46 protein-coding genes (1 of these 46 running past the window's edge) are annotated in these 57671 nt (G+C 73.4%); 25 read left to right on the forward strand and 21 right to left on the reverse strand.

The annotated features are described in order from the left end of the window. Positions 1-144 precede the first annotated feature (144 nt). From K2F47_RS16840 to K2F47_RS16885, 10 genes are read left to right on the forward strand one after another with little or no spacing between them, the layout of a single operon-like run. Positions 145-5031, forward strand: coding sequence for a DUF4082 domain-containing protein (locus tag K2F47_RS16840; protein WP_242904244.1), 4887 nt, complete (start codon positions 145-147; stop codon positions 5029-5031). Between the two features lie 28 nt (positions 5032-5059). Continuing rightward, the gene (locus K2F47_RS16845) at positions 5060-6163 is read left to right on the forward strand and encodes a Gfo/Idh/MocA family protein (RefSeq protein WP_242904251.1); all 1104 of its coding nucleotides are present in this window, start codon (positions 5060-5062) and stop codon (positions 6161-6163) included. Further along, a complete protein-coding gene (locus tag K2F47_RS16850) occupies positions 6160-7128 on the forward strand; it encodes an NAD-dependent epimerase/dehydratase family protein (RefSeq protein WP_242904258.1) in 969 nt (322 codons plus the stop codon). The genes K2F47_RS16845 and K2F47_RS16850 overlap by 4 nt, the downstream gene beginning before the upstream one ends. Further along, complete coding sequence (locus tag K2F47_RS41405) at positions 7125-8324, forward strand: glycosyltransferase (RefSeq protein WP_242904260.1); 1200 nt, start codon at positions 7125-7127, stop codon at positions 8322-8324. The genes K2F47_RS16850 and K2F47_RS41405 overlap by 4 nt, the downstream gene beginning before the upstream one ends. Further along, a complete protein-coding gene (locus tag K2F47_RS16860) occupies positions 8321-9439 on the forward strand; it encodes a DegT/DnrJ/EryC1/StrS family aminotransferase (RefSeq protein WP_242904262.1) in 1119 nt (372 codons plus the stop codon). The genes K2F47_RS41405 and K2F47_RS16860 overlap by 4 nt, the downstream gene beginning before the upstream one ends. Beyond that, complete coding sequence (locus tag K2F47_RS16865; RefSeq protein WP_242904264.1) at positions 9436-10677, forward strand: glycosyltransferase family 4 protein; 1242 nt, start codon at positions 9436-9438, stop codon at positions 10675-10677. Before K2F47_RS16860 ends, K2F47_RS16865 begins: the two co-directional genes overlap by 4 nt. Continuing rightward, entirely contained in the window at positions 10674-12131 is a 1458-nt protein-coding gene (locus K2F47_RS16870; RefSeq protein WP_242904266.1) for a lipopolysaccharide biosynthesis protein, read from the forward strand. Before K2F47_RS16865 ends, K2F47_RS16870 begins: the two co-directional genes overlap by 4 nt. After that, the gene (locus tag K2F47_RS16875; protein WP_242904273.1) at positions 12124-12789 is read left to right on the forward strand and encodes a NeuD/PglB/VioB family sugar acetyltransferase; all 666 of its coding nucleotides are present in this window, start codon (positions 12124-12126) and stop codon (positions 12787-12789) included. Before K2F47_RS16870 ends, K2F47_RS16875 begins: the two co-directional genes overlap by 8 nt. Next, the gene (locus tag K2F47_RS16880; RefSeq protein WP_242904275.1) at positions 12786-13883 is read left to right on the forward strand and encodes a DegT/DnrJ/EryC1/StrS family aminotransferase; all 1098 of its coding nucleotides are present in this window, start codon (positions 12786-12788) and stop codon (positions 13881-13883) included. Before K2F47_RS16875 ends, K2F47_RS16880 begins: the two co-directional genes overlap by 4 nt. Before the next feature lie 25 nt (positions 13884-13908). Then, positions 13909-14871 carry a right-handed parallel beta-helix repeat-containing protein gene (locus tag K2F47_RS16885; RefSeq protein ID WP_242904277.1) on the forward strand — a complete coding sequence of 321 codons (963 nt, stop codon included), beginning with the start codon at positions 13909-13911 and terminating at the stop codon, positions 14869-14871. A gap of 1 nt (position 14872) precedes the next feature. Here the strand turns inward: K2F47_RS16885 and K2F47_RS16890 are convergent, their stop codons facing one another. Both K2F47_RS16890 and K2F47_RS16895 read right to left on the reverse strand, forming a co-directional pair. Next, the gene (locus tag K2F47_RS16890) at positions 14873-16213 is read right to left on the reverse strand and encodes an O-antigen ligase family protein (protein WP_242904279.1); all 1341 of its coding nucleotides are present in this window, start codon (positions 16211-16213) and stop codon (positions 14873-14875) included. Positions 16214-16219: 6 nt separating this feature from the next. Further along, the gene (locus tag K2F47_RS16895; protein ID WP_242904281.1) at positions 16220-17206 is read right to left on the reverse strand and encodes a hypothetical protein; all 987 of its coding nucleotides are present in this window, start codon (positions 17204-17206) and stop codon (positions 16220-16222) included. A gap of 149 nt (positions 17207-17355) precedes the next feature. On the opposite strand from K2F47_RS16895, the gene K2F47_RS16900 reads away from it, so the two are divergent. Beyond that, positions 17356-18024 (forward strand): hypothetical protein, encoded by a 669-nt coding sequence (locus tag K2F47_RS16900; protein ID WP_242904283.1) that lies wholly within the window; start codon positions 17356-17358, stop codon positions 18022-18024. Here K2F47_RS16900 and K2F47_RS16905 read toward each other — a convergent pair. The 4 genes from K2F47_RS16905 to K2F47_RS16920 all read right to left on the reverse strand — a co-directional run bounded on the left by K2F47_RS16905 (position 17936) and on the right by K2F47_RS16920 (position 21940). Then, a complete protein-coding gene (locus K2F47_RS16905) occupies positions 17936-18823 on the reverse strand; it encodes a WecB/TagA/CpsF family glycosyltransferase (protein WP_242904285.1) in 888 nt (295 codons plus the stop codon). The genes K2F47_RS16900 and K2F47_RS16905 overlap by 89 nt on opposite strands. A 2-nt stretch (positions 18824-18825) precedes the next feature. Further along, positions 18826-20013, reverse strand: a complete 1188-nt coding sequence (locus K2F47_RS16910; RefSeq protein ID WP_242904287.1) for a hypothetical protein — start codon at positions 20011-20013, stop codon at positions 18826-18828. Then, entirely contained in the window at positions 20010-20669 is a 660-nt protein-coding gene (locus K2F47_RS16915; RefSeq protein WP_242904289.1) for a class I SAM-dependent methyltransferase, read from the reverse strand. The genes K2F47_RS16910 and K2F47_RS16915 overlap by 4 nt, the downstream gene beginning before the upstream one ends. Positions 20670-20899: 230 nt before the next feature. Continuing rightward, positions 20900-21940 carry a TolB family protein gene (locus K2F47_RS16920; RefSeq protein WP_242904291.1) on the reverse strand — a complete coding sequence of 347 codons (1041 nt, stop codon included), beginning with the start codon at positions 21938-21940 and terminating at the stop codon, positions 20900-20902. Between the two features lie 222 nt (positions 21941-22162). Here K2F47_RS16920 and K2F47_RS16925 point away from each other — a divergent pair, with 222 nt between their 5' ends. The 3 genes from K2F47_RS16925 to K2F47_RS16935 are packed head-to-tail and all read left to right on the forward strand — an operon-like array spanning position 22163 to position 26059. Beyond that, the gene (locus K2F47_RS16925; RefSeq protein WP_272496924.1) at positions 22163-23620 is read left to right on the forward strand and encodes a sugar transferase; all 1458 of its coding nucleotides are present in this window, start codon (positions 22163-22165) and stop codon (positions 23618-23620) included. 58 nt (positions 23621-23678) lie between these two features. Then, positions 23679-24800 (forward strand): non-hydrolyzing UDP-N-acetylglucosamine 2-epimerase, encoded by a 1122-nt coding sequence (gene wecB / locus K2F47_RS16930; RefSeq protein ID WP_242904293.1) that lies wholly within the window; start codon positions 23679-23681, stop codon positions 24798-24800. Then, positions 24800-26059 carry a nucleotide sugar dehydrogenase gene (locus K2F47_RS16935; protein ID WP_242904300.1) on the forward strand — a complete coding sequence of 420 codons (1260 nt, stop codon included), beginning with the start codon at positions 24800-24802 and terminating at the stop codon, positions 26057-26059. The genes wecB and K2F47_RS16935 overlap by 1 nt, the downstream gene beginning before the upstream one ends. A gap of 13 nt (positions 26060-26072) precedes the next feature. Here K2F47_RS16935 and K2F47_RS40740 read toward each other — a convergent pair whose 3' ends face one another. Beyond that, positions 26073-27500 carry a sensor histidine kinase gene (locus tag K2F47_RS40740; RefSeq protein ID WP_308198420.1) on the reverse strand — a complete coding sequence of 476 codons (1428 nt, stop codon included), beginning with the start codon at positions 27498-27500 and terminating at the stop codon, positions 26073-26075. Between the two features lie 152 nt (positions 27501-27652). On the opposite strand from K2F47_RS40740, the gene K2F47_RS16945 reads away from it, so the two are divergent. Further along, positions 27653-29788, forward strand: a complete 2136-nt coding sequence (locus K2F47_RS16945) for an MMPL family transporter (RefSeq protein ID WP_242904314.1) — start codon at positions 27653-27655, stop codon at positions 29786-29788. Here K2F47_RS16945 and K2F47_RS16950 read toward each other — a convergent pair. Next, complete coding sequence (locus K2F47_RS16950; RefSeq protein ID WP_242904316.1) at positions 29758-30456, reverse strand: response regulator transcription factor; 699 nt, start codon at positions 30454-30456, stop codon at positions 29758-29760. The two genes, K2F47_RS16945 and K2F47_RS16950, sit on opposite strands and share 31 nt — an antisense overlap. A gap of 116 nt (positions 30457-30572) precedes the next feature. Then, positions 30573-31202: a superoxide dismutase family protein gene (locus K2F47_RS16955; RefSeq protein WP_242904318.1), complete on the reverse strand. Its 630-nt coding sequence runs from the start codon at positions 31200-31202 to the stop codon at positions 30573-30575. Positions 31203-31433: 231 nt separating this feature from the next. Between K2F47_RS16955 and K2F47_RS16960 the strand changes: the two genes are divergently transcribed. Further along, a complete protein-coding gene (locus K2F47_RS16960; protein ID WP_242904320.1) occupies positions 31434-31955 on the forward strand; it encodes a DoxX family membrane protein in 522 nt (173 codons plus the stop codon). 134 nt (positions 31956-32089) lie between these two features. Here K2F47_RS16960 and K2F47_RS16965 read toward each other — a convergent pair whose 3' ends face one another. The 7 genes from K2F47_RS16965 to K2F47_RS16995 form a co-directional block, all read right to left on the reverse strand. Continuing rightward, a complete protein-coding gene (locus K2F47_RS16965; protein ID WP_242904322.1) occupies positions 32090-33052 on the reverse strand; it encodes an NAD(P)H-dependent flavin oxidoreductase in 963 nt (320 codons plus the stop codon). Beyond that, on the reverse strand, positions 33049-34653 hold the full coding sequence (locus K2F47_RS16970) for an AMP-binding protein (RefSeq protein ID WP_242904324.1): 1605 nt from the start codon (positions 34651-34653) through the stop codon (positions 33049-33051). The genes K2F47_RS16965 and K2F47_RS16970 overlap by 4 nt, the downstream gene beginning before the upstream one ends. Continuing rightward, positions 34650-35453, reverse strand: coding sequence for an enoyl-CoA hydratase/isomerase family protein (locus tag K2F47_RS16975; RefSeq protein WP_242904326.1), 804 nt, complete (start codon positions 35451-35453; stop codon positions 34650-34652). Before K2F47_RS16975 ends, K2F47_RS16970 begins: the two co-directional genes overlap by 4 nt. Before the next feature lie 2 nt (positions 35454-35455). Beyond that, positions 35456-36643, reverse strand: a complete 1188-nt coding sequence (locus K2F47_RS16980; RefSeq protein ID WP_242904328.1) for a CaiB/BaiF CoA transferase family protein — start codon at positions 36641-36643, stop codon at positions 35456-35458. After that, positions 36640-37383, reverse strand: a complete 744-nt coding sequence (locus tag K2F47_RS16985) for an enoyl-CoA hydratase/isomerase family protein (RefSeq protein WP_242904330.1) — start codon at positions 37381-37383, stop codon at positions 36640-36642. The genes K2F47_RS16980 and K2F47_RS16985 overlap by 4 nt, the downstream gene beginning before the upstream one ends. Beyond that, positions 37370-38320, reverse strand: coding sequence for a hydroxymethylglutaryl-CoA lyase (locus tag K2F47_RS16990; RefSeq protein ID WP_242904331.1), 951 nt, complete (start codon positions 38318-38320; stop codon positions 37370-37372). The genes K2F47_RS16985 and K2F47_RS16990 overlap by 14 nt, the downstream gene beginning before the upstream one ends. A 121-nt stretch (positions 38321-38441) precedes the next feature. After that, complete coding sequence (locus K2F47_RS16995) at positions 38442-38933, reverse strand: MarR family winged helix-turn-helix transcriptional regulator (RefSeq protein WP_242904339.1); 492 nt, start codon at positions 38931-38933, stop codon at positions 38442-38444. Between the two features lie 139 nt (positions 38934-39072). On the opposite strand from K2F47_RS16995, the gene K2F47_RS17000 reads away from it, so the two are divergent. The 9 genes from K2F47_RS17000 to K2F47_RS17040 all read left to right on the forward strand — a co-directional run bounded on the left by K2F47_RS17000 (position 39073) and on the right by K2F47_RS17040 (position 51275). Then, a complete protein-coding gene (locus tag K2F47_RS17000; RefSeq protein WP_242904341.1) occupies positions 39073-40530 on the forward strand; it encodes an aldehyde dehydrogenase family protein in 1458 nt (485 codons plus the stop codon). Positions 40531-40540: 10 nt separating this feature from the next. Next, the gene (locus K2F47_RS17005; RefSeq protein ID WP_242904343.1) at positions 40541-41848 is read left to right on the forward strand and encodes an aminotransferase family protein; all 1308 of its coding nucleotides are present in this window, start codon (positions 40541-40543) and stop codon (positions 41846-41848) included. A gap of 47 nt (positions 41849-41895) precedes the next feature. Next, positions 41896-42945, forward strand: coding sequence for an ABC transporter substrate-binding protein (locus K2F47_RS17010; protein WP_242904345.1), 1050 nt, complete (start codon positions 41896-41898; stop codon positions 42943-42945). Positions 42946-42952: 7 nt separating this feature from the next. After that, positions 42953-43834 (forward strand): ABC transporter permease, encoded by an 882-nt coding sequence (locus tag K2F47_RS17015; protein WP_242904347.1) that lies wholly within the window; start codon positions 42953-42955, stop codon positions 43832-43834. Beyond that, the gene (locus tag K2F47_RS17020) at positions 43827-44663 is read left to right on the forward strand and encodes an ABC transporter permease (protein ID WP_242904349.1); all 837 of its coding nucleotides are present in this window, start codon (positions 43827-43829) and stop codon (positions 44661-44663) included. Before K2F47_RS17015 ends, K2F47_RS17020 begins: the two co-directional genes overlap by 8 nt. Further along, positions 44660-45799, forward strand: coding sequence for an ABC transporter ATP-binding protein (locus K2F47_RS17025; RefSeq protein WP_242904351.1), 1140 nt, complete (start codon positions 44660-44662; stop codon positions 45797-45799). The genes K2F47_RS17020 and K2F47_RS17025 overlap by 4 nt, the downstream gene beginning before the upstream one ends. Before the next feature lie 51 nt (positions 45800-45850). Further along, on the forward strand, positions 45851-48856 hold the full coding sequence (locus tag K2F47_RS17030; protein WP_242904353.1) for an aminotransferase class III-fold pyridoxal phosphate-dependent enzyme: 3006 nt from the start codon (positions 45851-45853) through the stop codon (positions 48854-48856). Continuing rightward, positions 48857-50488, forward strand: coding sequence for an amidohydrolase (locus K2F47_RS17035; protein ID WP_242904355.1), 1632 nt, complete (start codon positions 48857-48859; stop codon positions 50486-50488). A 100-nt stretch (positions 50489-50588) separates the two neighbouring features. Next, the gene (locus K2F47_RS17040) at positions 50589-51275 is read left to right on the forward strand and encodes a response regulator transcription factor (protein WP_242904357.1); all 687 of its coding nucleotides are present in this window, start codon (positions 50589-50591) and stop codon (positions 51273-51275) included. A gap of 13 nt (positions 51276-51288) precedes the next feature. Here K2F47_RS17040 and K2F47_RS17045 read toward each other — a convergent pair whose 3' ends face one another. The 5 genes from K2F47_RS17045 to K2F47_RS17065 form a co-directional block, all read right to left on the reverse strand. After that, positions 51289-52683, reverse strand: a complete 1395-nt coding sequence (locus K2F47_RS17045) for a sensor histidine kinase (protein WP_242904359.1) — start codon at positions 52681-52683, stop codon at positions 51289-51291. A 72-nt stretch (positions 52684-52755) separates the two neighbouring features. Next, on the reverse strand, positions 52756-53472 hold the full coding sequence (gene narI, locus K2F47_RS17050) for a respiratory nitrate reductase subunit gamma (RefSeq protein WP_242904361.1): 717 nt from the start codon (positions 53470-53472) through the stop codon (positions 52756-52758). Beyond that, entirely contained in the window at positions 53469-54056 is a 588-nt protein-coding gene (gene narJ / locus K2F47_RS17055; protein ID WP_242904364.1) for a nitrate reductase molybdenum cofactor assembly chaperone, read from the reverse strand. The genes narI and narJ overlap by 4 nt, the downstream gene beginning before the upstream one ends. Continuing rightward, positions 54053-55750 carry a nitrate reductase subunit beta gene (gene narH, locus K2F47_RS17060; protein ID WP_242904366.1) on the reverse strand — a complete coding sequence of 566 codons (1698 nt, stop codon included), beginning with the start codon at positions 55748-55750 and terminating at the stop codon, positions 54053-54055. The genes narJ and narH overlap by 4 nt, the downstream gene beginning before the upstream one ends. Beyond that, positions 55750-57671, reverse strand: partial view of a nitrate reductase subunit alpha gene (locus K2F47_RS17065; RefSeq protein WP_242904368.1) — the 3' portion only. The gene runs 1849 nt beyond the window's last position; 1922 of the gene's 3771 nt are visible here — the last part of the coding sequence; its start codon lies off the right edge, out of view — the gene reads right to left on this strand; it ends in the stop codon at positions 55750-55752. The genes narH and K2F47_RS17065 overlap by 1 nt, the downstream gene beginning before the upstream one ends.

The raw sequence follows: 57671 nt of genomic DNA on the forward strand, positions 1-57671 counted from the left end.
ATCCGGGCATGGCCCGCGCATTCCGACCTTATAGTCGGAGTGCTTTCGAGCGCGGGCCAATTCGTGCCCGTTAATCGGGGTGGGCCGGGGGTCTCGTTCAGACGTCCACGGTTCTGCTGGCGGGGTTGGCCCCGAGGGGGACTGATGGCCTGGTCGATGATGGTGGGCAAACGGCGTTCGGAGAAACCACGCCGTAAGCGGCGCGCGCGCCGGTTGACCGTCGTGTTCGCGCTGGTAGCGGCGCTGGTCGCGACCGGACTCGCCGCGTTGGCGCAGCCTCCGGTGCAGGCTGCGGCGGGCCCCTGTGAGAGCGGCGGAAATCCGGTGGCGTGCGAGAATAGCAAGCCCGGGTCGCCTTCTTCGGAGTGGGAGAAGATCTCCGGTGGCGGGCAGACCATCGAGGGTTTCTCGACGAACTTCAGCGTCAATGTCGGGCAGCAGGTCCAGTTCAAAGTGAACACCCCGGCGCGGTCGTACTCGATCGGCATTTATCGGATGGGCTATTACGGTGGGGCGGGCGCCCGCAAGGTCGCGACCGTGACCCCGTCGGCGCCGCTGCCGCAGCGCCAGCCGGCGTGCCTCACCGACGACTCGACCGGGCTGATCGACTGCGGCGGCTGGGGGGTGTCGGCGAGCTGGCAGGTGCCCGCCGACGCGGTGTCGGGCGTGTACTTCGCGCACATCGTCCGCACCGACGGCACCGACGACGACAACCACGTCATGTTCGTCGTCCGCAACGACGCGAGCCACTCCGACCTGCTGTTCAAGACGTCCGACACCACCTGGCAGGCCTACAACCGGTGGGGCGGCAACAGCCTGTACTTCGGCGACAGCACCGCCGCGCCGGGACGCGCGGTCAAGGTCAGCTACAACCGCCCGTTCGACACCCGCGAGAGCACGCCGTGGGGACGCGACTTCGTGTTCGCCAACGAGTACCCGATGATCCGCTTCCTGGAGGCGAACGGGTACGACGTCAGCTACATGGCCAGCGCGGACGTCGACCAGCGCGGCTCGCTGCTGCGCAACCACAAGGCGTTCATGTCGGTCGGGCACGACGAGTACTGGTCGGGCGACGAGCGGGCGAACGTGGAGGCCGCGCGGGACGCGGGCGTGCATCTGGCGTTCCTCAGCGGCAACGAGGTGTTCTGGAAGACGCGCTGGGAGAACGACCGGGCCGGCTCCGCGTTCCGGACGCTCGTCACCTACAAGGAGACCCGCGCGAACGCCAAGACCGACCCGACCCCGACGTGGACGGGCAGCTGGCGCGATCCCCGGTTCAGCCCGCCCGCCGACGGCGGCCGTCCCGAGAACGGGCTGACCGGCACGATCTGGACGGTGAACTGCTGCGGCGTCGCGCTGAAGGTGCCCGCCGCCGACGGGAAGATGCGGCTGTGGCGCGGCACGGCCGTGGCGAACCAGGCCGCGGGCGCGACGATGACGCTCGCCGACCAGACCGTCGGCTACGAGTGGGACGAGGACCTCGACAACGGCGCCCGCCCGGCGGGCGTGGTCCGTATGTCCACGACGACGGCGGACGTGCCGGAGAAGCTCATCGACTACGGCACGAACGTCGCGCCGGGCCGGGCGACGCACAGCCTGACGCTGTACCGGGCGCCGAGCGGCGCGCTGGTGTTCGGCGCGGGGACCGTGCAGTGGTCGTGGGGGCTGGACGCCGTCCACGACGGGCCGTCGGAGGCGCCGTCCTCACCTGACCCGAACATGCGGCAGGCGACCGTGAACCTGTTCGCCGACATGGGCGTGCAGCCCTACCTGCTCCAGGCGGGGCTGACCCGCGCGACGGCGTCGGCCGACCGCTCCGCGCCCGTCTCGACCGTGACGTCCCCGGCGCCGGGCACGCAGATCGTGAACGGCCGGACGGTCACCGTGACCGGCACCGCGTCGGACGCGGGCGGCGGCCAGGTCGGCGGCGTCGAGGTGTCCACCGACGGCGGCGCGACCTGGCATCCGGCGACCGGGCGCGGCACCTGGACCTACAAGTGGGACGCCACCGGCAACGGCCCGGTCGCGATCAAGACGCGTGCGGTCGACGACAGCGGCAACCTGGAGGTCCCCGGCGCCGGGACCTCGGTGACGGTGGCGTGCCCGTGCCGCCTGTTCGGCGACTCGGTGGTGCCCGCCGTCCCGGCCGACAGCGACACGGCGTCGCTGGAGGCGGGCGTGAAGTTCAAGGCGGCGGTGTCGGGCTGGGTGACCGGCGTCCGGTTCTACAAGGGCACCGGCAACACCGGCACGCACACCGGCAGCCTGTGGAAGACCGACGGCACGAAGCTGGCGTCCACGACGTTCACGAACGAGACCGCCGCGGGCTGGCAGACCGCCGAGTTCCCGACGCCGGTGCAGCTCGACGCGGGCGCGACGTACGTGGTGTCGTACTTCGCGCCGAACGGCCACTACTCGGCCGACCCCGAGTTCTTCTCGATCAACCCGTTCGTGCGGCCGCCGCTGACCGCGCCGAAGGCCGCGCCGGACGACGGGAACGGCGTCTACCGGTCCGGCGCGAGCGGGTTCCCGAACTCGACCTACCGGGGCGGCAACTACTACGTCGACCCGGTGTTCGTCACGGTGAAGCCGCCGGACACGATGCCGCCGACCGTCGTCGACAACACCCCCTACGCGGGCTCGTCCAGCGTGAAGACGTCGCTGAAGCCGGCGGTGACGTTCAGCGAGCCGATCCAGGCGGGCAGCCCGGCGCTGACGGTGAAGAACGGCACGACGGCGATCGCCGGGACCGCGAGCCTGGACGCGTCCCGGACGGTGCTGACGTTCACGCCGTCCGCGCCGCTGCCCGACGCGACGAAGCTGACCGTGGCGGTGAGCGGCGGCAAGGACGACGCGGGCAACGCCATGCAGGCCTACACCTACTCGTTCACGACGGCGAAGCCGACGCCGCAGCCCGGCGTGTGCCCGTGCAGCATCTGGGCGGACGAGACGGCCCCGGCGATCGAGGGCGTCAACGACCCGAACGAGCTGGAGCTCGGGGTGCGCTTCACCGCCGACACCGACGGCTTCGTCAAGGCCGTCCGGTTCTACAAGGGGCGCAACAACGACGGCACCCACATCGGCACGCTGTGGACGTCCACCGGGCAGCAGCTCGCGAACGCCACCTTCAGCGGCGAGTCCACGCTGGGCTGGCAGGAGGTGACGTTCTCCACGCCCGTCCGCGTGACGGCCGGGACGACCTACGTCGCGTCCTACCACACGACGAAGGGCTGGTACTCGGCCGACTACGGCGGGCTGAGCCGGGCGGTCGCGAATCCGCCGCTGATGGCGCTCGCCGATGGCGGCGGGGGCGGGGACGGCGTGTACAAGTACGGCGCGCGCGGATTCCCCAACCTGTCGTCGGGCTCCACGAACTACTGGGTCGACGTGGTGTTCTCGCCGCCGCCCGACACCACGCCGCCGACCGTCGCCTCCAAGTCGCCGGGCGGCGGGGCGACGAGCGTCCCGACCGGCGCGAAGGTCACCGCGACGTTCAACGAGGCGATCCGGCCCGGGACGGCGACGTTCACGGTCGCGAAACAGGGCGGCCAGCAGGTCACGGGCACGGTCGCGCTCGACTCCTCGGGACGGGTGCTGACGTTCACGCCGTCCGCCGGGCTCGCGGCGGCCACCACCTACACCGCGACCGTCGGCGGCGCGAAGGACATCGCGGGCAACACGATGTCCGGCACGACGCAGTGGTCGTTCACCACCTCGGGCGCGTGCCCGTGCACGCTGTTCGCCAGTGACGCGACCCCGGCGACGCCGTCGTCGGGCGACGGGAACGCGCTGGAGGCGGGCGTGAAGTTCGCGCCCGGGCAGAACGGCTGGATCTCCGGCGTCCGGTTCTACAAGGGCGCCGGGAACACCGGGACGCACACCGGCTCGCTCTGGAGGACCGACGGCACGCGCCTCGCCACCGGCACGTTCACGAACGAGACGACGTCCGGCTGGCAGACGATGACGTTCTCCGCGCCGATCCCGGTCACCGCCGGGGTCACCTACATCGCGTCCTACTTCGCGCCCAAGGGCAACTACTCGGTGGACGGCGGCTACTTCGGCAGCGCCTACGAGAACGTGCCGCTGAGCGCGCCGTCCAACGACAGCGCGAGCGGGAACGGCGTCTACGCCTACAGCGCGACGTCGCGTTTCCCGAACCAGACCTACGGCGCCGCGAACTACTGGGTCGATCCGGTGTTCTCGACGGTCGCGCCCGGCGACACCACGCCGCCGACGGTCGACACGGTCGACCCGGTGGACGGCGCGACGAGCGTCCCGCGCGCCGCGCACCCGTCGGCCACTTTCGACGAGGCGGTGCAGGGCGCGACGGTGCGGTTCACGCTCACCGGCCCCGGCGGCGTCGCGGTGCCCGGCACGGTGGGCTACGACCCGGCGACCCGCACGTCGTCGTTCACGCCCAGCGCGCCGCTGGACTGGCAGACCAGGTACACCGCGCGGGTGCAGGACGCCAAGGACCTCGCGGGCAACACGCTGACCACCGCGAAGACCTGGTCGTTCACGACGGCGAAGCAGACCGCGCCCGGCACCTCGGTATGGACGGACGAGGCGACCCCCCAGGTCGTCGATGACGACGACTCGGCGTCGGTGGAGCTCGGCATGAAGTTCCGCTCCGACTCCGACGGCTGGGTGACCGGCGTCCGGTTCTACAAGGGCGCGAACAACACCGGGACGCACATCGGCTCGCTGTGGAAGCCCGACGGCACGCGCCTCGCGACCGCGACGTTCACCGGCGAGTCGGCGGCGGGCTGGCAGCAGGTCGCGTTCTCCACGCCCGTGCAGGTCACGGCCGGGACGACGTACATCGTGTCCTACCTCGCGCCGAACGGCCACTACTCGGCCAACGTCGGCGGGTTCGAGAACGCGGGCGTGGACGCGCCGCCCCTGCACGCGCTCCGCAACGGCGACGACGGCCCCAACGGCGTGTACGCGTACGGGCCCGGCGGATACCCCGCGGGCGGGTCCAGCTCGAACTACTGGGTCGACGTCGTGTTCACGAGCACCCGCCCCTGAGGAACCACAACCTGAGGAGTACGCCCTGATGGAACCCATCGGCCTCGCGGTGGTCGGCGCCGGATACTGGGGCCCGAACCTCGTCCGGACGGCGCAGGCGACCCCCGCGCTGCGGCTGCGGTGGCTCTGCGACCTGGACGAGGAGCGCGCCCGCGCGGTGCTCGGGCCGTACACGACCGTCCGGGCGACGGCGTCCTACCGGCAGGTCCTGGACGACCCGGACGTCGCGGCGGTCGCGATCGCCACGCCCGCCGCGACGCACTTCGACCTCGTCCGCGCGGCGCTGGAGGCGGGCAAGCACGTGCTCGTCGAGAAGCCGTTGACGCCGAGCGCGGCGCAGAGCGCCGAACTGGTCGATCTCGCGACCCGGTCGGGCCTCGTGCTGATGTGCGACCACACCTACTGCTACACCCCGGCGGTCCGGAAGATCCGGGAGCTGATCCACGGCGGCGAGATCGGCGACGTCCAGTTCGTGGACTCGGTGCGGATCAACCTCGGCCTCGTCCAGCCCGACGTGGACGTGCTGTGGGACCTCGCCCCGCACGACCTGTCGATCCTCGACCACGTCCTGCCGCCCGAGGTGACCGTGGAGGCCGTCGCCGCGCGCGGCAACGACCCGATCAACGCCGGGCGGCTGTGCGTGGCGCACCTGTCGGTGCTGCTGTCCACCGGGGTCATGGCGCACGTCCACGTCAACTGGCTCAGCCCCACCAAGATCCGCACGACCGTGATCGGCGGGTCGCGCCGCACGATCGTGTGGGACGACCTGAACCCCGTCCAGCGGCTCGCGGTGTACGACCGGGGCGTCGACCGGGCCCCGGCGGGCTCGCTCGGCCAGGACGAGCGGCACGAGGCGCTGATCTCCTACCGGGTCGGCGACATCCTCGTCCCGGCGCTGCCCGAGCGGGAGGCGCTGCGCGAGGTCATGGCCGAGCTGGCGGACGCGATCACGCAGCGGCGGCCCGCGCTGACCGGCGGCGACGCCGGGCTGCGGGTCGTCGCGCTGCTGGAGGCCGCCGACCGGAGCGTCGCCGAGGGCGGCGCCCTGGTCCCGGTGCAGAACACGGCGGTGCAGAACACGGCAGTGCAGAACGTGGCAGAGAGCGACGACGTCGTAAAGGAGCACGCATGATCGAAGGATCCCGCTGCCTGGTCACCGGCGGCGCGGGGACGATCGGGTCCACCGTCGTCGACCAGCTGGTCGCGGCGGGCGCCGCCGAGGTGGTGGTGCTGGACAACTTCGTCCGGGGCCGCCGCGCCAACCTCGCGAAGAGCCTGGACGCCGGACCGGTGCAGGTCGTGGACGGCGACATCCGCGACCGCGACCTCGTCCGGACGCTGATGGAGGGCACCGACCTGCTGTTCCACCTCGCCGCCATCCGCATCACGCAGTGCGCCGAGGAGCCGAGGCTGGCGCTGGAGGTGCTGGTCGACGGGACCTACGAGGTGGTGGAGGCGGCGGCCGACGCGGGGGTCCGCAAGGTCGTCGCGTCCTCGTCGGCGTCGGTGTACGGGACGGCGGAGGTGTTCCCGACCGCCGAGGACCACCACCCCTACGACAACGACACCTTCTACGGCGCCGCGAAGACGTTCAACGAGGGCCTGCTGCGCAGTTTCCGCGCGATGCGCGGGCTCGACTACGTCGCGCTGCGGTACTTCAACGTGTACGGGCCGCGGATGGACGTCCACGGCCTGTACACCGAGGTACTGATCCGGTGGATGGAGCGGATCGCCGACGGGCGCCCGCCGCTGATCCTCGGCGACGGCGACCAGACGATGGACTTCGTGTTCACCGAGGACATCGCCCGCGCGAACCTGCTGGCCGCCGAGGCGGACGTCAGCGACGCGGTGTTCAACATCGGCTGCGGCGTCGAGACGAGCCTGCGCGAGCTGGCCGAGGCGCTGCTGCGGACGATGGACGCCGAGCACCTCGGGCTGGAGTTCGGGCCCGCCCGCGCCGTCAACGGGGTGCGGCGGCGCCTCGCGGACGTGTCGGCCGCGCAACGCGACCTCGGCTGGAAGGCGCAGGTCGGGCTGGAGGAGGGGCTCGGCCGGCTGGTCGACTGGTGGCGGGACGCCCGCCGGGAGCCCATGTGATCGTCTATTTCGCGGGTACGCCGTACGACGGCGTGGCCGGGACCGACCGGCAGCTCGCGGAACGGCTGGGCGACCTGCACCCCGTCCTGTACGTGGACCCGCCCGTGTCGCTGCTGACGCCGCTGCTGCGCCCGCACCTCGCGAGCGCGTTCCGCGGGACGTCGCTGCGCCGGGAGGCGAACGGGGTGTGGCGGATCCGGCCGCGCGTGCTTCCCGCGATGTACCGGCCGGGCATGCACCACGTGACGGCCGCGCTCGTGCGCCGCGCCGCCCGCAGGACGGCGCGGCGCCTCGCGCGGCGGGTCGGCGACACGACCGGCGGCGGGGTCGCGGGCGTCGTGGTCGCGACGCACTCCGACCTGCTGGACGCGGTGAAGGGCGTGCGGAGGGTCCTGTACGTCACCGACGACCTGGTCGCGGGCTCGGACCTCATCGGCCTGCCCCGGCGGCGGATCGCCGCCGCGCGGGACGGGATGGCCGCGCGGGCGGACGCGGTCGCGGTCGTCTCGCCGCTGCTGCGCGACCAGTTCCAGGAGCGGGGCGTGGCGGTGACGCTCGTCCCGAACGGCTGCGCGCCCGAGGCGTACGCGGGGATCGAGGACGTGCCGTGGCCGGCCGACGTGCCGCGCTTCGACCGCCCGGCGGTGGGGTTCGCGGGGCACATCAACGCGCGCATCGACCTCGGGCTGCTGGAGGCGATCGCCGACGCCGGGCACCCGCTGGTCCTGGTCGGGCCGCACGACCCCGGCCACCATCCGGTCCGGTTCCGGGCGCTCGTCGCGCGCCCGAACGTCTGCTGGGCGGGACGCCGGAGCTTCGCCGAGCTGCCCGCGTACCTGCGCACGATCCGGGTCGGGCTGACGCCCTACCTGCTGGACGACTTCAACCGGGCGAGCTTCCCCATCAAGACGCTGGACTACCTCGCCGCCGGGCGCGCGGTCGTCTCGACCGACCTGCCCGCGACCCGCTGGCTGCGCGACTTCCCCGGCGGCCGGGAGCTGATCAGGTCCGAGTCGACGCCGCGCGGGTTCCTGCGCGCGGTCGAGGAGGAGCTGGCCGCCGAACCCGTGCCGGAGCTGCTCGCGCGGCGCCGGGCGTTCGCCGCCGGGCACGACTGGGGCGGCCGCGCGCGGCAGCTCGCCCGGCTCGTCCACTGTGATCCCGTCTCACCCGCACTGGAGGAACCCGCACCGTGATCCCCGTCATCAGGCCCGTGCTGGGCGAGGAGGAGGCCGCGGCGGTCGCCGCGGTCGTCCGCTCCGGATGGGTGGCCCAGGGGCCGCGCGTCGCCGAGTTCGAGACCGCGTTCGCGCGGCGGGTCGGCGCCGCGCACGGCGTCGCCGTCTCCTCGTGCACGACCGCGCTGCACCTGGCGCTGCTGCTCGCGGGCGTCGGCCCCGGGGACGACGTGGTGGTCCCGTCGCTGTCGTTCATCGCGACCGCCAACGTCGTCCGGCACGCGGGCGCGCGCGTCGTGTTCGCCGACGTCGACTCCGCCACGGGGAACATGGACGCCAAGCACATCGAGGCCGTCCGGACGTCCCGCACCCGCGCGGTGATCCTCGTCGACCAGGCCGGGATACCCGCCGACCTCGACGCCGTGCGGGGGCTGTGCGACCCGCTCGGCATCGCGGTCGTCGAGGACGCGGCGTGCGCGGTCGGCTCGACCTACCGGGGCCGCCCGGTCGGGGCGGGCGCCGACCTCGCCGCCTGGTCGTTCCACCCGCGCAAGCTGATGACGACCGGCGAGGGCGGCATGCTCACGATGGGCGCCGAGGACCTCGCGCGGCGCGGGCGGCGGCTCCGCGAGCACGGCATGAGCGTCAGCGCGGCCGACCGGCACGGCAGCGCGAAGGCGGTCATCGAGGAGTACGAGGAGACCGGCTTCAACTACCGCATGACCGACATGCAGGCCGCGATGGGCCTGGTCCAGCTCGGCCGGCTCGACGCGATCATCGAGCGGCGCCGCGAGCTGGCCGCGCGGTACCGGCGGCTGCTCGCCGAGATCCCCGGGCTCGCCTGCGCGGGCGACCCCGGGCACGGCACGACCAACTTCCAGTCGTTCTGGATCCTGCTGCCCGACGGCTACGCCACCGAACGCGACGCGCTGCTCCAGCACCTGCTGGACGAGGGGATCTCCGCCCGGCGCGGGATCATGGCGGCGCACCGCGAGCCCGCCTACGCGGGCGTCCCCGCCGACCTGCCCGCCACCGACCGGTTCACGACGCGCTCGCTGATCCTGCCGCTGTTCCACGACATGACCCGCGCGCAGCAGGACCGGGTGGTCGAGGCGGTGGCGGCGCGCGCATGAGGATCCTGGTCTACCCGCACGCCATGGAGATCGGCGGCAGCCAGCTCAACGCGATCGAGCTGGCCGGGGCCGTGCGCGACCTCGGCCACCGGGTCGCGGTCGCGGGCGAGCCCGGTCCGCTGGTCGAGCGGGTGCTGGCCGCCGGGATCGAGCATGTGCCGCTGGACGCGGGGCGCCGCCGCCCCTCGCCCGCGACGGTCCGGCTGCTCGGGCGGCTCGTCTCCGAGCGCGGGTTCGACGTCGTCCACGGCTACGAGTGGCCGCCGGGCCTGGAGGCGTTCTACACCGCGCGGCGCCGCCCGGGCGTCGCGGCGGTGTGCACGGTGATGTCGATGGCGGTCGCGCCGTTCCTGCCGCCCTCGCTGCCGCTCGTCGTCGGGACGCGGCAGATCCGGCGGGACGTGCTGGAGCGCCGGGGCCGCCGCCGTCCGGGCGCCGTGCACCTGATCGAGCCGCCGGTCGACGTCCGCGCCAACTCCCCGGGCCACCCGACCCGCGCGTTCCGCGCCCGCTTCGGCCTGCACGAGGGGCCGCTGGACGTCGTGGTCGTCTGCCGGCTGGTCGCCGAGCTGAAGCTGGAGGGCCTGCTCACCGCGATCGACGTCGTCGGGAGGCTCGCGACCGACCCGCCGCTGCGGCTCGTCGTCGTCGGCGACGGGCCGTGCCGCGACCAGGTCGAGGCGCGCGCCGCGCAGGCCAACGCGCGCGCGGGCCGCCGCGCGGTCGTGCTCACCGGGCAGCTGGACGACCCGCGCCCCGCCTACGCCGCCGCGTCGGTCGCGCTCGGGATGGGCGGGTCGGCGCTGCGGTCGCTGGCGTTCGGGCGGCCCCTCATCGTCCAGGGCGAGCGCGGCTTCTTCGAGCTGCTCACGCCCGACACCGAGGCCGCGTTCCTGGAGCAGGGCTGGTACGGCGTCGGCGGCCGCGGCGCCGACCGGCTGGAGGAGATCCTGCGCGACCTCGCCCGCGACGAGGCCCGCCGCGAGGAGCTGGGCGCCTACGGCCGCCGCCTGGTCGCCGAGCGGTTCAGCCTCGAACGCGCCGCGCAGGTGCAGGAGGAGATCTACCGCGAGGCGCTGTCGGCCGCACCCGGCACGTCCCAGGACGCGGCGGTCGCGGCCGCCCGCGTCGTCGCCTACAAGGTCGCCCGCAAGGCCCGCAAGCTGCGCGGTCCGGTCGCCCGCGACGACTTCAACGCCGTCGCCGGGAAGCCCGCCCCCGGGGAGGGGAGGCGGTGAGCAGGCTGACCGTCGGCGACGACGACTCGCTGTTCGGCAAGGCATCCCGCGCGCTCGGCTGGAGCCTGGTCAACACCGCCGTCGGGCGCCTCGGCACGCTCGCGATCGGCATCGCGCTCGCCCGCCTCCTCGGCCCGTCGGAGTTCGGCGTGTTCGCGGTCGCGATGGTCGCGCTGCTGGCCGTGCTCAGCTTCCACGAGCTCGGGGTGAGCCTCGCGATCGTCCGCTGGCCGGGCGACCCGCGCGAGATCGCCCCGACGGTCGCGACGATCTCCGTGGCGTCCAGCGTCCTGATCTACGCGGCCTGCTTCGCCGGCGCGCCCGCGTTCGCGACCGCGATGGGTGCGCCCGCCGCGTCCGGCGTGATCCGGCTGCTCACGCTCAGCGTCGTCGTCAGCGGGATCGTCGCGGTGCCCGCCGCGCTGCTGCAACGCGGCTTCCGGCAGGACCGCAAGATGCTCGCCGACCAGGCCAACAACTGGGGCGGCGCGATCGTGTCGATCGCGCTCGCCGCGTCCGGCACCGGCGCGATGAGCCTCGCGGTTGGACGGCTCGCCGGGTCCGCCGCGTCGGCCGTCCTGCTGGTGTGGGCGTCGCCGGAGCCGCTGCGGTTCGGGTTCGACCGGGACCGCGCGCGGGCCCTGCTGCGGTTCGGGCTGCCGCTCGCCGGGTCGAGCATCGTCGTGTTCGCGGTCGCCACCGTCGACCAGGTCGTCGTCGGGCACGTGCTCGGCGCGACCGCGCTCGGCTTCTACGTGCTGGCCTTCAACCTGTCCCAATGGCCGGTGACGATGTTCTCCCAGCCCGTCCGCAGCGTCGCGCCCGCCGCGTTCGCGCGGCTCCAGCACGACCCGCCCGCGCTGCGCGGCGCGTTCCTGTCGACCGCCGGATTGCTCGCCGGGCTCACGCTGCCGGTCTGCCTGCTGCTCGCGGGCGCCGCGCAGCCGCTGATCCGGCTCGTGTACGGGGCCGACTGGGGCCCGGCGGCGGACGCGCTGCTGTGGCTCGCGATCCTCGGCGGCCTGCGGATCATGTTCGAGCTGATGTACGACTACTTCGTCGTGCTGGCCCGCTCCCGCGCGGTGTTCACCGTCCAGCTGGTGTGGCTGGTCGTGCTGGTCCCCGCGCTGGTCGCGGGCGCGCACTGGCGCGGCATCCCGGGCGTCGGCGCGGCGCACGTCGCGGTCGCGGCGGGCGTCGTGCTCCCGTTCTACCTCTGGGAGCTGCGGAGGGCCGGGGTCGGGGTGCGCGCCGTGCTCGCCCGGGTCGCGCCGCCCGCGCTCGTCGCCGCGACCGTCGGGCTCGCCGCCGCCGCGGCGCACGTCACCCTCGACCCGGACCTCGCCGCGCTCGCCGTCGCCGGGCTCGTCGCGCTCGCGGCGATGGGGCTGCTGTTCCACCGCACGCGCGGCGCCCTCAGCGGCCTGCGCACCCTGGAAGGCACCGATGCCTGACACTCACGATCTCCTGATCTACGGCGCGGGCGGCTTCGGACGCGAGACCGCCCAGGCCGCCACCGCCATGCCGGAATGGCGGCTGCTCGGCTTCGTCGACGACGACCCGGACCGCGCCGGAGCCCTCGTGGACGGCGTCCCGATCCTCGGCGGCGCCAAGGCGATCGAGGCGGCGCCGGACGCCCGGGTCGTCGTCTGCGTCGGCAGCCCCACCGGTTACGGCGTCCGCCGCCGGATCGTGGAGCGGCTCGGGCTGCCCCCGTCCCGGTACGCGACGCTCGTGCACCCGTCCGCGTGGGTGTCGCCGTCCTCGCGGATCGGGCCCGGGTCCGTCGTGCTCGCCCAGACCGTCCTCACCGCGTCCGCCCGCGTCGGGGCGCATGTCGCGATCATGCCGCACGTCACGATCACGCACGACGACGTCGTGGAGGACTACGCCACGATCGCCTCAGGCGTGCGGCTCGGCGGCGGCGTGCGCGTGGGCGCGGGCGCCTACCTCGGCGCCGGGGCCCTGCTCCGCGAGGGCGTCGTGATCGGGCCCGGGTCCCTCGTCGGCATGGGCGCGGTCGTGCTGCGCGACGTGCCGCCCGGCGAGGTCTGGGCCGGCTCGCCCGCGCGCCACCTGCGTCCCGTACCGCACCGGAAGGAAAGCCCATGACCGAGGTCCCCTTCGTCGATCTCGCCGCCGCGCACGCCGAGGTCGACCGGCAGGTCCGCGCGGGGTTCGACCGCGTCCTCGCCAAGGGCGCGTTCGTCCAGGGCCCGGACGTGGCCGCGTTCGAACGCGAGTACGCCCATTTCAACGGCGCCCCGCACGCCGTCGGCCTCGCCAACGGCACCGACGCGCTGGAGCTGGCGCTGCGCGCGCTCTTCCACACCCGGGGCACCGATCCCGGCGCGGAGGTCGTGCTGCCCGCCAACACGTTCGTCGCGACCGCCGAGGCCGTGGTGCGCGCGGGCGCCCGGCCTGTGCTGGTGGACGCCGAGCCCGCCGACCTGCTGATGGACGCCGACCTCGCCGCCGCCGCCGTCACCCCGGCGACGGGCGCGATCATCCCCGTCCACCTGTACGGGCGGCTCGTCCCGCTGGAGCGGCTGCTGCGCCTCGGCCCGCCGGTGCTGGAGGACGCCGCGCAGTCGCAGGGCGCGGTCGCGGACGGACGGCACCTCGCCGGGGCGATCGCCGCGACCAGCTTCTACCCCGGCAAGAACCTCGGCGCCTACGGCGACGCGGGCGCGGTCGTCACCGGCTCGGAGGAGCTGGCGCGGACCGTGCGGCTGCTGCGCGACCACGGCAGCGAACGCAAGTACCACCACGAGATCGTCGGGTTCAACTCCCGGCTGGACACCCTCCAGGCCGTCGTGCTGCGAGCCAAGCTCCGCCGCCTGGAGGGCTGGAACGAGCAGCGCCGCGCCGCCGCCGCCCGCTACGCCGAACTGCTCGCCGGCATCCCCGGGCTCGTGCTGCCGCGCCCGGCGGGCGAGGAGCACGTCTGGCACCTGTACGTCGTCCGCGTCCCCCGGCGCGACGAGGTCGCCGCGCGGATGGGCGAGCTCGGAATCCGGGTGGGCGTCCACTACCCGGTGCCCGTCCACCTCCAGCCGGGGTTCGCCGACCTCGGGTACCGGCCGGGCGACTTCCCGGTCGCCGAGGCCGCCGCCGCGCGCATCCTGTCGCTGCCGATGTTCCCCCAGATCACCGAGGAGCAGCAGCAGCGTGTCGCGGACGCCCTGCGCAAGGCCCTCGGATAGCTCTCGGACGGAGAGGAACCTCCCCATGCGCAAGCTCGTGCTCGCGATCACGGTCGCGGCGCTGTGCCTGGCCGGCTGCTCGGACGGGAAGGACGGGACGAAGGCGGGCGCCACCGCCCCCGCCCAACCGCCGGTGTCCCAGCCCGCCGCGCCCACCGGCCCGACCGTGTCGGTCCCGCCGCTGACGCTGAAGTCCCCGGCGCCCGCCGGGGGAGAGGGGTCCCGCATCACCTGGCCCAACCTGAAGACGGTCGGCGTGCCGCGCGGGCGGAAGCTCAGGCCGAGCGGGCCGATCACGATCCGCAAGCGCGGCGCGGTCATCGACGGGCTGCTCGTCCGGACGGAGATCAACGTCGCCGCGAGCGACGTCACGATCCGCAACACCCATCTGGTCGGCGCCGGGCAGTGGGGCATCATCCAGCGCAAGGGCGCGAGCGGGCTGCGGGTGGAGAACTCCGAGATCAACGGCAACGGCCGCACGAAGGTGCAGTACGGCATCCTCAACCAGGGCGGGATGATCACCGTCCGCAGGACGCACGTCCACACCGTCGCCAACGGCATCAACACCGACCACGGGCTCATCGAGGACTGCCTCATCCAGAAGCTCAAGGAGTTCCCCGGCGACCACGTCACCGGCGTGCAGTCCAACTCCGGACCCGCGCCGGGGCTGACGCTCGTCGTCCGGCACAACGTGGTGCTGAACCCCGTCTCGCAGACCTCCGCGATCTCGATCTACCAGGACTTCGGCCGCGCGCACGACGTGACGGTCGACGGCAACCTGCTCTCCGGCGGCGGCTACGCGCTGTACGGCGGGAAGGGGCGGTTCGGCCGCTCGTCCAACATCAGGATCCTCCGGAACGTGTTCAGCCGGACGATGTTCCGCAAGGGCGGCTTCTTCGGCCCGGTCACCTCGTTCGAGCCGCGCGGCCCCGGCAACGTCTGGAAGGGCAACGTCTGGGCGGAGTCCGGCAAGGCCGTGCTGCCCTGATTCAGTCCTGCGAGGCTTGCGAGACGCGGTCCTCGCGGGACAGCCGCCACAGCGCGCCGCAGCAGCCGAGCGTCAGGAACATCAGCGTCGCGACCATCGGGAAGCTGAACGCGTCGAACGTCCCGAACGACAGCAGCGCCACCGCCATCGACGCGGCGTAGCACTGCGCGAGGTGGGCGGTCTCGCGGTCCCCGCGGGCCAGGAAGGCGCGGCGCGCCGACCGGGCGAGGAACCAGCCCGACAGGATCACGGCGAGCAGCACCAGGACGCCGACGACGCCGGTCTCCACCAGCGACAGCAGGTACTGGTTGTCGAGAATCCGGTAGGTCTGCGGCAGGTACGTGCCGAAGCCCTGCCCGAACCAGGGCCGGTGCGCGAACGAGTCCCCGATCACGACGTAGTCGTTGGTGCGGGTGACCGTGCTGGAGTCCGAGCCGATGTCGGACACCAGCCCGGTCAGCGTGCCGATCAGCCCCGGCACCAGCGCGCGCAGCGCGACCATGAACACGCCCAGCACGAGTACCGCCGTGACCCGCCACACCACCGGCCAGATCGGCAGCACGACCAGGCACACCACCGCCAGCCCGAGGACGGCCGACCGCGACACCGTCATCGGCAGCACCAGCAGGATGATCGCGACCAGGAACCAGCGCCGCCCGCGCCGCCCCTCCCCGGCGTATACGGCGCCGTGCAGCGCGAGCGGCAGCAGCATCGCCATCACCACGCCGAACTCGATCGGGTGCGTGGCGGTCGCCATCGGCCGGTTGAACTCGTCGCGGCTGAGGAGCGAGGTGTAGGTCGTGCTCGTCGTCAGGCCCGGGAACGCCAGGTGCCCGGCGAGGTCGAAGCCGGTGAAGAACTGGAGGCAGCCGACGACCGCGATCGCGCCGCCGCCCGCCACGAGCCGCCGCCGCACGGCCTCCAACCGGTCCAGCCGCTCGATGCCGTCGGCGGCCAGCAGCGCGATCCCCGCCCACCCGGCGGTGAGGATCAGCCCCCGGTCGGCGGCGTTGGCCTCCAGGCCCGGCAGCGTCCGCTGCATCGCCGCCGCGTACGAGCCGAGCATCGCGCAGACGAACAGCACCATGGCCGCGCGGACGGGCTGGCGGCCCTGGATCGGCGACGTCCGTCCGACGATCATCGAACTGAGGTACCAGCACAGGCACAGCACGGCCATGATCCCGGCGGGGGTGCCCGCCGCGCCGAGCGGCCCCACGACGAACCGGGCGGGCACGACCGTGAGCATGAACACGAACACGCTGAGCACGGTGACGACGTCCACCCGGCCGAGCGGGGGACGTGTCGCGACCGGCCGGTCGTCCGGCGCCGTGAGCAGGGCCATCGGCGGCTAGGCGTCCGGCTCGGACATTTTGGTGGGCTCGGACCACCCCTGCCGCCGCGTCCCGTTGGTGCGGGGGGCCTGCGAGTCGAGCAGCCCGTAGGTGTCGGGCGTGTCGGACGCCGTGGACCTGGGTTCGCCCAGGGAGTCCGGCGGGGAGTCCGGTACGGCGTCGGGCTCGGCCGCGTCGGTGAGCTCCGACGTCCTGGGCGGCGCCGTGCGCACCGCACCCGAATCCCGGGGCGGGGTGCCCCGCCGCGCCGGGCGCGGCGCCGCCTCGCGGGTGGTGGGCTTGGGCGTCTCCAGCCGGTGCGGCCCGCTCGCGCGCGCCGCCTTCGGCGGGACGGTGCGGTCCGGGGGCGGCGCTCCGGCCCGCCCGCCCTCGCGGCCCCGGCGGCGGCGCTCGGACAGCACCTCGGCGAACAGCGGCACCGCCACGGTCACCGCGAGCCCGAGGAACAGCGTCATCACGACCAGGCGGATCTTGTCGGTGGACACCCGCGACGGCTGCGGGGTCGCGCTGATCACGTTCATCTTGATCTGCGCGCGCGGCGCCACGCTCTCCTGCGCCTGGAGCTTGGCCAGCCGCTCGGGGACGGTGCTGAGCAGCGCGTCGAGCGTCGCCTTGGTGCCGGCGGCGTCGGTGCCGCTGACCTCGATGGCCAGAACCGGTCCCGTCGAGTCGGGCGCCACCCCGACGATGTAGGTGGCGGTCCCGCCCTTCGCGCGGACGGCGGCGGCCGTCCGCGGGTCCATCATCTCCCGGCCGACGACCTCCGCGGTGACCGTGAGCGAGCTGTCGAAGACCAGCCACGGGTTGCCGCCCGCCTGCCGCGCCTGGACGGGCGAGGCGAGCAGCACCGCGGTCGCCTTCGCCTCGTACTTCCACGGCGTGACCAGGGCGATCGCGCCCGAGCCCGCCAGCGCCGCGAGGAGCAGCGGCACGGTCAGCCACCATCTCCTCAGCAGGGTCCCCACCCAGTCGAGCAGATCCACCGGTCTCCCCTCACGCGCCCGCCGTCCCTGTGACGGCCGTGCCCCCTCCACCGCCGTGCCCGTCACCTCGTGGCCACACCCGGCGAGCACGCCCGTACAGCGCCTCTCCCATGCCACGATGTCACGCAATCGTGGGACTGGAGCAGTTTGTGGCGATACGAGATTTCGTGGTCGCGCTGCGGCGCAACCCGCTGGTGACGATCCTCGCCGTGGTCTTGACGGCGCTGGCCCTGGTGCGCGTCGAACTGGCTCCGCCGCGCTACGAGGCGCGCACCGTCGTGACGTTCCTGACGCCGCCCTCGTCGTTCCCCCGCAACGTCTACGCGAGCTTCACGCCCGCGCTCGTCACGATGGCGGAGGTGTCGTCCCGCTGGCTCGACTCGGCGGACGGGCGGCGCGCCGTCCGCGCGGCGGGCGGCCGCGGCGGGTTCGAGGTCGCGCTCGCCAACCGGGGCAACCAGGAGCAGCCCATCCACGACCAGCCCTACCTCACCGTGCTCGTGAACGCGGGCAGCGCGGACGCGGCGCGCGGGACGCTGCTGAAGGTGCTCGGCGTGCTGCGCGACCGGCTGCGCGCCGTCCAGGTCGCGCAGGGCGCGCGGCCCGGCTCGTACATCTCCTGGCAGGTCGCGGCGGGCAGCGACCGGGCCGTGCCGGTGACCGGCCGGCCCTCCCGCGCGATCCTCGCGATCCTGCTGATCGGGACGCTCGGCGGGACGTGCGCCGCCGTCACCGCCGACCGCCGCCGGCGGAGGAGGAACGAGACGAGCGAGCCGAGCGGGACGAGCGCGCCCGCCCGGGCCTCCGCGCCCGCGTGACCTCGCGGGCCATCTCCCGCACCACCAGCACGACGAACGCGAAGTTCGTGGTGAAGTAGCGGGGCCCGAGCCGCATCGGCTCCTGGATGCAGCGGTACAGCCACTCCAGGCCGCGCCGCTGCCACCACTCCGGCGCGCGGCGCACCTCCCCGGCGAGGACGTCGAACGTCCCGCCGACGCCGTGCACGACCTGCGCGCCGGTCCGCGCCGACCAGTCCTGGACGAAGAACTCCTTCATCGGCGAGGAGACGCCGATGAACAGCAGGTCGGCGCGCGCCGCGCGGACCTCGTCGGCGACGCCGGGGGCCTCGGCGGTGGAGAAGTAGCCGTGCCGCGTCCCGGCCACGGTGAGGCCGGGGAAGCGGCGCATGACCTCGGCCACCGTCCGGTCGAGGACCTCCTGCCGGGCGCCGAGGAAGAACACCCGGTGGCCGCGCCGCTCCGCCTCGGGCAGCAGCGTCAGCATCAGGTCGATCCCCGCGACCCGCTCGGGCAGCGGCCGGCCCAGCAGCGCCGACGCCCACACGACCGACTGCCCGTCCGCGAGGACGAGGTCGCAGCCGAGCACGGCGCGGCTCAGCCGGGGGTCCTTGCGCAGCCGCACGATCTTCGCCGCGTTCAGCACGCCGATCGTGATCGGCGACCGTTCCTCGACCGCCTTGACGCAGCGGGCGACGGTCTCGTCGATGGTCAGCGGGTCCAGGTGGACGCCCAGGAAACGCCGACGGGTAGTTCCGGGGGGCGTGGGGGGTCGTCCCCCCACAAGAGACCGGTCCGGCTCGGAACGCTGCGCCTTCATCGTCACTCCCGTGCGGTGGGGGAGAGCCAGGTGTGCAGGAGCCACCCGAGCTCGTAGGGACGGCACTCCCGGTCGGTCGCGACCGGGGGGAACCTTCGGTCAAGGGAGCGGAACCGCAGGCCGGGACGCAGCCGCGTGGACGCCGCGCGCACACCCCGGACGACCTTGCGGGGATCGTCCCTGGCGACCTTGCGCCAGGTCATGACGGGCTCGCCGGGCTCCTCGCCCGGCAGCAGCGACGCGCCGGTCTCGGCCGGCCCGGTCAGCCACCGCACGCCCTTGGCGATCGCCGCGAGCCGCCCGTCCCCGCCCGCGTCGGCGAGGTCGAGCAGCGCCATCGGCGCCATCGCGTGCTGGTGGACGCTGTAGACGGGGTAGCCCTCGACGACCCCGCCGGTGCGGGCGTCGTAGTGCCACCACCACTGGCCCGCCGGGCCCTGCGCCGCGCAGATGCGCCCGGCCACCCGGTCCGCGGCCGCGAGCGAGCGGTCGTCGCCGGCCCTGGCCAGCGCCTGGACGGGGTAGACCTGGTCGGCGAAGCAGCCGACATGGGCGCGGTAGCGCGGGACGAGGCCCGTGCCGCCCACCTCGTGCGCGAACAGCGGCCGCTCTCCCAGCCCGGCGAGCAGCCGGTCGCGGGCGCGTTCGAGATGGGCCTTGACGCCGGACGCGGCGCCCGCGTCGCGCGCGGCCGCCAGCGCCGAGACCACCCACGCCGCGTCCACGGTGAAGACCGGCTGGTCTCCCCGCGGGTCGGCGGCGGTGAGCCGCGCGAGCACCGGCTCCAGCGCGCCGTGGCCGGTCTCGGCCGCGGCCCAGCAGATCAGGGCGATGTCGCCGAGCGAGGTGACCGCTTGGTCCCCGGTCTCCTCCAGCCGGGCGGCGAGCGCGTCGACCAGTTCGGCGACGGTGTCGCCGCCGAGCGCCAGCCGCTGGTCGTCCTCGGCCAGGAACGCCGCGCCGAGCGCGACGATGGCCGCGTAGCGGACGCTCGTCCCCGCGGGGCGGGCCGGGTCGCCGCGCATCGTGAAGACGAACCCGCCGTCCTCGCTGGTGCGCATCCTCGGCAGCCCCCGGACGGCGCGCCGCAGCAGCTCTTCGACCACGTCGCGGGCGGCGGGGTCGGTCTCGGCGAGGCGCCGCAGCCGGGGGCCGTCCGTGCGGGTCGCGGCGCCGCCGGTGCCGCTCATGAGCGCTTCACCGCGACGAGCGACTTGGTCAGCCCGGCGACGCGCTCCGGCAGGATCACCGAGCGCGGGAAGTAGGCGCGCATCTCGGTCCGGCTCAGCAGCTCCACCTCCAGGACGGAGCGCAGCGCCTCCGCCCGGTCGGCGGGCGGCGTGTGCACCAGCGGCCAGTGCCGGGCGACCGTGGCCCGCGCGGCGGCGGGCAGGAACTGCATGCCCGGGCACACCCAGTGCGGCTCGACCGGGAAGTAGCGGTAGGGCGTCTGGATCCAGTGCCGGTCGGCGAGCCGGTGCACCGCGTCCGCGAACATCTGGCGCCGCGCGTGCCCGCCGACGTGCTCCACCACCGAGTTCGAGATCACCAGGTCGTAGCTCCCCGCGAGGATCTCGGCCGGCAGCTCGCAGGCGTCGGCGTGGTCCGAGCGCAGCCAGGACGGCAGGTCCTCCGGCGGTTTCTCCAGGTTGACGATGTGCACCGACGCGGGACGGACGGGCGCGCGCCGCCACGCCTCCGCCGTGCCGCCGAGGTCGATGACGGCCATCGCCTCTAGCCCGGGAAAAGTCGCGCGCAGCCAGTCCCACCGGCGCGCCCGAAACCGCGCGCCGACAGAACCGGGCGCGTCCACGAATTGGTTGCGGAAAGCGTGCAGCCGACTCAACAGTTCACCCCGTCCAATGTCGCGCTCATTATTGGTCGGAACCGCGCTTGGAAAGCCAGGGTTCTCGGTGGCCGACTTTGGTCAAGGGGTGCGGGTAAACTTCCCGGGGGGTCACGGAGACGTGGTCTTGAAATCACGGTGGGTCGGTGCCCGCGCTGCACTGGTCCGGTCCACCGAACAGGGGGGAGGGCGATGCCGGGGCCATCCAGCCCCAGAATTCGGGCGAGTATTCAGCGGGTTACGGCCGGGGAGAAGGCGTCGGCGAGCACCAGGCGTGGCGCGCCCGAGCCGTCGGCCGGCACCGCCCACACGTCGGTGCCGCCCCTGCGCAGCAGCCCGTAGCCGACGGTCCGGTCGTCGAACCAGACGGCCTGGTCGTCCACCGAGGCGCGCTCGGCGAGCGCCGTCTCCCGCATCGTGCGCAGGTCCAGCACGTGCAGCCGCCACGGGTGCGCCGGGTCGCCGGTCGCCTTCTTGAACGCGAGCCGGGTGCCGTCCGGCGACAGCGAGGGGCACTCCAGGTTCGTCCGCAGGGTCCGCATCGTGCGAGTGCTCACCCGGCCCTCGACCAGGTACGTCCGGTCCCTGGTCCGCGCGGTCGCGTAGAAGCGGTCGTCGTCGCGGGTGAACGTGACGCCCCAGTAGTTCAGGTCGGCCGACCAGTTCCGCCGCCCGTCCTGGAGCAGCCTGAACTTCTCCAGGTCGAGCCACAGCCGCCCGGTCTTCCGATCGAAGATCCCGGTGCGCGTCGACAGGTTCTTGCTCTGGTAGTTGTGCCCCTCGACGAACGTGGTCCAGGAGATCATCCGCCCGCTCGCCGACACCTGCGCGCGGCTCGGCACGCCCTCGACCGGGAACAGGTGCGAGCGCCGCCCCTGCCCGTCCAGGACGACCGCGTAGGTCTGCGCGACGGCCTTGCGCTCGACCGTCAGGCACACGCCGACGCCGCCCGCGGTCTGCACGCGCACGCACGGCGTCTCGGTGATCGTGCGGCTGTCCGGGCTGGTCACGACCGGTGCGCCCGGCGTCCCCGCCAGCCGCACCGCGGCCAGCCGGCCCGCCGTAGGGCCGGTCCCGCCCTGCCGGAACAGCAGCTGGCCCGGCCTGCCGAGGTCCAGCGTCACCGCGCCGACCGGACGCGCCGGAGCGGCGCGGTGCCCGCCCTCGCCGGTTCCGCAGCCGCCCGCCAGTAAGGCGAGCATCGCGGCGGCCGCCACCACCGACGTGCGGGGGCGTGCATTACCGAAGATCGCTTTACCGGGGGTCGTCACGGCGTCAGGGTAGGTTCCGGTCACCCGTCCTTAGCTCACCCGACCGAATCCGGCCATCCTGACAAGGGCGGTTCACCGCGTCCTGTTATGGCCACACGCCACTGCCGTGCATTACCTTCCCTTTAACCGCGAGAACTGGCAGCTTAACTGTCGGGTCAGACCCGTATTCGTTCCTTGGAGGGGGAACGGAAGCGGTCTCGGGGAGGAGCGGGGGATGCCCGCATGAGTTTGGTCGATCGTCCTGAAACGACCGTGACACTACGGCCCGCACGACGATCGGGAGGTGCTCGCGGTTGGGTTTCCGATCATGTTCGTCTCGCTATTACTCTGGATTTCTGCTGTGCGCTGGCCGCCGGCGTGAGCGGCTTCGTCTTCCGGTTCGGTGACGACGCGGTCGCACCGCGTCCGGACGCGGTGCTCGCCGCCACGCTGCCGTTCATCTGGGTCGGCTGGGTCGCCGCCACCCGCGCCTACGAGGCGCGGTTCTTCGGCGCCGGCACCGAGGAGTACCGGCGCATCTTCGACGCCGGGATCAGCCTCACCGCCGCCGTCGCGATCCTGTCCTACGCCACGAAGGCCGAGGTCGCACGCGGGTTCGTGGTGTTCACGCTGCCCGTGGTGACGCTGCTCAGCCTGCTCGGCCGGTACCGGCTGCGCAAGCACCTGCACGGCCGCCGCGCCAAGGGCGAGTGCCTGCGCCGGGCCGTGGCCGTCGGCCACCGCCAGGCGGTGGCCGAACTCGTCCGCGAGTTCGGCCGGGCCCGCCACCACGGCATGCAGATCGTCGCCGTCTGCCTGCCCGACGACGGGGGGCCCACGCGCGTGGGCGGCGTCCCGGTCGCGGGCGGGATGGAGGAGGTGGCCGAGGTCGCTCGGCGCTGCCATGCCGACACGGTCGCCGTCCTCGCCTGCCCCGAGCTGGCCGGGGTCGAGCTGCGGCGGCTCGCGTGGCGGCTGGAGAAGACCGACACCGAACTGCTCGTCGCGTCCGCGCTGCTGGACATCGCGGGCCCGCGTACGTCGATCCGCCCCGTCGCGGGGCTGCCGCTGCTGCACGTCGAGCATCCGGAGCTGACCGGCACCCGGCGGGTGCTGAAGGCGCTGTTCGACCGGACGGCGGCGGCGGTCGCGCTGGTGCTGCTGAGCCCGCTGTGGGCGGTGATGGCGCTGCTCATCCGGTTGGACGACCCGGGCCCCGCGTTCTTCTCGCAGGTGCGCGTCGGCCTCGGCGGCCGGGTGTTCCGGATGCTGAAGTTCCGTACGATGGTCGTGGACGCCGAGAAGCGCCGCCGCGACCTCACCGACCCCGACCCGTCGCGCGGGGTGCTGTTCAAGCTCCGCGACGATCCGCGCGTCACCCGGCTCGGGTCGCGGCTGCGCCGCTGGTCGCTCGACGAGCTGCCGCAGCTCGTCAACGTGGTGCGCGGCGAGATGTCGCTGGTCGGCCCGCGCCCGCCGCTGCCCGACGAGGTGGAGCGCTACGGCGAGGACGTGTTCCGGCGCCTCGCGGTCAAGCCGGGCATGACCGGGCTGTGGCAGGTGAGCGGCCGGTCCGACCTGTCGTGGGAGGAGTCGGTGCGGCTCGACGTCCGGTACATCGAGAACTGGTCGCTGTTCCTGGACGTGCAGATCCTCTGGAAGACGCTCGCGGCCGTGACACGCGGCTCGGGAGCCTACTGACGGCCGCTCGGGCGGGGCCGCCCGACCGGCGGCCCCGGCCCGGCGGCGAAGGGAAGAGATGAGCATCTCGATCGCGCACGTGGTCGGCGCTCGGCCGAACCTGGTGAAGGCCGCCCCGGTCGTCGCCGCCCTCGGCGACCTGGACCAGAGCGTCCTGCACACGGGCCAGCACTACGACGAGCGCCTGTCGAAGGTGTTCTTCGACGAGCTGGGCCTGCCCGAACCCGACGTGAACCTCGGCGTCGGGTCGGGCGGGCACGCCGAGCAGACGGCGGCGGTCATGGTGGGGCTGGAACGCGAGTTCGTCCGCCGCGCCCCGGACCTCGTCGTCGTGTACGGCGACGTGAACTCGACGATCGCCGCCGCGCTGGTCGCGGCCAAGCTCCGCGTCCCGGTCGCCCATGTGGAGGCCGGGCTGCGCAGCTTCGACATGACGATGCCGGAAGAGGTGAACCGGCGGCTGACCGACCAGCTCTCCGACCTGTGCCTGGTCACCAGCCCCGAGGCGATCGGACATCTGGCGGCCGAGGGAATCCCGGTCGACCGCGCGCACCTGGTCGGCAACCCGATGATCGACACGCTGCTGGCCAACCTCGGCAAGTTCGACACCGGGAAGGTTCGCGCGGCCCACGGCCTGCCCGAGCGGTACGTGCTGGCGACGATGCACCGGCCCGCCAACGTGGACGCGCCCGAGACGGCCGCCGCGCTCGTCAGGCACCTGCACAGCGTCGCCGACCTCGCCGACGTGGTCATTCCCGTCCACCCGCGCGGGCGCGCGAACCTGATCGCCGCCGGGCTGGACGACCATCCGCGCGTCCACGTCCTGGAGCCGCTCGGCTACATCGACTTCATCGCGGCCGTGCGCGGCGCCGCCGCCGTCGTCACCGACTCCGGCGGGCTCCAGGAGGAGACGACGATGCTGCGGGTGCCGTGCCTGACCGTCCGCCCCAACACGGAACGGCCGATCACCATCACCCACGGCACCAACCGCCTCGTCACGTTCGAGGAACTGGTCCCCGCTGCCGGCAAGGCGCTGAGCGCACCGGAGCGGCACCACCTGTCCCTTGTGGGGGGACGACCCCCCACACCCCCCGGAACGGACCGAATGCCGCCGCTCTGGGACGGCCACGCCGGGGAGCGCATCGCCGGCGTCATCCGCGACTGGACGGGGGCCGCGTGATGGACCTCGTCGTGATCGGCCTCGGCTACGTGGGCCTCCCGCTCGTGCGGGCGGCGTGCCGGGCCGGGCTGCGGACCGGCGGCCTCGACCTCGACGCCCGCGTGGTGGACGGCCTGCGCGCCGGACGCTCGCACGTCGACGACGTCGCGCCCGCCGAGGTCGCCGAGATGCTCGGCCAGGGCTTCGAGCCGAGCGCGGACGAGCGCGTTCTCGATGGCGCGCGGACGGTGGTGATCTGCGTTCCGACCCCGCTGTCGACCGAGGGCGGGCCGGACCTGACCGCCGTCCGCGGCGCCGCCGAGACCGTCGCCCGGCACCTGGAGCCCGGCATGCTGGTGGTGCTGGAGTCCACCACCTACCCCGGCACCACCGACGAGGTCGTCCGCCCCATCCTGGAGAAATCCGGCCTGATCGCGGGCGAGGAGTTCCACCTGGCCTTCTCACCCGAGCGCATCGACCCGGGCAACCCCGTCTACGGCATCCGGAACACCCCGAAGATCGTCGGCGGTTTCAGCCCGGCGTGCGCCTCCGCTGCCGCCGCGTTCTACGGCAAGTTCGTCGATCAGGTGGTGGAGGCCAAGGGCACCCGCGAGGCCGAGATGGCCAAGCTGCTGGAGAACACCTACCGGCACGTCAACATCGCACTCGTCAACGAGATGGCCGTGTTCTGCGACGAACTCGGCATCGACCTGTGGGACGCGATCGACTGCGCCGCCACCAAGCCGTTCGGGTTCCAGGCCTTCCGCCCCGGCCCCGGCGTGGGCGGCCACTGCATCCCGATCGACCCGAACTACCTGTCGTACAAGGTGCGCTCGCTCGGCTACCCGTTCCGCTTCGTGGAACTCGCGCAGGAGATCAACGACCGGATGCCCCGGTACGTCGTCGAACGCGCGCAGCAGCTCCTCAACCGCGAGGGCCGGGCCCTGAAAGGCGCGAAGGTGCTGCTGCTCGGCGTCACCTACAAGGCCGACATCGCCGACCAGCGCGAATCCCCGGCCCGCCCCGTCGCCCGCCGCCTGGCCCGCCTGGGCGCCGACCTCAGCTTCCACGACCCGCACGTCGCGTCCTGGCGGGTGGACGGCGCCGACGTCCCGCGCGCCGCCGACCTGCCCGCCGCGCTGGAGGGCGCCGACCTGACGATCGTCCTCACCGGGCACCGCGGCTACGACGGCACGACGCTCGCCCGCCACGCGCGCCTGCTCTTCGACGCCGTCGGCCACACCCGCGGGGACCCGGGCCCGGCGACCGAGCTCCTCTGACGTCCGCATCCGGCTACACCAGCGGGAGCCGGATGCGGACGACCGTCCCGCCGCCCGGCGCGGCCTCCAGCGCGACCTCGCCGCCGTGCGCCGCCACCACGGCCGCCACGATCGACAGGCCGAGCCCGGAACCGCCCCGGCCGTGCGAGCGCGACGGGTCCGCCCGGTAGAAGCGCTCGAAGGCGCGGGCGCGCTGCTCGGCGGTGAGGCCGGGCCCCGCGTCCTCGACCTCCAGCACCGCGCCGCCGTCCCGCACGCCGTACCGCACGACCGCCGGGGTGCCCTCGGGGGTGTGGTGGCGGACGTTGGCCAGCAGGTTCGCCAGCACCTGGCGGAGCCGGTCGGCGTCGCCGCGCACCGCGAGCGGGCCCTCGCCTTCGAGCGCGACCGGATGCTCCGGCGCGACGGCGCGCGCGTCCGCCACCGCGTCCCCGGCGAGCGCGCCGAGGTCGACGGGCCCGTGCTCCAGCGCCCGGCCCTGGTCGAGCCGGGCGAGCAGGAGCAGCTCGTCCACGAGCACGCCCATCCGCTCGGCCTCGGACTCGATGCGCGCCATCGCCTTGGCGAGGTCCTCGGGACGCCCCGCCGCGCCGCGCCGGAACAGCTCCGCGTAGCCCCGGATCGTCGCGACCGGGGTGCGCAGCTCGTGCGAGGCGTCGGCGACGAAGCGGCGCAGCCGGTCCTCGGCGGCCCGCCGCTCCCGGAACGCGGCCTCGATCTGGGCGAGCATCCCGTTGAGCGCCCGGCCGAGCCGCCCGACCTCGGTCCGCCGGTCGGCCCGCTCCACCCGCCGGGTGAGGTCGCCCGCGCCGATGGCGGCGGCCGTCGCGCCGAACTGCTCCAGCGGACGCAGCCCGCGCTTGACCGCCAGCCCGGCCACGAGCGCCACCCCGAGCAGGGCCAGCAGCCCGAACACGGTCATCGAGCCCGCGGTGCGGCCCTCCAGCTCCTCCGACTCGGCGTTCTGGACGCCGATCACCAGGAAGCGCGTGTGGGGGGCCGCCCCGGCGGGCCCCGGCAGCCAGGCGACCCGGACGCGGAAGCCCGAGTCGCCGCCGACCGTGCGGAACCGCTCGCCGTCGGGATTGCCGTCCGTCGCGCGCGCCGGGGCCAGGTCGCCGGGCAGTTCGGGGACCGGCCCGTAGGTGACGCTCTGGAGGACCCTGCCGTCCGCCGCCCGGATCTGGAACAGCGACGGGATGGCGCCCTCGGCCGCCAGGACGCGCCACAGCGCCGTCACGTCGTCCGGGACGGCCGCGGTCCGGAGCGCCTCCCGCGACCCGATCACGGCCTCGGCGCGCCTGCCGGGCGAGGTGAGCATGCGTTCGTCCCGCCCGGACGTCCAGTCGCGCACCGCCGCGAACGTCGCCAGCCCGGCGAGGAGGAGGCCGAGTGCCGCCAGGGCCACCGAGGACAGGATGAGCCGTCTGCGCAGTGACACGTCCGTGAGTCTCCCGTCGCGGTCCGGCCTGGGGCTGTGCGGACTCTTAGAGAACCGTGTGAGTCAGGATTCCCTGCGTTCTCTATGAACGCGCGGACGGCGGCCGAAGAGCCGTCCGACTGACTTGCCTCATGGAAACATTCTCCAGGTTCGTGCTACGGCACAAGTTGTTCGTGGCCGTGGTCTGGCTCGCCGCCACGGCCGCCGGAGCCTTCGCGGTGACGCAGGTCGGCGACCGCCTCGTCGAGGACTTCGCGCCCGCGGGTTCGGCCGCGCGCGACGCCAACCGGGCCATCGACGCCACCTACCGCAGCGGGGGCGAGAGCGCGCCCACGGTGCCGGTCATCGTCCTGCCCGAGGGCAGGACCGTGGACGACCCGGCCGTGCGGTCCGCGCTGGGCGCCGCGTTCCAGAACGCCGCGAAGCGGCTGGACGCCCGCGTCGTCTCCTACGCCGACACCGGCGACCGGCGCTTCGTCGGCGCCGACGGCCGGACGACCTTCGGCCTCGTCTATCCGCGCCATCCCGCCGGCGAGCCGGTGGACGAGGCGCCCGACCTCAGTAAGCCCCTCGCACAGATCATCGAACCGTCCCTACCGGCGGGCTCCACCCTGCGGGTGACGGGGATGGACCTGCTGGCGGACGGCGCGGGCGAGGAGGGCGTCAGCGTCCTCACCGAGACGCTCGTCGGCGGTGTCGGCGCGCTGCTGGTGCTCGCGTTCGTGTTCGGCTCGTTCCTCGCGCTCGTCCCGCTGCTGATCGCCGTCGTGTCCATCCTCGGCTCGTTCCTCGCCGTGTACGGGTTGACCGAGCTCGGCGAGGTCAACTTCCTCGTGCAGTTCGTGGTCGCGCTGATCGGCCTCGGCGTCGCCGTCGACTACTCCCTGCTGCTGGTGACCCGCTGGCGGGAGGAGCGCGCCCGCGGCCAGGGCGGCGAGGAGGCCGTCCACCGCGCCATGGCCACCGCCGGACGCTCGGTGGTGTTCAGCGGCGTCGCGGTCAGTATCGGGCTGATCGTCATGCTGGTGCTGCCGGTCCCGTTCCTGCGCAGCATCGCCTACGGAGGTGTGATCATCCCGTCCGTCAGCGTCCTGGCGACGCTGACGCTGCTGCCGATCATCCTCGCCACCGCCGGGTCGCGCCTCGACTGGCCCCGGCTGCGCAAGGACTCGCACGCGAGCCGCGCCTGGGCGGCGTGGACCCGCGGCGTCGTCCGGTTCCGCTTCCCGGCCGCGCTGGGCGCGATCGCGGTGCTGGTCGCGCTGGCGCTCGGCGGCCTGAACATCCACCTCGGCGAGGCGGGCAGCAGCGCGGGCGCCAGGAGCGGACCCGCCCACGACGGGCTCGTCGCGCTGCGATCGGCGGGCATCGGCTCGGGAGTCCTCACCCCGGTCGACGTGCTCGTCCCGCCGGGGGGCACGCCCGCGTCGGCGGCCTCGCGGCTCGCGGACGTGGCGGGCGTGCGGACGGCCGTCGCGCCGTCCGGCGAGGCGTGGCGGCAGGGCGGATCGGCGCTGCTCTCGGTGATCCCGGTGGACGAGGGCGGTACCAACGCAGGCCACGACACCGTCCGGCGGATCCGCGAAGCGGTGCCGCCCGGCGCCCACGTGGGCGGCGAGGCGGCGAGCGACATCGACTTCGTCGACCAGGTCTACGGCGTGTTCCCCTGGCTGCTCGGCCTGATCGCGCTGCTCACGTTCGTGCTGCTGGCGCGGGCGTTCCGGTCGCTGGTGCTGCCGCTCAAGGCCGTCGCGCTGAACCTGCTGTCGCTCGCCGCGGCGCTCGGCTCGGTCACGCTGATCTGGCAGGAGGGGCACGGCAGCGACGCGGTCTGGGGGGTCCCCGCCACCGGCGCGATCGGCGCGTTCATCCCGTGCCTGATCTTCGCGTTCCTGTACGGGCTGTCGATGGACTACGAGGTGTTCATCCTCGCCCGCATCCGCGAGGAGTACGAGCGCACCGGCTCCACCGAGGAGGCGATCGTGGAGGGCCTCGGCCGGACGGGACGCCTCGTCACCAGCGCCGCGCTGATCCTCTGCCTGGCGTTCGCCTCGATGGCCGCCGCGCCGATGACCGAGGTCAAGGTCTTCGCCACCGGCCTCGGCCTCGGCATTCTGCTGGACGCCACGATCGTCCGCGGCGTCCTCGTGCCCGCGCTGATCGCGATGTTCGGCGACTGGAACTGGTGGCTGCCCGGCTGGGCCGCGCGGCTCCTGCGGGTCGCGCCGTCCGGCCCTGCCTCCATTGGCGCCGCCGGTCAGCCGTCCTTCGGGAGCCGCAGCACGTAGCCGACGCGCGGGATCGTGTGGATCAGCGGCGGCTCGACCGCGTCGACCTTGCGGCGCAGGTAGCTGACGTAGGTCTGCACGACCCCGTCGCTGCCGCCGTGGTCGTGGTTCCACACGTGGTCGAGGATCTGCCGCTTGCTCAGCACCCGGCCCGCGTTGACGACGAGGTAGCGCAGCAGGCGGAACTCGGTCGGCGTGAGGTCGAGCGGCGCGTCCCCGCGGCGCACCTCGTAGGCGTCCTCGTCGATGACGAGGTCGGCGAACGCCAGCCGCGCCTCCGCCGGCCGCGCGCCGCTCGTCCGGCGCAGCACGGTCCGGACGCGGGCGATCAGCTCCTCCAGGCTGAACGGCTTGGTGACGTAGTCGTCGCCGCCCGCGGTCAGCCCGGCGATCTTGTCCTCGGTGGCGTCCCGCGCGGTGAGGAAGACGACCGGTGCCGCGCGTCCCTCGCGCCGCAGCCGGTGGCACAGGTCCAGGCCCGAGCCGTCCGGGAGCATGACGTCGAGCACGATCAGGTCCGGACGGAAGCCGGTGACCCGCGCGGCCGTCTCGGCGCACGTCCCGGCGGTCTCGGCGGTGTACCCCTCGTATCGCAGCGCCGTGGCGACCAGGTCGGCGAGGTAGGGCTCGTCGTCCACGACGAGGACGCGCTCTGCGGGCTGGTTCATGGGGCCAAGTGTGAACCAGGGAGCTTAGAGAACGCAGGGAACGCCCTGCGGCGGGCCGGCCCGCCCTTGGCCCTCGTTCCGCCCGTGAGGACCAAGGGCGCTGCCGGGCGCGGGGCTCAGTTCCGCCTGGCCTGGCCGATCACGCCGCACGCGAAGCGGCCGCCCGCGTCGCCCGTGGCGAGGGACGCGGTGTCGGGCCCCTTCTTGCCGTCCGCGGTGGCGTAGCGGTCGGGGATGTTGGCGTGGTTGTCGGGCAGCGCGTGGATGATGATCGCGCTGCCGTCGGCGTCCAGGAGGTGCTTGGCCTGGAAGCGGTCGGTGACGGTCTCGCCGGAGCCCTTCCCGCTCTCGTCGATCAGCAGCGTCGGCAGGTCGCCGGAGTGCGAGGGGTGGGTGTGGGCGGGGTCGAGGTTCAGGTGGCCGCCCGCGGTGAAGAACGGGCTGACCTTGCCGGTGTTGGGGTCGACGGCCTCGGGGTCGCACTTGCCGGTCGTGTGGACGTGGAAGCCGTGGAAGCCGGGCGGCAGGTTCCACGCCCGGACGGTCAGCTTCTCGTGGGTCGGGCCCTGGTCGGCGACGGTGAGCGCGCCGACGACGTTGCCCTTGACGTCGCGGATCTGGGCGGTGAGGGCGCGGTGTCCGCCGTCGGTGGCGGCGTTGACGGCGGCGGAGACCGCGACCGTCCCCGCCAGCCCGCCGACCGTGGCCAGCACCGTGAGATGGGCGACCGAAAGGATCTTCTTCATGTCCGTCCCTTTCCGGATGGGCGGGCAACTGCGGCAAGGCGCCCGCCGGGGCCCTTGGTAGCGCGGCAGGCCCTGTGGCGCAAGGGTTCCGGCGATTCGGGCAGGCAAGGAACAGCGGTTGGCAGCGAGGGTCAGAACGCAGGTGAAGGGGTCTGGTCTTATCCACAAATTAATAGGAAACTTACCTATCGGATCGGCCCCACCCCTGTCCCCGCCAAACGGGAGCCAACGATGTCCGTCAGGACCCACCCCACGTCCCACGCCCCCCGCACAGCCTCCCATTCCCGCCCGTACGTCCTCGCCGTAGGACGGTTGTTCCTGGCCTGGATCTTCCTCTGGGCCTTCCTCGACAAGACCTTCGGCTTCGGCAAGCCGACCAAGTCCGGCTGGCTGGACGGGACCTCCCCGTCCAAGGGCTTCCTCAGCCACACCGAAGGCCCGTTCAAGGGCATGTTCCACTCCATGGCAGGTCAGACCTGGGTCGACGCGGCCTTCGTGTTCGGCCTCGGCGGTCTCGGGATCGCGCTGACCCTCGGCATCTGCCTGCGCATCGCCGCGGCGGGTGGAACGCTCCTGCTGCTCAACCTGTGGGCCGCCTCGCTGTGGCCCGAGGCCAACCCGTTCATGGACGAGCACTGGATCTACGCGGCCCTGCTCATCGCGGCCGCGGCGGCCAACGCCGGTGACGTCCTCGGCCTCGGGGGCCCCTGGTCCCGGACGGCCCTCGTCCGCCGTTACCCGTTCCTGCGCTGAGGCCGCCTCCCCGCGCTGATTTTCAGCGTTGAGCCAACCTCACGGCGGGCCGTCGTAATGGCCGGTCCGAAAAAGGCGACCCGCCGTGAGGGGACAGCGACAGATGGACCCGCACGTAAGTGCGGTGTCGCCCGTTAGGAAGGGTCCACCGGAGGGAGACGGTCGAGGGTGGCCGCGTACTCGGCCACCAGCTCCCCGACGATCTCCGCCGCCGGAAGGATCTCGGTGACGAGGCCCGCCGACTGCCCGGCCTCGACCTTGCCCCGCGCGACGTCGCCCTCGAACGCCGCCATCCGCAGCGTGGACGCGGCGAACACGGCGCGCCGCAGGTCCAGCTCCGCGCCGGTGCGCTCCAGCTCGCCCATCCGGTCGGCGAACTCGTTGGCCAGCAGCCGGATCATCCCGATCTGGTGGCCGACCGTCCGGGTGTCGCCGACGCCCGCCGCGAGCACGGCCTCCTTGTAGGCGGGATGCAGGTTCGACTCGACGCTCGCGAGGAAGCGGGTGCCGAACTGCGCGCCGTCCGCGCCGAGCGACAGCGCCGCCGCGAGGCCCGCGCCGTCGGCGAAGCCGCCCGAGGCGACGATCGGGACGCCGGGCGCTGACTTCACCACCGACCGCACCATGACCAGCGTCGACACCAGCGCGGCGGGCGGATGGCCGCCCGCCTCCGCGCCGACGACGACGAGCCCGTCCACCCCGGCGCCCACGGCCTTGGCGGCGTGCTCCTCGCCCGCGACGACGTGCAGGCAGGTCGTCCCGAGGTCCTTGAACCGCGGCAGGTAGCGCTTCGGGCCGCCCTGCGAGGCGATCAGGACCGGCACCCGCCGCTCGCACAGCAGGTCGATGACCTCCTCCACGCCCTTGCGGTACAGCGGCAGGTTCACCGCGTACGGGCGGTCGGTGCCCGCCTCGACCTCGTCGATCGCGCGCTCCAGGTCGGGCAGCCGCATCGGCCCGGCGGCGATCACGCCGAGCCCGCCCGCGCGCGAGACCGCGAGCGGCAGCGCCGAGCCCGACGAGGCCCACGACATCCCGGCCTGGACGATCGGCAGCTCGGTCCCGAGGAGCCGGGTGAGCGGCGTGTCGATCCTCACCCGTCCTCCAGCAGTCTCCGCGCGTGCTCGGCGAGGTGCCGCTTCTGCACCTTCGAGCTGGCCGTCATGCCGAACTCCTCGAAGCCCGCGACGACCCGCAGGTGGCGGGGCGCCTTGAACCCGGCGAGCCGCTCGCGCGCCCAGCCGAGGATCTCCTCCGGCTCGGCCTCGCGGCCCTCGGTCAGCACGACGAACGCGAACGGCACCTCGATCAGCCGCGCGTCGGGCACGCCGACCACCGCCGCCTGCTTGATCTTCGGATGGCGGTGCAGGCAGTCCTCGACCTCGGTCGGGGAGACGTTCTCGCCGCCGACGCGGATCAGGTCCTTCGCGCGGCCGACGAACTCCAGCCGCCCGTCGGGGCCGAGCCGGCCGAGGTCGCCGGTGGACAGCCAGCCGCCGGGGGAGAGGGCGGCGGCGGTCTCGTCCGGCATCTCGAAGTAGCCCTGCATGACGTTCCATCCGCGCACGAGGATCTCGCCGACCTCGCCGGTCGGCACCTCGCGCCCGGTCTCGGGGTCGCGCAGCCGCACCTCGACGCCGGGCTCGGGCAGCATCCGCCCGGACGCCCGCACGTCCTCGGGCTCCCACCAGGCCGACTGCGCCACGTTCGGCGACGCCTCCGACAGCCCGTACCCGACGACGCACTCGGTCGCGCCCAGCTCGTCGATGATCCGCCGGACGATCCCGGGCGACGCCGCCGCCCACGCGCCGCGCAGGCTCAGCTTCCGTCCCGGCCGGTCGGGGTGGTCCAGCAGCATCAGCGCGATCGTGTCGTTGCCGGAGAAGTGGGTGCAGCGCTCGGCCTCCATCAGCCGCAGCGCCTCACCGGCCTCGAACCGGTCCATGGTCACGAGCGTCGTGACGTGCTGGAGGCACGCCAGCACCGACAACGTGCTGCCCGCCGCATGGAAGAACGGCCGCGCGCTGTGGAACCGGTCGCCCGCGCGCAGCCCGAGCCGCGCGCCGGAGAAGAACGCGTCCGCGCACATGTTGCGGTGCGTCAGCAAAACGCCTTTCGGATAGGACGTCGTGCCGGAGGTGTACTGGATCAGCAGCACGTCGCCCGGCGCCGAGCACGGCTCGACGGGCGGCGCGTCCACGGCGAGGAACTCCTCCCACGACCGCGCGGCGGACGGCACGTCCGCTCCGAGCACGACCACATCCTTCAGGTCGGGCAGCGCCGGGTCGGGCAGGGCCTTGTCGATGCCGGGGCAGATCTGCCGCAGCATCGCGCAGAACTCGCTGCTGAGGAACCGGTCGGCGGTGAACAGCAGCTTCGCGCGGGACTGCCGCAGCACGTAGGCGATCTCGTCGGCGCGCAGCCGCGTGTTGACCGGTACCGTCACCGCGCCGAGCGAGCCGATCGCGACGAACAGCGACACCCAGCGTGGACCGTTCCCGAGGCAGACCGCCACATGGTCGCCCCGGCCGACACCGGCGGCGGCCAGCGCCGCGCGGACGGCCGTGACCTCCGCGTCCAGCTCCGCGTAGGTGATGGTCCCCTGCGCGGAGACGATCGCCTGGACGTCCGCGCCCACGGCCGCCGCGCGGCGCAGCGCCGCGTCGGCGGTCAGCGGACAGATCGCCTCCAGGTTCACCGGCCCTCCTCCTTCACAGTCTGCTCCCCCGACGCCGGACGGATAGACCCCTCAAAGGCGCTGACGCCGTTGCGCCAGGCGCCGTCGGCCAGGCAGCGCTCGATCGCGGCCATCTCGATCCTGATGCCGTTGGCGAGGTCGGTCTCGGCGCCGAGGTCGATCGCCTGCTTGGTGAGCGCGATCGCGAGCGGCGGCGCGTCCGCGATCGTGCGGGCGAGCCGCTCCCCGGCCTCGGCCAGCTCCGCCGCCGGGACGAGCCGCGCGACCAGCCCCACGGCGGCGGCCTCCTCGGCGCCCATCGTGCGGGAGGTGAACAGCAGCTCCTTCGCGCGGCGCTTGCCGATCACCCGCTGGAGCCGCTGCGTCGCGCCGACCGTGCCCCAGTGCGGTTCGGGGAACCGGAACGTGGCGTCGTCGGAGGCGACCACGAAGTCGCAGGACATGGCGATCTCCCCGCCCGACCCGACGACCGGGCCCTGCACGAGCGCGACCACGGGCTTGGAGCAGCGCTCGATCGCCTCGTAGGCGGCGAAGGACGCGAGCCGCCGCGAGCGCACCCACGCCTCGTCCCGGCCCTTGCGCTCGCGCAGGTCGGCGCCCGCGCAGAACGCGGGGCCGTTCGCGCGCAGCAGCACCGCGCGGACGCCGGGGTCGGCGTCCAGCTCGGCGAACGTCTCGCGCAGCCGGTGGCACATCGGGAGGTTCAGCGCGTTGCGCGCGGCCGGCCGGTTCAGCACGGCGTGCGCCACGCCGTCCTCCCGGCGCACCAGCACGGGATCGTCGTCGCTCTCAACGGCCATGCTCAAATCGTCCCTTCGTCGCGAAGCCGGGAGATCTCCGCCTCGCCCAGCCCGAGCAGCTCGCCGAGCACGGCGGCGGTGTCGGAGCCGAGCAGCGGCGGCGCGGCGGGCTCCGGATCGTCGTAGCCGTCGATGCGCAACGGGGTGCGCAGCGCCGGAAAGCGGCCCTCGACGGGGTGCTCGAAGTGCCGCACCATGCCGCGTTCCACCGTGTGGGGGTCGGCGAGCGCCTCCCGCACCGAGTTCACCTCGCCCGCGGGCACGCCCGCCGCGCGCAGTGCCGCCGCCAGCTCGTCGCGCTGCCATCCGGCGAACGCCTCGGTGAGGGCGGCCGTGACGTGAGCGCGCCGGGCGACGCGTCCGGCGTTGGTGGCGAGGTCGGGGTCGGCGGCCAGCTCGTCCAGGCCGAGGACCTTGCACAGCGGGCGCCAGTGGTGGTCGCTGCCGCTGATGTGCAGCCACCGGCCGTCCGCGCACTCGAACGCGGCGGACGGCACGCGCCCCGGATGCCCGGTGCCGGTGCGCACCGGGTCCTCGTCCAGCGCGAACAGCCGCGCGGCGGCCACCGCGAGCAGGCTGACCTGCACGTCCATCATCGCGAGGTCGGCATGCCCGCCGCGCCCGGACGCGTCGCGCCCGGCCAGCCCGGCCAGCGCGGCGATCACGATCCACAGCCCCGAGGTGAGGTCGGCGATCGGCACGCCCGCCTTGGCGGGCGGCGTGCCCGGGTGCCCGGTCAGCGCCATGACGCCCGACAGCGCCTGGAAGATCGTGTCGTAGCCCTTGCGGTCGGAGTAGGGGCCGCTCTGGCCGAACCCGGTCCCCGACACATACACCAGGCGCGGGTTCTCCTTCGCCAGCGCCTCGTAGCCGAGCCCGCGCCGCTCCATCGCGCCGGGCAGGAAGTTCTCGACCAGGACGTCGGCCTGCCGGGCGAGCCCCCGCGCGATCTCCTGTCCCCGGGGGGTGGACAGGTCGAGCGTGATCGAGCGCTTGCCCCGGTTGAAGGCGAAGAAGTAGGCGCTCTCCCCGCCGGGCAGCTTCGGCTCGAACAGCCGCGACTCGTCGCCGCCGCCCGGCCGCTCCACCTTGATCACCTCGGCGCCGAGGTCGGCGAGGATCTGGGTGGCCATCGGGCCGGCGAGCACCCGGGAGAAGTCCAGTACGCGGATTCCGTCCAGTGGCCTCACGGGCGGAACCCGCGCATGATCGCGTTCACGTCCGCGCCGGTGCGCATGGCCTCCTCGAACGGCAGGTCGGCGACCCGGTAGAACAGCGCCTTGGCCGCGATCATCGCGTCGGCGTTGACCTCGGCCCAGCCGGCGGCGATCTCCAGCGCCGCCTCGACCTCCGCGCCGGGCTCGACGACCCGGTTGGCGATGCCGCGCTCGGCCAGCTCCGCCGCGCTCAGGATGCGGCCGGTGCTGATCAGCTCGAAGGCGAACTTGCGGCCGAAGTGCCGCTGCAACCCGGTCATCACGACCGCCGGGACCAGCGAGTGCCGCAGCTCGGGGTACCCGAGCTTGGTGTCGGACGCGGCGACCATCATGTCGCAGCCGATCGCGAGGCCCGCGCCGCCGCCCATCGCGTGCCCCCGCACGGCGGAGATCACCGGCTTGGTGAGCTGCTGCGGGAGCATCTGACTGCGCATGGTCAGCTCCGCGCGCCGGACGACCGCGGTCTGGTCGTCGGGCGTCAGGTCCTTGAACTCGGTCAGGTCGGCGCCCGCGCAGAACGCGCGGCCCGTCCCGGTCAGCACGACCGCGCGGACGGCGCCGTCGGCGTCGGCCGCGCGCAGCGCCGCGAGCAGCGCGGCGGTGAGCTCGGTGTTCAGCGCGTTGAGCTTGGCGGGACGGTTCAGCCGCAGGACCCGGACGGCGCCGTGGTCCTCCGTGACCAGCACGTCGGTCGACGTGTCACGCGTGAGCATCCTGGAACTCCTTCCGGCAGGCCGGGCCGAACCCGGCGCGGGCGACCATGCTGTAGAGGGACCGGCCGAGCGCCTCCTCGCACATCCGCGACGCGGCCATGACCTTGTCGAGGTCGAGGCCGGTGTCCACGCCCTCGGACTCCAGCAGGTTCACGAGGTCCTCGGTGCAGACGTTCCCCGTCATGCCCTGCCCGTACTGGATGCGGGTGGGGTGGCCGCCCACCCCGCCGAGGGAGCTGTCGAAGTCGCGGCACCCGGCCTCCAGCGCCGCCACGCAGTTGGCGATGCCCGAGCCCCGGGTGTTGTGGAAGTGCGCCACGACCGGAATGTCGGGACGCGCCGACGACACGCGCTTGAACAGGGATTTCACCGCGCTCGGCGTGGCGAGCCCGGTGGTGTCGCCGAGCGTGACCATGTCCACGCCGAGGTCGGCGAAGCGCGCCGCGTCATCGGCGACGACGCCGGGGTCGACCTGCCCCTCGAACGGGCAGCCGAACGCCACCGACACGACCCCGACCAGCTTGAACCGGCCGCCGGCGAGCCGGACCATCTCCGTGATCCGCTCCCACTGCTTTTCCCTGGTGGTGCGCATGTTGCGCTCGGTGTGCGACTCGGTCGCCGAGACCAGCAGGCTCAGCTCGTCCGCGCCGTGCCCGGCGTCGAGGTCGGCGAGGGCGCGCTCGACGGCGCGCGGGTTCGGGCAGGTCGCCTTGTACGACACGCCCGCCGGCCGGGGGAGCCCGGCGAGGACCTCGCTCGCGTCCGAGAACGCCGGGACCCGCCCGGGGTGGCTGTAGGACGTCGCCTCGGCGCGGCGGAACCCCGCGTCGGCGAACGCGCCGATCAGCGCGATCTTGACGTCCGCCGGGACGTGCGTCTCCTCGTGCTGCAGGCCGTCACGGGCGAAGCATTCGCAGATCGTGACTCCGTCGGTCATGTACGGCCGCCCCTCCTGAAGTGTCGCCACACGGGTCATCACCTTGAGGGATACACGGATGGTGTTGATGATGTCAACACCGGAGGCCGCGTCGCGCACGATGAGTCACGAGCGGTCGCACTCAGTGTTCGGCACGCTCCAGTGCGCGGCCCACGGCGGCCAGCTTGCGCAGCGCCGAGTCGAGGACTTCCTGCTCGTCAGGGGTGAGGCAGGCCAGGAACGCCTCGTTGCGGTCGTTGGCGGCCGAGATCAAACCTCGGTAGAGCGACTTTCCGCTGCGGGTCAGCGAGAGCTGCGTGCTGCGGCCGGGCCCCGGCTGGCGCTCCAGCAGGCCGCGCTCGGTCAGCTTGGTCACCACCCGGCTCATCTGTGCCTTGTCCAGCCCGGCGAGCCGGGCGAGCTGGTTGACGGTCTGCGGCTCGTCGGCGCCAAGGAGTGCGACCGTCCGCCATTCGTGCAGGCTGACGCCGTATTCGCGGCGGTAGCGGAGGGCGGCGCTGCGCGACAGCGCGTTCGCGACGCGGTGCAGCCGGTAGGACAATAGCTCCCGGATCGGCAGGAGCGCGGTCGTTTCGGCGGCGGGATCCGCGGAGCGGGCGGGATCTGCGTTCATGCGCCCACTGTAAAGCCGCGAATCGATACCTCGGAAGGTGTTGACAAATACAACACTTGGTTCTCAGACTGCTGACCTGTACCGATCACCGTCGGTTGAGCAGCGTACCGAGTGAGCCGTAGACCGAGGAGGGGCGCCAATGCCCGCAGAGCCGTCCACCGCCACCCTGTTGATCGACGGGGAGTGGCGCCCGGGGCCCACCGCGTTCGAGGTGGTGGATCCGGCGACGCTGGAGGTCGTCGCGCACGCCGCCGACGCGGGGCCCGGCGAGGCGCTCGCGGCGCTGGAGGCCGCCTGCGCGGCGTTCCCGGCCTGGCGCGCGACGCCCTCCGAGGACCGCGCGACCGCCCTGCGGGCCGCCGCCGCCGCGATCCGCGCCGCCGCCGAGCCGCTCGCCGAGCTGATGACGAGCGAGAACGGTAAGCCGCTGCACGAGGCGCGCGGCGAAGTCATGGGCAGCGCCCGGATGCTCGACTGGGCCGCCGAGGAGGGCCGCCGGGCCGACGGGCGCGTCACCCCCGGCAACCAGGCCGGTCCCGGGCTGGTGCTGCGCACCCCGGTCGGCCCCGCCCTCGCGATCACCCCGTGGAACTTCCCCGCGAGCATGCTGGTCCGCAAGGTCGGCCTCGCGCTCGCCGCCGGCTGCCCGGTGATCGTCAAGCCCGCCGAGCAGACCCCGATGATCGGCACCGAGCTCGTCCGGATCATCAACGAGGCCGCCGCGCTGCCCGCCGGCGTGCTCCAGTCGATCACCACGACGCGCCCGGCCGAGGTCGTCGGCGCGCTGCTGGACGACCCGCGCCTGCGCAAGGTCAGCTTCACCGGCTCGACCGAGGTCGGCCTCGGCCTGATCCGCTCCACCGGGGCGCGGCTGCGCCGGACCTCGCTGGAGATGGGCGGGCACTCCCCGGCGATCGTGTTCGGCGACGCCGACCTCGCCACCGCCGCCGCGGCCGTCAGCGCGGCCAAGTTCGCCAACGCCGGGCAGAGCTGCATCGCGATCAACCGGCTGTACGTCCAGCGCGGCGCGCTGGAGGAGTTCCTGCCGCTGCTGCTGGAGCGGGTCGCGGCGCTGCGCCTCGGCCACGGCGCCGACGAGGGCACGACGCTCGGCCCGCTGATCGACTTCGCCGGCCTCGACAAGGTCGAGCGGCACGTCACCGACGCCGTCAAGCGCGGCGCGACGGTCGCCGCCGGGGGCCGCCGCTGGACCGGCGAGGGCGCGCGTCCCGGGCTGACCGGCGCGTTCTACGAGCCGACCGTCCTGACCGGGGTGGACGACTCGATGCTGATCAGCTCCGAGGAGACGTTCGGGCCGGTGCTGCCGATCTACGCCTTCGACGACGACGAGGACGCGCTGCGCCGCGCCAACGCGAGCGAGTACGGCCTGGCCGCCTACGTCTTCGGCTCGGGCCTCAGCCGGATCTGGCGGGCCGTGGAGTCCCTGGACTTCGGCATCGTCGCGGTCAACGACCCCGCGCCGGTGCGTCCCGAGCTGCCGTTCGGCGGCATGAAGAACAGCGGCCAGGAGCGCGAGGGCGGCAGCGAGGGCATCGACGCCTACCTGGAGACCAAGTCCGTTTCGGTGAGGCTGTGAGGACGGCGCCATGACGATGGAACAGCACGCCACCCGCGAGCAGGCGGACGCGACGGACCTCGCCGAGCGGGACGTCCGGACGATCATCCACCCGCACAGCGTGATCGGGGAGCCGGCCGAGCCGCTCGTCCTCGACCGCGGCGAGGGCGCCGTGGTCTGGGACGTGCAGGGCCGGTCCTACATCGACGGCACCTGCGGGCTGTGGCAGTGCCCGGTCGGCCACGGCCGCCGGGAGCTGGCCGACGCCGCCGCCGCGCAGATCGCCAAGCTGGAGTTCTACTCCTCGTTCGGCGACTACTCCAACGAGCCGTCGATCAGGCTGGCCGAGAAGCTGCTGGAGCTGGCCCCCGCGGGCCTGCGGCGGGTGTTCTTCACCAACGGCGGCTCCGAGGGCAACGAGACCGCGATCAAGCTGGCGCGGCTCGCCCAGCACCACGCGGGCCACCCGGAGCGCACGATCGTCCTCGCCCGCTCGGCCGGGTACCACGGGATGGGCGGCGGCTCGCTCGCCGCGACCGGCATCGACCGGCTGCGCGAGGGCTACGGGCCGCTCGTCCCCGGCATCGAGTTCCTCGGCAAGCCGCACGCCGTCGCCGGGGACCCCGGCACCGCGGACCGGCTGATCGCCGAGCTGGAGGAGCGGATCGAGTCGATCGGCCCGGAGCGGATCGCCGCGTTCATCGGCGAGCCCGTCCTCGGCGTCGGCGGCATGGTCCCGCCCCCGGACGGCTACTGGCCGCGGGTGCAGGAGGTCCTGCGCCGGCACGGCATCCTGCTGATCGTCGACGAGATCGTCACCGCGTTCGGCCGCACCGGCCACTGGTTCGCCAGCGAGCGGTACGGCATCGAGCCTGACATGATCGTCACTGCGAAGGGCCTGTCCAGCGGATACATTCCAATGGGGGCCGTTCTCATCGGCCAGCGGGTCCTCGACCTGGCAGGAGGCGCGGCCTTCCTGCACGGCTTCACCTACAACGGCCATCCGGTCGGCGCCGCCGTCGCTCTCGCCAACATCGAGATTTTGCGGCGGGAAAATCTTTTGGAACGAGCCACCACGCTCGGTACGCGGCTGCTGGACGCGCTGCGCCCCCTGGAGGAGCTCGACCACGTCCTCGAGGTGCGCGGCGTCGGGCTCATGCTCGGCATCGAGTTCACCGGGGGCGACACCTCCGGGGTGCAGGCCGGGGCGCGCGCCGAGGGCGTGATCGTCCGCGCGTCCGGCACAAGCATCGTCCTGTCTCCGCCTCTGGTGATCACAGAGGAGCAGGTGGATACCCTCGCGCGGGTCCTGATCGAGCAGGTCAGGGCGGCGCACTAAGTCAACGAATCCGTCGGGGACCCACTACCGAGCACTGGAGGAAGACCGTGCGTCGGAACATAGGCATCAAGACCAGGGCGGCGGCCGCTGGTCTGGCCGTGACCATGGTCGCGGCATGCGGCATCGGCAATCCCTCGAACAAGAGCGACGCGCTCACGTTCGTGTCGACCGGCAGCCCCTTCCAGGACTACCAGAACAAGGCGTGGGCCGAGCCGTTCACCGCCCAGACCGGGGTGAAGGTCCGCAACGACGGGCCGGTCGACGAGGCGCGCATGAAGACGATGGTCGAGGCGCGCAAGGTCAGCTGGGACGTCGTCGACACCAGCGCCGCCGCCGCCGTGCAGTACTGCGGCAAGTACCTGGAGAAGCTCGACTTCTCCGTCATCGACAAGAACGTCTTCCCGCCGGGGACGGTCGGGGACTGCGGCGTCCCGGCGTACAACTACAGCCTGATCTTCATGTACGACAAGCAGAAGTACAAGGACAACCCGCCCACCAAGATCGGGGACTTCTTCGACGTCCAGAAGTACCCCGGGCGGCGGATCGTCCCGCCGGAGATCGCGGTGGGGCTGCTGGAGGCGGCCCTGCTCGGCGACGGCGTCCCCGAGAAGCAGCTCTACCCGCTGGACCTCGACCGCGCGTTCCGCAAGCTCCAGCCGATCAAGAAGTCCACCACCTTCGCCAAGACCTACGGCCAGCAGCAGCAGATGATGGTCGACCGCCAGGTCGACATGGCCCTGGTGCTGTCGGCCCGGGCCTACCAGTCGCTCAAGGCGGGCGCCCCGTTCGAGCCCGTCTTCGACAAGACGGTAGTGAACTGGGATGACCTGGTGGTGCCCAAGGGGGCACCGAACAAGGAACAGGCGATGAAGTTCATCGCCTTCGCCTCCCGCAACGACCCGTCGGCGAAGCTCGCGCAGCTGGCCTCCGTCCAGCCGATCAACGAGAACATCGTGCCGAAGTACGACCCGATCCAGCAGCGGGTCAACCCGTTCACGCCCGACCGCAAGCACTCGATCGTGCGCTCGAACTCCGACTGGTGGGGCAAGAACTTCGACGAGGTCACCAAGCGCTACACCACCTGGCTCGCGGGGTGAGGCATCCATGACCACCACGACGGTCAAGGCACGGTCGCAGGTACGCGGGGCACCGCGCACCCGGGGGCGCGCGGCCTGGTTCGTCCTGCCGGCGACGGCGCTGTTGCTGGTGTTCTTCTTCTATCCGATCGCGACGATCGTGTGGCGCAGCCTCACCGAGCCCGACGCGGGCCTCGGGAACTACACGGCGCTGCTGCACGACGGCCTGTCGGTGAAGGTGCTGGTCAGGACGCTGGTCACCGCGCTCATCGTCGCCGCGACGACGCTGGTCATCGCCTACCCGTACGCGTACGCGATGACCAAGGTCCGCCCCCGGACCCGCGCGGTGCTGACGGTGATCGTCCTGCTGCCGTTCTGGACGTCGCTGATGGCCCGCAACTTCGCCTGGTACATGCTGGAGCAGCGCGGCGGGCCGATCGAGCGGTTCCTCGGCCTGATCGGGTTCGACGGCGTCGTGCTGCTCGGCACCGTCGCGGGCGTCACGGTGGCGATGGTGCAGGTGATGCTGCCGTTCATGGTGCTGCCGCTGTACAGCGCCATGGAGCAGATCGACAAGCGGCTGCTGGACGCGGCGGGCAGCCTCGGCGCCCCGCGCTGGCGGGCGTTCGCGCGGGTGTACGTCCCGCTGTCGGTGCCGGGCATGCTGTCGGGCTTCTCGCTGGTGTTCATCATGACGCTCGGCTTCTACATCACCCCGGCGCTGCTGGGCTCGCCGCAGAACTCGCTGATCTCGCAGGTGATCGGCGAGCGGGTGAGCAAGCTGCTGGACTTCGGCGGCGCGGGCGCGCTCGGCACCGTCCTGCTCGGCGTGACGCTGCTGGTGCTGTTCATCGTGTCGCGGTTCGGCGGACCGGCGAGGGCCCTCGGAGGGGCGGTGACCCATGACTGAGCAGGCTGTGGAAACCCGCGAGAAGGAACCGGTCAGGGCGCAGCGGGACGGCGGGATCGGCTGGGGTCTGCGGACGGCCGTCGGGCTGACCGCGCTGCTGCTGATCGCCCCGACCGTGGTGGTGATCCCGATGAGCTTCTCGGGGGCCACGACGTTCGAGTTCCCGCCGAAGTCGTGGTCGCTGCGCTGGTACAAGTCGTTCTTCGGCTCCGAGAAGTGGATGTACGCGCTGCTCACCTCGGTCCAGATCGGGCTGCTGGTCGCGGTGGCCGCGACGATCCTCGGGGTCGCGGTCGCGCTCGGGCTGACCCGGTCGCGGTTCCGGGGGCGCGGCGCCGTCCGGCAGCTGATGATGGCGCCGATGATCATGCCGGGGATCGTGGTCGCGATCGCGATCTACGGCGTGTTCATCCGCTGGCAGCTCAACGGCACCGCGATCGGCTTCGTGATCGCGCACACCGTGCTCGCGCTGCCGTTCGTGGTGACGGCGGTGTCCACCAGCCTCGCCGGGTACGACCGGACGCAGGACATCGCCGCCGCGACCCTCGGCGCCACCGCGTGGACGACGTTCTTCCGCATCACGGTCCCGCAGGTGCTGCCGGGCGTGCTGTCCGGCTTCGCGTTCGCGTTCGTCACCTCGCTCGACGAGGTCGTCGTCGCGCTCTTCCTCCAGACACCCGACATCCAGACCCTGCCGGTGCAGATGTACAACTCCATCACCCTGGAAATCGACCCCACCATCGCTGCGGCGTCGAGCGTGATGGTGGTCGCGACCACCCTCGTGCTGCTCGTCCCGCAGCTCGTGCGCCGCGAGCGGAGGACACGATGAACCCCAGCAGCAAGGAAGCCGCCCGCGGAATCCGCATCAAGGGGGTCTCCAAGCTCTACACCGGGACGTCGCGCCCGGCGGTGGACGAGGTGTCGCTCGACATCGCCGACGGCGAGTTCATGACGTTCCTCGGCCCGTCCGGGTCGGGCAAGACGACGATGCTGTCGATGCTCGCCGGGTTCGTGTCGGTGTCGGCGGGGTCGATCGAGATCGACGGCCGCGACGTGTCGCGGCTGAAGCCGCACAAGCGCGACCTCGGTGTGGTGTTCCAGCAGTACGCGCTGTTCCCGCACCTCAGCGTCACCAAGAACGTCGCGTTCCCGCTCCAGCAGCGCAAGATGCCGAAGGCGGAGATCGCGAAGCGGGTGGCCGAGACGCTCGACCTCGTCCACCTCGGCGACTACGCCGACCGGCTGCCCGGCCAGCTCTCCGGCGGCCAGCAGCAGCGGGTCGCGCTGGCCCGCGCGGTCGTCTACGAGCCCCGGGCCCTGCTGATGGACGAGCCGCTCGGCGCCCTCGACAAGCGGCTGCGCGACCAGCTCCAGCGGGAGATCGCGCGGATGCACCGCGAGCTCGGCATGACGTTCATCTTCGTCACCCACGACCAGCACGAGGCGCTGACGCTCTCCGACCGCATCGCGGTCTTCAACGAGGGCCGCATCGAGCAGGTCGGCAAGCCCGCCGACCTGTACGAGCGGCCGGAGACGCTGTTCGTCGCCGAGTTCCTCGGCGAGTCCACCGGGTTCCGGGGGACGGTCGACAAGGCGGCCGGGATCTTGCAGTGCGGCGAGAACGCGCTGCGGGCGCCGCGCCTGGACCCGGAGCTGGACCGCTGCGCGGGCGTCGCGGTCGTGCGTCCCGAGCGGCTGAGGCTGCACGTCGACGCGTCCGAGGTGCACGCCGAGCACAACTGCGTCGGCGCGACCGTCACCGAGATCGTCTACGTCGGCGACCGGCACCAGGTCGGGTTGAAGTTCGCCGACGGCACCCGGGGCCTCGCCTCGCACCCGGTCGGCTCGCCGCTGCCCGCGATGCCGGGCGAGGGCGTCACGGTGAGCTGGGACCCCCGGCACCAGGCGATCGTCCGCGACCACGCGGGCGGGACCGCGCCCGCCGCCGTCCCGGCCGGGGCCTGATCCACCGCCCTCCCACCGCACCGATCCACCTTCGCGAATGGAGTTCCTTCCGTGGCACCGCACACCGACGGCACCGCGACCGACCCGCGCTACGAGCGCATCACCGCCGGCCCGCCCGAGGTGACCGACGGCTTCCTCCGGGACGTCCTGCGGGACGGCTACGGGCTCGGCAGTGTCACGAGGCCCGTCGCGCTCCGGCCGCTGGCGGGCGAGACCGACCGCAACACCGAGGTCACCGACGAGACCGGCGCGCGCTACGTCCTGAAGGTCACCGGGCCGGGGGAGCGGCGGGCGGCGGAGTTCCAGACCGCGCTGCTCGACCATCTCGCCGCGCGCGACCTCGGGTTCGAGGTGCCGCGCGTCGTCCCCGGCCTGGACGGCGCGCGGGACCGGATCGTGGACGGGCTGCTCGTCCGGATGCTGACGTTCGTGTCCGGCGTCCCGCTGGCCGAGGCGCCGCGCCGCTCGCCCGAGCTGCTCGCCGACGTCGGCGCGGTCTCCGGGCGGCTCGCCGCCGCGACCGCCGAGTTCACCCACCAGGACCCGCCCGAGGCGCACTACTGGGAGTTCGCGCACGCGGGCACGGCGCTCACCGACTCGCTGCCGCACGTCGAGGACCCGGACCTGCGCGCGGCCGCCGCGCTCATCCAGGCCCGCTACCTCCCGCTGGTGGACGGGCGGCTGGACGGGCTGCCGGTCGCGGTCGTCCACCACGACCTCAACGTCTTCAACGTGCTGGTGCGCGCCGAGGGCAGCCGCACCCGCGTGTCCGGGGTGATCGACTTCGGCGACGCGGCGGCCGTCCCCCGGGTCGCCGACCTCGCCGTGCTGCTGTCCAGCGTCATGCGCGGCGCGGACCGCCCGCTGGAGGTCGCCGCGACGCTCACCGCCGCCTACCACGCCGCGTGCCCGCTGTCGGAGGACGAGATCGACCTGCTGTTCCCGCTGGTCGCGATCCGGTCGGCGGCGGTCGCGGCGACCACCGCGCGGCTGTCGGCGGGCCGCGCGCACGGCGACCCCCGGCACCGCCGGTCCGGCGCCTCCGACCTGGCCCGGCTGCTCGCCGAGGTCCCGGCGGAGATGGGGGCGGCGGCCGTCCGCACGGCGTGCGGGCTGCCCGCCCACCCCGCCACCGCGACGGCCGCCGCCTGGCTCGCCGAGAACACCGCCGCGATCACCCCGCCGGTCGCGGGACCGCTCGCGGTGATCGACCTCGGCGCGAGCGGCGACTGCTACGACGGCGCCGACCCCCGCGAGCCCGACGCCCTGCGCGCCGCCGCGCGCGAAGCGATCCTCGCGTTCGGGCCGGAGACGCCGGTGGGCCGCTACGCCGAGCCCCGGTTCATTGCGCCGCGGCGGCGCGGCGCCGACGTCACGCTCGGCGTCGAGGTGTTCGCCGCCTCCGGCACCGAGGTCCGCGCGCCGCTGGCCGGGCGGGTGGAGGCCACCGCCCCGGCGCTGGTGCTGCTCCACGAGCCGGTCGAGGGCGTGCGCTTCCGCACCGTCCACACCGGTGTGTCCACGCGCCTCGCCGCCGGCGACGACGTCGCGGCGGGCGGCACGCTCGGCGCGGTCGCCGCCGAGACCGCCGACGGGCTGCCGCCGCGCGTGCGGCTCCAGGTCACGGCCGTGCCGGTCGCGTCCTGGCCGGACGTCCCGCACCTGGCGCCCGGCGACGGCAGCGCGCTCTGGCGCGAGCTGTTCCCCGACCCGACCCCGCTGCTCGGCGCGCAGGACGCGGTCGCGGCGCCGGTCACAGCGTGGGTGCCCACCGCCGACCGCGCGCTGCCGAAGCGGCACCACCACCTGCCCAACACCCACCCGACCTACTTCACGAACCCGATCGCGATGGTCCGCGCCCGCGACTGCCGGTTCTACGACGAGCACGGCCGCTCCTACCTGGACGCGCTGAACAACGTCACGCTGGTCGGGCACGGCCACCCGAAGCTCGTCGAGGTCGCCGCGCGGCAGCTGAGCAGGCTGAACACCAACACCCGGTTCGTCTACGACGTGCTGACCGAGTACGCCGAGCGGCTCACCGCGACGCTCCCGGACGGCCTGGACGTCGTCTACTTCGTCAACTCCGGCAGCGAGGCCAACGACCTCGCGCTGCGGATGTCGCGCTACCTCACCAAGCGCGACGACGTCGTGATCATCGACGACGCCTACCACGGCTACACGACGACGGTCGCCGACGTGAGCCCGTCGCGCTACAAGCACTACGGCAAGCCCGACACCACCCACCCGACGCCCGTGCCCGACCGCTACCGGGGCCGCTACGGCTACGACGACCCGGAGGCGGGCGCGCACTACGCGCAGCACGTCATCGACACCTTCGACCGGCTCGCCGCCGAGGGCCGCCCGCCCGCCGCGTACCTGTTCGAGGCGCTGCTGGCGGGCGGCGGCCAGGTCGTGCTGCCGCCCGGCTACCTCGCGCCGATCTTCGCCGCCGCGTCCCGGCACGGCGCGCTGACGATCGCCGACGAGGTCCAGGTCGGGTTCGGACGGCTCGGCGAGGCGTTCTGGGGCTTCCAGACGCAGGGGCCCGACGTCGTCCCGGACTTCGTGACGATGGGCAAGGCGATGGGCAACGGCTTCCCGGTGGCGGCGATGGTCACCACCCGTGAGATCTCTCAGGGGTTCGACGCCACCGGGAGGTTCTTCTCCACCTACGGCGGCAACCCGGTCGCCTGCGCGGTCGGCCTGGAGCTGCTGAAGGTCGTCGAGGAGGAGGGCCTGCAACAGAACGCGCTGGAGACCGGCCAGTACCTGCGGGACGTGCTCGCCGCGCTCGCGCCCAAGCACGAGCTGATCGGCGACGTGCGCGGCCAGGGCTTCTACAGCGGCGTCGAGTTCGTCCTGGACCGCGGCACCAAGGAGCCCGCGTCGGAGGAGACCCTGCTGATCTGCGAGCGGCTGAAGGACCGCGGCGTCCTCGTCTACCCGACCGGGCCCGCGTGGAACATCCTCAAGCTGAAGCCGCCGCTGTCGTTCACCCGTGACCACGCGGACGAGTTCGCCGCCGCGCTGGACGCCGTTCTAGAGGAAGGCTGGTAAATGGCAGCGGATCTGGTGCTGCTCGGCGGGAACGTCCTCACGCTGGACGGGGAGTCGCGCACCGCGACCGCCGTCGCGGTGGCGGGCGACCGGATCGTCGCGGTCGGCGACGACCGGGACGTCCGGGAGTTCGCCGGCGCGGGGACCACCACCGTCGACCTCGCCGGGGCCACGGTCGTGCCCGGCCTCAACGACGCGCACCTGCACCTCGCGATGTTCGGCCTGGCCGCGCTCGGCGCCGACCTGAACGGCGTCACCTCGCTCGCCGCGCTGCACGCCGAGCTGGCCGGGGCGGGCCCCGGCCCCGCGGGCAGCGACTGGCTGATCGGGGAGGGCTTCCGGGAGGCGAACATCCCCGAGTTCGACCCGGTGCCGCACCGCTCGCACCTCGACCCGGCGACCGGCGACCGCCCGGCGCTGCTGCACCACGCCTCGCGCCACTCGATCCTGGTCAACACGGTCGCGCTGAAGATCGCCGGGATCACCCGCGACACGCAGGACCCGCCGGGCGGCGTCATCGAGCGCGACCCGTCCGGTGAGCCGACCGGGCACCTGCTGGAGTCGGCGAAGGAGCTGGTCACCCGGCACGTCCCGGCGCACACCGAGCAGGACCGGCTGGACGCGATCGTCTCGGCGATGCGGGTGCTGAACTCCCTCGGCTTCACCAGCGCCACCGACCCGGTCGTCTGGCCGGAGCTGCTGCGCGACTACACGACGCTGCGCCGCGAGGGCCGGATGACCCTCCGGGTGAACGCGCTGCTGCACTGGGACTGGCCGTCCACGTCCACGACGTCGGAGGGGCTGGCGCGGTCGCTGGCCTACGCGGGCCTGTCCACCGGGCTCGGCGACGACTGGCTGCGCGTCGGCGGCTGCAAGCTGTTCGCCGACGGCGTCCCCACCCAGTGCAGCGCCTGGCTGCACCACCCCTACCCCGAGGGCGGGACCGGCCACCTCGTCACGCACGGCGACGACGAGGACGCCCGCTACGAGGAGCTGATGCGCCTGATCGAGCTGGCGCACCGCCACCGGCTCCAGGCGCAGGTGCACGTCACCGGCGACCGCGCCGCCGACGCCGCGATCGACGGGTTCGTCCGCGCGCAGAAGGGCGACCCGTGGCCGGACGCGCGGCACGCCCTCATCCACGGGACGCTGCTCGCCGAGCACAGCTACGCGCGCATGGCCGAGCACGGCGTCGGCGTGATCACCAGTTCGCTGATGAAGTCCCACAGCGGCGCGTCGATGACCCGCTCGATCGGCGCGGACCGCTGGGCGCGCGCGTTCCCCGCCGGAGCCCTGCTCGCCGCCGGGGTGAAGGTCGCCGACAGCTCAGACGCGCCGGTCACCTTCCCCGACTGGCGGCGCGGCATGGCGACGTTCGTCGGCGCCGCTCCCGGCCCGTTCGCCGACGTCCCGGAGGACCTGCGGCTCACCCGCGAGCAGGCGCTGCGGCTGTGGACGAGCGACCCCGCGCACTTCGAGCACGCCGACCACCACAAGGGCGTGGTCGCGCCCGGTCACCTCGCCGACCTCGCCGTCCTGGACGGCGACCCGCTGACCGCCGGGATAACCGAGCTCAGGGAGCTGTCCACCACCCTCACCGTCGCCGGAGGCAAGATCGTTCATTCGACCTGATCGATCACTCGCGGTGAGCCATAGTGAAATGTGAATACGCCGGGGCGGCTGTGAAATACCCCTGCCGATTGATCGGGACGGAGCGTTCTACGATGGTTTCGTGTCCCCTGGTGATCTGCTGATCGTCGAAGACGATCCCGAGATCGGCTCGGATCTCGTCGAGATACTGACCGAACAGGGATATTCGGCCACCTGGAGCCGGGCGGGCCGCCCCGCCGCGCGGGCGGTCCTGCACAGCCCGCCGCAGATCGTCGTGGTCGACCTCGGGCTGCCCGACATGGACGGCGTGACGCTGTGCCGGTGGCTGCGCGACTCGGTCCCGGAGGTCGCGATCCTGGTGCTGACGGCCCGGACGCGCGAGCCCGAGGTCGTCATGGCGCTGGACGCGGGCGCCGACGACTACGTCACCAAGCCGTTCCGGCTCGGCGAGCTGCTCGCGCGGCTGCGGGCGCTGCGGCGGCGCGGCCATCCGCGTCCCGGCGTCGGCCTGGTGTCGGTCGGCGAGCTGCGGCTGCACGTGGCGGCGCGCCGCGCGTTCGTCGGCGGTGTCGAGATGACCCTGCGGCCCCGCGAGTTCGACCTGCTGTTCGCGCTGGTCGCGCGCGCCGGGCGGGACGTCTCGCGGGACGAGCTGATGCGCGAGGTGTGGGGCGCGAACTGGTTCGGCGCCACCAAGACGCTGGACGTGCACGTCTGCACCCTGCGCCGGCGGCTGTCCGCGCACGGCCACGATCCCGGCCGCATCTCCACCGTGCGGGGGCACGGCTACCGCTACGAGATCATTTGATCGTCGCGGGCGGTCAGGTTGAGGGCGTGTGCTGGTTCGCCGTCGGCAGCAGGAGCCGGAACACGACGGGTTCGGTGCTGCTGAGGTAGAGGCGCCCTCCTTCCGCGTGGGCCAGGGAGCGGGCGAGCGAGAGCCCGATCCGGTGCCGGGGCGCCTGCTCGTCCCCGCCGGACGGGGGGCGGCGCTGGAACACGTCGTCGTCGGGATCGGGCCCCGGGCCCTCGTCCATGACCTCGACGGCGAGGCCGGGGTCGGCGTGGTAGGCGGTCACGGTGATCGTCCCGGCGCCGTGCGCGAGCGCGTTGTCGATCAGCACGTCGAGGATCTGCGCCAGCGCGGCGGGCGCGGCCAGCACCGGCGGCAGCGGCGGCCGGACGGCGAGCACGAGCACCCGTCCGGCCTCTTCGGCGTCGGGCGCCCGGCGGTCGCGGACCTCCGCCAGCAGCGCGCCGACGTCGACCCGCTCGCGGGTGTGGTCCTCGCGGGCGAGCTGGAGCATCTCCTCGACGGTGTCGACCAGCGACCAGCCGCGCCCGACGGCCGTCCGGATCGCCGCGCGCGGGTCGTCGGTGCGGTGCAGCCCGGCCTCCAGGCCGAGCAGCAGCCGGGTCAGCGGCGTGCGGAGCTGGTGCGCGACGTCCGCGCTGAACAGCCGCTCGCGCGCCACGGTCGCCTCCAGGTTCCGCGCGGCCTCGGCGAGCTGCTCGACCGGCCGCGCGGCACGGCCGGCGAGCCGGGACGCGGCGACGAGCGAGGGCAGGAGCAGCAGCAGCCCGCCGAGCACGATCAGCGCCCAGGCGCGTTCGGTCCGGTGCCGGACCCGGGCGTAGGGGACGCCGACGCGGACGACGGTGATCGACCCGTCCTGGTGCAGCAGCGGCGCGGTCGCGGTGAGCTGGCCGTCCTCGACGGCGTCGTGGATGTGGCCGTCCCGGCTCAGCGCGGCGGTCGCCGAGCTGGCCGGGCCGTCGCCGCCGAAGCGCGACCCGGTGGGCCCGTACAGGCCGATGACCGGCGACTTCACGCCGGGCTCGGGCATCCGCAGCAGCGTCTCGACGGTGCCGCCCGTGGTGTCCGCCCTGGTCTGCGTGCCGGTCCCGGGCGAGGCGCTGGGGGAGGGGCGGGTGCCGTGGCCGGGGACGTCGCTCGGCTCGCCGGGGACGGGGATGGGGCCGGGCGTGGTCTCCGGATGGAAGGTCCGCGCCTCCTCCGCGAACTGGAGCCCCTGCGCGGCGCGGTCGAGGTTGGCCACGGCCTCGTCGCGGTAGAGCCGCTGGATCGTGAGCGTCAGCGGGACGGCGGAGACGACGATGGCCAGTGCCGTGCAGCCGATCAGCCATCCCAGCAGGTGGTGGCGCAGCTGTGCGCCCCGGTGGCGGGCCGGGGGCGGGGTGCGGTGAGGTGTCATCGGGTGCCCTGTCCAGATGTGCGCGACGTCGTTGTCGGCGCTGCGGGGTGAGGTGGTGCCGGCCGCGCGCGTCTAGGCGCGGTCCGGCCCTTCGAGCGCCCGCGGGGCCGTCGGGCGGCGCGACCGGTACACGACGTAGGGGCGGACGAGGTAGCCGACCGGGGCGGCGAAGGCGTGTACCAGGCGGCTGAAGGGCCACAGCGCGAACAGGGCCATGCCCGTCAGCGTATGCACCTGGAACACGAGCGGCGCGTCCCGCATCGCGTCGACGTTGGGGTCGAGCTCGAACAGGCTGCGGAACCAGATCGACACGCCGAGCCGGTAGTCGTAGTCGCCGGACGCGCTGCCCGCGAGCGTCGCGATCAGCCCCGCGACCAGGACCGTGATCAGCACGGGGTACAGGGCGCGGTCGCTGCGCGTGGAGGACTCCCGGACGGCGCGGGTCGTCATCCGCCGCCAGATCAGGATCGACAGGCCCGCCACGGCGGCCGTCCCCGCGAGCCCGCCGACCAGCAGCGCGTTCGCGCGGTAGGCCGACTCGGGGACGCGCAGCTCCTCGGTCAGGCTCTCGGGGATGATCAGCCCGATCACGTGGCCGCCGATGACCAGCAGCAGGCCGATGTGGAACATCGGGCTCGCGACCCGCAGCAGCCTGCTCTCGTGGAGCTGGCTGGACCGCGTGGTGATCCCGAACTTGTCGTACTGGTAGCGCCAGGCGCTGCCCGCGAGGAACAGCACGAGCACCAGGTAGGGCAGGACGCCCCACAGGGCGATGTGCAGGTGTTTCATCGTCGATGTCCTTCCACGCCCACCGTCTCGGTGGGGGGTCCTGACCGCGCGAGCGCGCGGGCCGCCTCCCGGTCGCGCGGGCTCGCGCCGGGGAGGGTGGAGCACACGGCCCCGATGACCGCCTCGTACGCGCTGCCCGCGTCGCGCAGCGCGAGGCGCAGCAGCTCCAGCCCGGCCCGGTGCGCGGTGAGCAGCTCGGTCCCCGGGTCCGGGACGCGCGCCGCGAACTCCAGCATGACCGGCAGGAAGTCGGGCAGCTCGCCGTCCTCGTGGTTCCAGCCGTGCAGGCGGTAGAGGGCCTTCATCTCGGCGAGCCGCGCGCCGCGGGCGCGGGTGTCGCCGTCGGTGTAGTAGGTGAGGTGCAGGGTGCGGCGGCGGTCGCGGTCGAACGTCGCGACGTAGCGGGCGCCGAGCTCCAGCGGCGGGACGTCCGCGACGTCCGCGCAGAACCGGGCGAGGGCGGCGGCGGCCTGGCCCCGCGCGCCCGCCAGCGAGGAGGCGACGAGGTCGAGCGTCGCGGGCCAGTCCGCGTCCGGGTAGGCCAGCAGCAGCGAGGCCGCCTGCCGGACGAGCCGGACCGTCACGACCCCTCCTCGGCGGTGCGCGGCGGGAACAGACCCGCGGGCCTGCCGTGACCGTTCCAGTTCAGCAGGTTGACCCGGCGCGGCCCGTCGCCGTCGCCGTCCGGCGCCGCGCCCGACGGGGTGGGCACGAGCGGCGGCGCGTGGAACGCCTCGCCCGCGGCGTCGCCGTCGAGCATGCCCGGGCCGCCGGGGCCCTCCAGGCTGCACCCGTGGTCGGCGGCCCCGGTGAACGAGCCGCCGTTGTAGGCCGTCGGGATGACGTAGCGCTCGTCGTACTTGGCCAGCGCGAGCAACCGGTACATGGCCCGCATCTGGTCGGTGTCCATGCCGACGCTCCCGGCGATCTCCGGGTCCTCGGGCTCGCCGAGGTTGACGCGGCGCATGTGCGCCCGCATCGCCGCGAGCTTGCGCAGCGAGGCGCGCACCGGCTCCGGGTCACCGGCGGTGAACAGCTCGGCGAGGTAGGACACCGGGATCCGCAGCGACTCGATCGCGCCGAACAGGTTGCCCGCGTCCTCGCCGTCGTTGCCGGTCTCGGCGAGCGCGTCGACGATCGGCGACAGCGGCGGGATGTACCAGACCATCGGCATCGTCCGGTACTCCGGATGCAGCGGCAGCGCCACCTTGTACTTGTTGATCAGCGCGTGCACCGGCGACCGGCGCGCGGCGGTGATCCAGTCGTGCGGGACGCCGGACGCCTCGGCCGCCGCCGCGACCTCCGGGTCGTCGGGGTCCAGGAAGCAGCCGAGCTGCGCCTCGTACAGGTCGGTGTCGTTCTCGACGGAGGCGGCCTCGCCGACCCGGTCGGGGTCGTAGAGGATCACGCCGAGGTAGCGCAGCCGCCCGACGCAGGTCTCCGAGCAGACCGTCGGCTCGCCCGCCTCGATGCGCGGGTAGCACAGCGTGCACTTCTCGGCCTTGCCGGTGCGGTGGTTGAAGTAGATCTTCTTGTACGGGCAGCCGGACACGCACATCCGCCAGCCCCGGCACCGGTCCTGGTCGACGAGGACGATGCCGTCCTCGATCCGCTTGTACAGCGCGCCGGACGGGCACGCCGCCACGCACGACGGGTTGAGGCAGTGCTCGCAGATGCGCGGCAGGTAGAACATGAACGACCGCTCGTACTCGAGCTTGATGTCGTCGCCGATCTTGCGGAGCATCGGGTCGTTCGCGAGGTGCGCGGGCCCGCCGCCGAGGTCGTCGTCCCAGTTCGGGCCCCACTCCACCGACGTGGGCCTGCCGTCGATGAGCGACCGCGGCGCCGCCGTCGGGACGTCGTCGCCGAGCGGCGCGTCGGTCAGCGTGGCGTAGTCGTAGGTCCAGGGCTCGTAGTAGTCGTTCAGCTCGGGCAGGTCGGGGTTGGCGAAGATCCCCGCGAGCCGCCGGAACCGCCCGCCCGCGCGGGGGACGAGCCTGCCGCGCCGGTTGAGCGTCCACCCGCCGCGCCAGCGGTCCTGGTCCTCGTAGCCGCGCGGGTAGCCCTGGCCGGGCCGGGTCTCGACGTTGTTGAACCAGACGTACTCGGTGCCGGGACGGTTCGTCCAGGTCTGTTTGCAGGTCACCGAGCAGGTGTGGCAGCCGATGCACTTGTCGAGGTTCATCACCATGGCGACCTGCGCCATCACGCGGCGCGGGGCGGCCTTCCCGCCGGCGTTCCCGGCGCCGCCCTTCTTGCGGAGATTCGGTCGGGCCATCAGTACTGGACCTCCTGGGAACGGCGCCGGATCACGGTGACGGCGTCACGCTGGTTGCCGGTGGGGCCGTGGTAGTTGGGGGCGAACGACTGCTGGGCGTAGCCGCCGATGAGGTGCGTCGGCTTGATCAGCAGCTTGGTCAGCGCGTTGTGGACGCCGCCCCGGCGTCCGGTGGCCTGCGAGCGGGGCACGTTCACCAGCCGCTCCTGCACGTGGTACATGAACACGGTGCCGGGCGGCATGCGGTGCGAGACGATCGCGCGGGCGACGACCACGCCGTTGACGTTGACCGCCTCGATCCAGTCGTTGTCGGCGACGCCCGCGGCCTCCGCGTCCTGGACGCTCATCCAGATCACGGGCCCGCCGCGGGCGAGCGTCTGCATCAGCAGGTTCTCCTGGTACTCCGAGTGGATCGACCACTTGGAGTGCGGCGTGATGTAGCGGACGGTCACCGCGCGGCCGTCGCCGTTGCCGTTCGCGTCGCCGAGGGAGGTGGCGGGCCCGCCCTCGCCGAGCGCGGCCATGTCCAGCGGCGGACGGTAGATCGGGAGCTGCTCGCCGAACTCGATCATCCAGTCGTGGTCGAGGAAGAAGTGCTGCCGCCCGGTCAGCGTGTGCCAGGGCTTGCCGTGCTCGACGTTGATCGTGAACGGCGAGTAGCGGCGGTCGGTCGCCTCCTTGCCCGACCACTCGAAGCTCGTCGAGACCTGGACGGGCCGGTCCTGGGTGTCGCCGAACACGACCCGGCGCTCGGCGACGGAGGCGCCCAGCTCCGCCAGCGCCGAGCCGTCGCCGACCCGTCCGGCGAGGTTCGTGAAGCCCTCGGCGGCGATCCGGCCGTTGCAGGTGCCCGACAGCGCCAGCACGGCCTCGCACAGCCGGACGTCGGTGTCGAGCAGCGGGCGGCCGCGCGCCGCGCCGCCGGTCGCGGTGCCGCAGCGGGCCGCGAGCCACTCGTCCTCCGGGGCGGCCTGCACGTGGACGCCCTTGACCAGCATGCCCGCGTCGCGCGGCAGGGGGCCGAGCGCGGCGAGCCGGTCGGCGACCGCGGTGTAGTCGCGTTCCACGAGCGCGATCGCCGGGAGGTTGCGGCCGGGGCGGGCGGGATGGCCCGCGCGCCAGTCGGGGACCGTTCCGCCCGGCTGGGCGGTCTCCCCGGGGGTGTCGTGTTGCAGCGCGGTCGCGACCAGGTCGTGCGCGACGTCCAGCCGTCCCCTCGCCAGCTCCGACAGCTTCCGCGCGAGCCCGTGGAAGATCTCGAAGTCCGTCCTGGCCTGCCAGGGCGGGTTGATCGCCGGGGAGAACGCGTGCACGTAGGGGTGCATGTCGGTGCTGGACAGGTCGTGCTTCTCGTACCACGTCGCCGCCGGGAGCACGAGGTCGGCGAACAGCGTCGTGGAGGTCATCCGGAAGTCCAGCGCCATCAGCAGGTCGAGCTTGCCGCGCGGTCCCTCCCGCCAGGCGACGTCGTTCGGGCGGGTGCCGGGCGGCGCCTCCTCGGCGGTCGCGTTGTCCTGCGCGCCGAGCAGGTGCCGCAGGAAGTACTCGTTGCCCTTGGCGGACGAGCCGATCAGGTTCGCGCGCCACACGGTCAGCACGCGCGGCCAGTTCTCGGGGGCGTCGGGGTCCTCGACCGCGAAGCCGAGCCGCCCGTCCCGGACGCGCTCGGCGACCCAGTCGGCCGGGTCGCCGCCCGCCTCGTGCGCGGCGCGGCCGAGGTCCAGCGGGTTCGCGGCGAACGTCGGGTAGGACGGCATCCAGCCCAGCCGGGACGACTGCGCCACGAGGTCGGCGGTGTGCCGCCCGGCGAACAGGCCGGGCCCGGTGGGCGACGACAGCGCCCCGGCGGAAAAGCCCTCGTAGCGCCACTGCCCGGTGTGCATGTACCAGTACGGCGTGCCCGCCATCTGCCGGGACGGGC

This window comes from Actinomadura terrae (assembly GCF_022751215.1).
Classification (GTDB): domain Bacteria; phylum Actinomycetota; class Actinomycetes; order Streptosporangiales; family Streptosporangiaceae; genus Spirillospora; species Spirillospora terrae.

Coding starts and splice junctions, on each gene's coding strand:
- K2F47_RS16840 (WP_242904244.1), top strand. CDS start 145: ATGGCCTGGTCGATGATGGTGGGCAAACGGCGTTCGGAGAAACCACGC.
- K2F47_RS16845 (WP_242904251.1), top strand. CDS start 5,060: ATGGAACCCATCGGCCTCGCGGTGGTCGGCGCCGGATACTGGGGCCCG.
- K2F47_RS16850 (WP_242904258.1), top strand. CDS start 6,160: ATGATCGAAGGATCCCGCTGCCTGGTCACCGGCGGCGCGGGGACGATC.
- K2F47_RS16865 (WP_242904264.1), top strand. CDS start 9,436: ATGAGGATCCTGGTCTACCCGCACGCCATGGAGATCGGCGGCAGCCAG.
- K2F47_RS16875 (WP_242904273.1), top strand. CDS start 12,124: ATGCCTGACACTCACGATCTCCTGATCTACGGCGCGGGCGGCTTCGGA.
- K2F47_RS16880 (WP_242904275.1), top strand. CDS start 12,786: ATGACCGAGGTCCCCTTCGTCGATCTCGCCGCCGCGCACGCCGAGGTC.
- K2F47_RS16885 (WP_242904277.1), top strand. CDS start 13,909: ATGCGCAAGCTCGTGCTCGCGATCACGGTCGCGGCGCTGTGCCTGGCC.
- K2F47_RS16890 (WP_242904279.1), bottom strand. CDS start 16,213: ATGGCCCTGCTCACGGCGCCGGACGACCGGCCGGTCGCGACACGTCCC.
- K2F47_RS16905 (WP_242904285.1), bottom strand. CDS start 18,823: ATGAAGGCGCAGCGTTCCGAGCCGGACCGGTCTCTTGTGGGGGGACGA.
- K2F47_RS16910 (WP_242904287.1), bottom strand. CDS start 20,013: ATGAGCGGCACCGGCGGCGCCGCGACCCGCACGGACGGCCCCCGGCTG.
- K2F47_RS16925 (WP_272496924.1), top strand. CDS start 22,163: ATGAGTTTGGTCGATCGTCCTGAAACGACCGTGACACTACGGCCCGCA.
- wecB (WP_242904293.1), top strand. CDS start 23,679: ATGAGCATCTCGATCGCGCACGTGGTCGGCGCTCGGCCGAACCTGGTG.
- K2F47_RS16935 (WP_242904300.1), top strand. CDS start 24,800: ATGGACCTCGTCGTGATCGGCCTCGGCTACGTGGGCCTCCCGCTCGTG.
- K2F47_RS16950 (WP_242904316.1), bottom strand. CDS start 30,456: ATGAACCAGCCCGCAGAGCGCGTCCTCGTCGTGGACGACGAGCCCTAC.
- K2F47_RS16955 (WP_242904318.1), bottom strand. CDS start 31,202: ATGAAGAAGATCCTTTCGGTCGCCCATCTCACGGTGCTGGCCACGGTC.
- K2F47_RS16960 (WP_242904320.1), top strand. CDS start 31,434: ATGTCCGTCAGGACCCACCCCACGTCCCACGCCCCCCGCACAGCCTCC.
- K2F47_RS16975 (WP_242904326.1), bottom strand. CDS start 35,453: ATGGCCGTTGAGAGCGACGACGATCCCGTGCTGGTGCGCCGGGAGGAC.
- K2F47_RS16985 (WP_242904330.1), bottom strand. CDS start 37,383: ATGCTCACGCGTGACACGTCGACCGACGTGCTGGTCACGGAGGACCAC.
- K2F47_RS16990 (WP_242904331.1), bottom strand. CDS start 38,320: ATGACCGACGGAGTCACGATCTGCGAATGCTTCGCCCGTGACGGCCTG.
- K2F47_RS16995 (WP_242904339.1), bottom strand. CDS start 38,933: ATGAACGCAGATCCCGCCCGCTCCGCGGATCCCGCCGCCGAAACGACC.
- K2F47_RS17000 (WP_242904341.1), top strand. CDS start 39,073: ATGCCCGCAGAGCCGTCCACCGCCACCCTGTTGATCGACGGGGAGTGG.
- K2F47_RS17005 (WP_242904343.1), top strand. CDS start 40,541: ATGACGATGGAACAGCACGCCACCCGCGAGCAGGCGGACGCGACGGAC.
- K2F47_RS17015 (WP_242904347.1), top strand. CDS start 42,953: ATGACCACCACGACGGTCAAGGCACGGTCGCAGGTACGCGGGGCACCG.
- K2F47_RS17020 (WP_242904349.1), top strand. CDS start 43,827: ATGACTGAGCAGGCTGTGGAAACCCGCGAGAAGGAACCGGTCAGGGCG.
- K2F47_RS17025 (WP_242904351.1), top strand. CDS start 44,660: ATGAACCCCAGCAGCAAGGAAGCCGCCCGCGGAATCCGCATCAAGGGG.
- K2F47_RS17035 (WP_242904355.1), top strand. CDS start 48,857: ATGGCAGCGGATCTGGTGCTGCTCGGCGGGAACGTCCTCACGCTGGAC.
- K2F47_RS17045 (WP_242904359.1), bottom strand. CDS start 52,683: ATGACACCTCACCGCACCCCGCCCCCGGCCCGCCACCGGGGCGCACAG.
- narI (WP_242904361.1), bottom strand. CDS start 53,472: ATGAAACACCTGCACATCGCCCTGTGGGGCGTCCTGCCCTACCTGGTG.
- narH (WP_242904366.1), bottom strand. CDS start 55,750: ATGGCCCGACCGAATCTCCGCAAGAAGGGCGGCGCCGGGAACGCCGGC.